This window comes from Flavobacterium tyrosinilyticum (assembly GCF_023656565.1).
Taxonomy (GTDB): Bacteria; Bacteroidota; Bacteroidia; order Flavobacteriales; family Flavobacteriaceae; genus Flavobacterium; species Flavobacterium tyrosinilyticum.
Window position 1 is genome coordinate 472,155 of the sequence record NZ_JAMOKG010000001.1, and the last position, 57,671, is coordinate 529,825.

The following is a 57,671-nucleotide window of genomic DNA, read 5'->3' on the forward strand; positions in this document are numbered from 1 at the left end:
AATAATAATTAATTAAACAGCGATTTTAAAACCGCTCTTACTAAAATTTCGTTAATAACTAAATACCCGTTAACTAAAAACCAATGTTATTAACCTAATAAAAAACTTGATTATGAAAAACGAAGTTAAAATTCATGAAGTTGACCCTTCACTGAATAGTAGAAGGAGCTTTCTTAAGCTCAGCGGATTAACATTAGTCACCACAGGTTTGGTTCTAGCTGGCTGCAGCGACAATGACAATGATAATGATATGCCAGACACCTCATTGCCTGGAATAAGAAATGGTGTTTTTGATTTAGGCTCTGGAGATTTTGGAGTTTTGACTTATGCGTACGCTCTCGAACAACTAGAAGCCGACTTTTATACTAAAGTTGTTAATGCAAGTAGTTTTAATACTGTATTTAGCAGTCTTGAACGTGAAGTTCTAACCGATTTATATCACCATGAAGTGGTTCACAGAGATTTCTTCAAAGCAGCTTTGAATGGAGCACTTCCTGATCCTAGTTCGCAATTACTGCCTTCTTTATCTTTTAATTATGGTTCATTAAATTTCAACAGCCGCACTGAAGTTCTCGCAACTGCAAAAGCACTAGAAGATACTGGCGTTGCTGCTTATAACGGAGCAGGAAAACTAATTAAAACAGCGGACTACTTATTATTGGCCGGAAAAATTGTTTCTGTTGAAGCCAGACACGCTTCAGCAATAAGAAGTTTAATTAATCCGAATTCGAAAGATTTTGCGGGAGATGATATTGTAAATATGTCAACAGGATTAGATGATGCAAAAGATCCATCTAAAATACTGCCAATTGCTGCTGGTTTTATTACCACAAAATTCACAGCTAAATACCTACCTTAATCTTAACCGTCAAAAACTTAGAAATTATGAACATTTTAAAATTTATAGAATCTTTTACTGATGATAATTTGATGAACAGTACTGGTTCTCGAAGAGACAGTTTTGCACAGTTTGGAAATATTGGAAAAGATTTAGCTTTGGCATCAATTCCATTCGGATTGTCGGCTCTTACCAATAAAGCTTTCGCAAAAGACATAACAGCAACTCCAGCAACACCTATTGGAGCTTTGCAATTTGCTTTGACTTTAGAATACCTTGAAAACGAATTTTACGCAATGGCTTTAGATTCTGGCGTAATTCCAGCTTCAGAAAACTCAGGAAGAGACTTAAAAGTATTCCAACAAATTGCAGCACACGAATCTGATCATGTTAAATTTTTAATTGCAGGCTTAGGTGGTACCGCAAGTGCCAACTTCGTCACTAAACCAACTTTTGACTTTACGGTTGGAGGAGCATTTAATCCGTTTGGAGATTACCCAACCTTTTTAGCTTTGGCACAAGCTTTTGAAGATACTGGAGTTCGAGCATATAAAGGACAAGCTGCAAACTTGATAACCACTCCAGATTTATTGACTGCAGCATTGCAGATACATTCTGTCGAAGCGCGCCATGCTTCTGAAGTGAGAAGATTAAGAGGTTTAAAAGGATGGATCTCTAATGCCGAAAGAGGCGCTGGCATGCCAGCAGCAACTCAAGCCGTCTACGATGGCGAAGGTGTAACCGTTCAAGCTGGATTTAATACTGCAGCTGCTTTTGGTGCTGCGGCAGGCTCAGAAGCTTACGATGAGCCACTTACGACACAGCAAGTGGTTGATATTGCCAATATATTTATTGTATAATCACTTTTTTTCATAAATATTTAACCGTCTTTACTTTATTGTAGAGACGGTTTTTTTATTCGCTAATTATTTAAAAAACTGAAGCCCTGATTTTCAGCAGATAAAATATTCTTTCAGGTATTTGGTTTTAAAATAATTAATTGTACTTTTGCATCCCCTTTATTGGGGATGGAATGTTTAATTAAAATAATATTATGGACGCATTAAGCTACAAAACAGTTTCAGCAAGCAAAGCCACTGTAACTAAAGAGTGGATTGTTGTTGACGCTGAAGGTCATAACTTAGGACGTCTTGCTTCTAAAGTTGCAATGATTTTAAGAGGTAAGTACAAGCCAAGTTACACACCGCACGTTGACTGTGGAGATAACGTAATTGTTATCAACTCAGAAAAAATTAACCTTACAGGTACAAAATTGAATGACAAAATTTACATGCGTCATACAGGTTACCCAGGAGGACAAAGAACTTTAACTGCTAAAGTATTGCAAGCTAAAAACCCTGCATTATTAGTAGAAAAAGCTGTAAAAGGTATGTTACCTAAAAACAAATTAGGAGCTGAACTTTTTAGAAATCTAAATGTTGTTGTAGGATCTGAGCACACTCACGGAGCTCAAAAACCTAGAACTGTTAACCTAAATGATCTTAAGTAATGGGAGTTATTCACAAAATCGGTAGAAGAAAAACCGCTGTTGCACGTGTATACGTTTCTGAAGGAACTGGAAACATCACTGTAAACAAAAAAGAATTCGCAACTTACTTTCCAACTGCAACTTTACAATACAAAGTTTTACAACCGCTTTCTATGACAGAAAACGCTGGTAACTTTGATGTAAAAGTAAACGTTTACGGAGGTGGTACAACTGGTCAGGCAGAAGCTGTAAGAATGGCATTAGCACGCGTAATGTGTGAAGTTAACGCTGAAAACAGAGGAATCCTTAAACCAGAAGGTTTATTAACAAGAGACCCAAGAATGGTTGAACGTAAGAAATTCGGTCAGAAGAAAGCTCGTAAGAGATTCCAGTTCTCTAAACGTTAATATTACCTGTCTTGTTCAAATGGGACAAGACATTATCAATTATTTATTGAAATTAAAAAACACAGTTATTGTTGCTCTCCTACCGAGGTAGGATATAGTTTAGCATCTAAATGTATAAAGCCAGAGAAATCGCCATTTATACATTGCTAATCAACAGAACGTAAACTAGTACAAAAATGGCAAACAAAATAGAAGTAAAAGAATTACTAGAAGCAGGTGTTCACTTCGGACACATGACTAGAAAATGGGATCCAAACATGGCTCCTTACATTTATATGGAGCGTAATGGTATTCACATTATCAATCTATATAAAACTGCAGCTAAAATTGAAGAGGCTAACGAAGCTTTGAAAAAAATCGCTGCATCAGGTAGAAAAATCTTATTCGTAGCTACCAAAAAACAAGCAAAAGACATCGTTGCTGATAAAGCAAAAGCTGCAAACATGCCTTACATCACTGAAAGATGGCCAGGTGGAATGTTGACTAACTTCGTAACTATCAGAAAGGCAGTTAAAAAAATGTCTTCTATCGATAAAATGAAGAAAGATGGTACTTTCAACACTTTATCTAAAAAAGAGCGTTTACAAGTTGATCGTCTACGTGCTAAATTAGAGAAAAACTTAGGTTCAATTGCTGATATGTCTAGACTACCTGCAGCATTGTTCGTAGTAGATATCAAAGCTGAACACATCGCAATAAAAGAAGCTCAAAAATTAAACATTCCAGTTTTCGCAATGGTTGATACGAATTCTGACCCAAGAGAGGTTGATTACGTGATTCCTGCAAATGATGACGCTTCTAAATCAATTGACAAAATTTTATCTTTAGTAACTACTGCAGTAATCGAAGGTCTTTCTGACAGAGGTGCTGAAAAAGAAGTTGAAGCTGCTGAAGAAGCTCCTGCTGTTGAGGCTGAAGCTGCTCCTGCAACTGAAGAATAAATCAAATTTTAAATTCCAAATTTTAAATTCCAAAGTCCAAATACAAAATTAAAAACGTTATGTTGATAATTTATTAAAATTGGAGTTTGGGATTTAAAAGCTGGAATTTTTTACTTTTAACATTAAAAATTCAAAATATTATGTCAACAATTACTGCTGCAGACGTAAATAAATTAAGACAATCTACAGGTGCCGGAATGATGGACTGTAAAAAAGCTTTAGTTGAAGCTGAAGGAGATTTCGATAAAGCAATCCAAATCCTTAGAGAAAAAGGACAAAAAGTTGCTGCTAACCGTTCTGACCGTGAGTCTTCTGAAGGAGCTGCTGTTTCTTTTATCAATGCTGACAACACTAAAGGAGCTATTCTTACTTTAAACTGCGAAACTGACTTCGTAGGTAAAAATGAAGCTTTCGTAACTTTAGCTAAAGATTTAGTTGAAAAAGCGATCAACTTCTCTACTAAAGAAGAATTATTAGCTTCTGATTTCAACGGAATCACTGTTGCTGAGAAATTAATCGAGCAAACTGGTGTTATCGGTGAGAAAATCGAAATCGGTGGTTTCGAAATTTTAGAAGGTGCTTACGTTGGATCTTATGTTCACGTTAATAAAATTGCTGCTTTAACTGCAATTTCTGCTCCAGTTGCAAACGCTGAAGCTTTAACAAAAGACATCTCTATGCAAGTTGCTTCTATGGGAGCTGACACATTATCTTACAAAGATTTTGATCCTGCTTTTGTTGAATCTGAACTTGCTGCTCGTATTGCTGTAATCGAAAAAGACAATGAAGAAGCAAAACGTTTAGGAAAAACTTTAAAAAATGTTCCTAAATACATCTCTTTCTCTCAATTAACTCCTGAAGTTATCAAACAAGCTGAAGAAGATGCTAAAGCTGAATTAAAAGCTGAAGGAAAACCAGAGCAAATCTGGGATAAAATTCTTCCAGGTAAAGTTCAACGTTTTATCTCTGACAACACTACTTTAGATCAAGAGAAAGCTCTTTTAGATCAAAACTTCATCAAAGATGACAGTAAAAAAGTTAGTGATTACGTAAAAGGATTCAATGTTGAAATTACAGGTTTCAAAAGAGTTACTTTAGGTTAATATATTATTTTTTCAATATTAAAAAGCCCGAATATTTATTCGGGCTTTTTTATTTTTAGCTTTCAATTGGAAAATTTCTTGCTCTCATCAATGCATCAGATTGAGGCGCATGTCCTCTGAAACTCTCGTACATTTCTTCATTATCAATCGTATTTCCAACGCTTAAAACTGTTTTATAAAGACGTTCAGAAACATTCTTATCAAAAGGCCCACTTCCTTCCAAAAATGCTTCGTAAGCATCTGCATTAATAACATCCGCCCATAAATAGCTGTAATACCCAGCCGCATATCCGTCACTTGAAAAAATATGAGCAAATTGCGGAATCCTATGTCGCATCACAATTTCGGCAGGCATATTAATTTCACTTAGGACTTTCTCTTCAAATGCATCCGGATCGACCGTTTCAGTTGTTAAATGCAATTTCATATCAACAAACGAACTTGAAATCGTTTCTACTGTTGCAAAACCTTCATTAAAATTAGCCGCTTTTCCTATTCTCTCTACTAATGATTGCGATAAAGGTTCGTTCGTTTTATAATGAAGTGCAAATTTATTCAACACTTCTGGAGTTGCTAACCAATGTTCTAGCAATTGCGAAGGAAACTCTACATAATCTCTCGCAACAGAAGTTCCTGAAAGACTCGGATAAGTAACATTGGAACATAATCCGTGAAGAGCATGTCCAAATTCATGAAACAAAGTTGTGGCGTCATCCCACGAAATCAAAACAGCTTCATCGCTATTTCCTTTAATAAAATTACAGTTGTTTGAAACAATCGGAAGTACATTTCCTTTTATTTTCTGCTGGTCTCTGTGTGAATTCATCCATGCACCTGAACGTTTACCAACGCGCGCATAGGGATCAAAATACCACAACCCGATTGGTTCTCCAGTATTTTTATTATTCACTTCCCAAACACGAACATCGGCATGATATACCGGAACATCAAATAACTGTTTAAATCCTAAATCAAACAATTCTCCAGCCACCCAGAACATTCCTTCTCGCAAATTCTCTAATTGCAGATATTGCTTTATTTCATTTTGATCCAAATCATATTGCGCTTTTCTAACTTTTTCCGCATAAAAACGGTAATCCCAAGGCTGTATTTTAAAATCTCCACCTTCATTATTTACCATTTCCTGCATAGCAAAAACATCATTTTTCACCTTTTCTACGGCAGGTTTCCATACAGAGTTCATTAAATCGAGCGTTTTCTGTGGGTCTTTGGCCATTTTATTAGACAAACTCCATTCAGCAAAGTTTTTAAATCCTAAAATCTTCGCTTTTTCAGCTCTTAATCTTAAAATAGATACCAATATTTCATTTGTATCATTTTCATTCTTATTATCACCTCTTTTTACGAAAATATCAAAAGCTTTTTCTCTTAAATTCCTTCTGTTTGAGAAAGTCAAAAAGGGCTCGATCGAAGATCTTGTATTTCCAATACATCCTAAAACATTTAGATTTCTTTCTTTCGCTTCGGCAATTGCAGCATTCTTAAATTCTTCGGGCAAACCGTCAAAATCAGCTTCTGTATTTAGCTCGATATATTGATTATTTTCTTCTGCTAGCAACTTTTGACTGAAAGCTGTAAAAAGTCCCGCTAATTCCTGATTGATCTTAGCCACTTTACCCTTATCGGCTTCGTTTAGCTCTGCTCCTTCCCTAACAAAATCGGTATAATACAGCCAAAGCAAGCGTTGCTGTTCTTTAGTTAAATTATCCTTTTCATCCGATTTGTATAAGGTTTTAATTCTAGAAAACAGCTTTTCATTTTGATACAATTTATCATTAATCTCCGCCAACTTTGGCGACATTTCGGTATCAACTACATTAAATTGTGGAGTACTCAGATTGGACCTATAAATACCGTAGACTGAATGAATTCGGTCTAATTTTTCGCCCGAAAGTTCTAAAGCTTCAATAGTATTTTTAAATGTAGGTTTTTCTGGATTATTGACGATTGCATCAATTTCTTGTAGTTTTTCCTGAATTGCAAATTCTATTGCAGGCTGAAAATCAGAAACTTTATAAGCTTTAAAATCTGGAACGCCTCCATAAGGACCAGACCAACTTTTTAACAATGAATTATCTAACTCTATTGGTGTTTTCATAACAAATACATTAATTAATTCTGTGCAGAATTTCAATTAAAAAAAAGCAACAGAATCTCAAAATTAACCAATCAAAAGCAAACTTCATATCGAAAAGGATTATAAAAATTAATCCGTTTCAAAGATTTAAAAGAAATAGTTTATTTTTGAAATATCAATTTAAAAATGACATGTTTAAAACCAGAAAAGAAATTGTTTTTGTAATTTTAGCAGGAATATTTATAACCAATGCCATTGTAGCTGAGTTAATTGGAGGAAAGCTAATTCAAATTGGTCCTTTTGTGATGAGTATCGGGATCTTGCCTTGGCCAATCGTATTTCTTACAACAGATTTGATTAATGAATATTTTGGTGAAAAAGGGGTAAAAAAACTTTCTTTCATTACAGCATGTCTGATTGCTTATGCTTTTCTGATACTTTTTATGGCAATTGTTATTCCCGCCGCAAAAGGAATCAGCCCTGTTAACGATCAACAGTTTGAAGCTGTTTTTGGACAAAGTATGTGGATTATCGTGGGAAGTTTAATTGCCTTTATGGCCTCTCAGCTGATTGACGTCTGGATATTTTGGTTTTTCAAAAACAGAACTGGCGAAAAGAAAATATGGCTAAGAGCGACTGGCTCTACTGTTATTTCGCAATTGTTTGATTCGTTTATTGTTCTAGGAATTGCTTTTTGGCTTCCAGGAAAAATTGATTTTGACACTTTTATATCTTCAGGGTTAATAGGATATACTTTTAAATTAGCAATTGCTATTTTATTAACTCCAGCAATTTATTTAGGCCATCATCTGATTAAAAAATATTTAGACCAAGATCCAGCACACAAAGTATAAAAACATAGTTAGGTCATGAAAAATAATTACTTACTTATTTTATTCTCTGTTACCTATTTCTTTTTCAGCTGTGGCAATGACGAAAAAAAACAGCCTAAAAAAGTCATTCAATCTGTCAATAAGTTGACACCAGCAGCTATGAAGATACCTCGTAAAATTTCTTCAAAAAACATAACTGCTCCAAAAGAGTTTGGCTCAAAGAAAACTACTGCTCAAAAAAATCCTTTTTCACTTAAAAAACCGATAGAAGTAAACACTTTAAACTCTCAAGCGGAAAATACCGCTGCAAGTGCTCCAATATCTGTAAAAAAAGAAGTCAACGAGGAATTATTGAATTTTGTTAATGTTCGTAAAATATTAGCAAAATGCAAAATAGGTGAGACTATAACTCAAAAGCAACTAACAGAACACTTTGAAATTCCAGAAGAAGCTGTCAAACTAGTAAAAAGCGTAACCAAAACAGCAGAAAACGAATTGGCCTTAAAATGGCAATCTACTTGGCTTGTTGAAAGAGTATCGGACGCAGAACTTGAAGATGGGAAAATGAAAGTAGTATTTAAAGCTAATAAAATGTATACTTCTGGAAATGCAATTGGCATTAAATACAACAGAAAAATCTACACCAATTTAGTCATTGTTGGACGTTCTGCTTATATTCCGAGTGTAAAAGGATATAGTTGGCAAATAGGTCGATAGAAAAAGAAAAAAATCTATCATGAGCTAAAACTCGTCAGATTTACCTGAAAACCAACAAATTATAAAAGAATGTTAAATAAATACGAAAAAACTGATTTTAAAACCTAGTTTTTCTTAAAAAAGATTTTACTTTTGTTAAAAAATTTAACAAACAAATCTACCAAAATGAAAAAACTAAGTATTTTTTTTGTGTCAGTATTGGCACTAGCATTATCAGTATCTTGTAGCAGTAATGACAATGATAACGCGTCTCTTGAAGGTAAATGGGAATTATACCAAGACGGAACCATTGTTGATGGAAAAGAAAAATTAACTCCAGTAGTTTACGAAGGAGGCTGCAACAAAGATGTTTTTGAAATTCAAGCAGGAGGAAAATTCATCGATCATTATTCTCAATACAGCAATTCAAAATGTAATGATTATACTGAAAATGGAACTTGGACTAGAAAAGACAATAAGATAACTGTTGTATATGACGGAGATACTTCTGGAGATAATGGAGAAATCTTAGTATTAAATAAAACGACTTTAAAAATTAAATATACTTACGGTGTATCTGAAACATATGTAGTTGAATTTAAACGTATATAATTTTTTTCTGAAACTTTTTTAAAACCTCAAGCCTTTAAGTTTGAGGTTTTTTTATACATTTAAAATAAAAAGATGGAACCAATAAGATGCAGCTGGTGCTCTGCCAGCGATTTGTATAAAAAATATCATGATGAAGAATGGGGCGTTCCTGTTTATGATGATCCTACTTTATTTGAATTTTTAATTTTAGAAACTTTTCAGGCTGGTTTAAGTTGGATTACAATTTTAAACAAAAGAGAAAACTTCAGAGCTGCTTTTGATTATTTCGATTATAAAAAAATAGCCCTTTACTCTGAAGATAAAATTGAAGAGTTAATGCAAAATACAGGAATTATTAGAAACAAACTTAAAATTAAAGCAGCGGTTTCTAATGCTCTGGCTTTTATGAAAGTCCAGGAGGAATTTGGTTCTTTCTCTGATTATATTTGGAAATACACTGATGGAAAACCGATTGTAAACCATCTAAAAAATTCAAAAGATGCCCCAGCTACTACTCCTCTTTCAGATGAAATAAGCAAAGATTTAAAAAAACGCGGATTTAAATTTGTCGGTTCGACGGTTATTTATGCACACATGCAGGCAACTGGAATGGTCAATGATCACGTGGAAGATTGCTTTACCCGAAAAGGAAAATAGTCTCGGTTTTCAGTCATAGTTTTCAGTCATAGTTTTCAGTTTTTTTGAACCTGAAACCTGAAACCTGAAACTTTTAAACAAAAATTACATATATTTGCTTCACACTTTAGGGGTGTCTACAAACTTGTAGGCTGAGATTTTACCCTCTGAACCTGATCTAGTTCATACTAGCGTAGGGAAAAGTAAGATGACTTCTGCACGCATTTTTATGCGTTCTTGTAGCCATTCCTAAGGTGTATCTATACACTAAACTCAAATAAGGAATGGAACTTAAAATCAATCAACAAACCAAACAATTCAATGCTGAAACGCTAAGCGTTCAATCATTGCTCGATCTCGAAATTCCGCACAAACAAAACGGAATCGCCGTTGCTGTCAACAATACCGTTGTTCCAAAAACCAAATGGAACGAATTCCTCATACAAGAAACTGACGAAATTCTGATTATTTCTGCCACACAAGGTGGTTAATTTTTAAAATTCCAAAACAGAAAATTCCAAATTCCAAATTTTCATCCTTTACGAAGACGCACTGCATTGCGTCTCTACAATAACTCATAACTTATAACTTCTTTTCCTATGACAACAGAAGAACAAATATCCAGAACCCCGTTTCCGAATTCTAAGAAAGTATATATCGACGGAGAAATTCATCCAATAAAAGTAGCAATGCGCGAAATTGCTTTGAGCGATACCAAACTTTCAAATGGCGGAATTGAGAAAAATCCACCCGTAACCGTTTATGACACTTCGGGCGCTTACACAGATCCGAATATTGAAATTGATATTAGAAAAGGATTGCCACGATTAAGAGAACAATGGATTTTAGATCGAAATGATGTTGAAATTCTAAACGAAATTACCTCAGATTATGGCTTAAGCCGATTAAAAGATGAAAACCTAAATCATCTTCGTTTTGAGTATTTACATCAGCCAAAACGTGCTAAGAAAGGCGCGAATGTAACACAATTGTATTATGCTAAACAAGGAATCATTACTCCAGAAATGGAATATATTGCGATTCGTGAAAACCAGCGTATTGAACTTTTAAATGAACAAACCAAAGCCATGCAATGCCAGCACGGCGGAAATAGTTTTGGTGCAAATACTCCAAAAAGCAAAATCACTCCAGAATTTGTTCGTTCTGAAGTTGCTTGTGGTAGAGCTATTATTCCGAACAACATCAACCATCCAGAAAGCGAACCTATGATTGTGGGTCGTAATTTCTTGGTAAAAATCAATGCTAATATTGGAAACAGCGCCGTGACTTCAAGCATTGAAGAAGAGGTTGAAAAAGCCGTTTGGGCTTGCCGTTGGGGAGCTGATACGATTATGGATTTATCTACGGGAAAAAATATTCATGAAACCAGAGAATGGATTATTCGTAATTCACCTGTTCCAATCGGAACTGTTCCAATTTATCAGGCATTAGAAAAAGTAAAAGGAATTGCTGAAGATTTGACTTGGGAGATTTTCCGTGATACTTTAATTGAACAAGCAGAACAAGGTGTTTCATATTTCACAATTCATGCAGGAGTTTTGCTTCGTTATATCCATTTAACAGCCAATCGTGTTACCGGAATCGTTTCCCGAGGCGGGTCTATTATGGCAAAGTGGTGTTTATTTCATCATAAAGAAAACTTCCTTTACACGCATTTTGAAGAAATCTGCGAAATCATGAAACAATATGACGTTGCCTTTTCTTTGGGAGATGGTTTACGTCCAGGTTCGATTGCGGATGCGAATGACGCTGCACAATTTGCCGAATTAGAAACTTTAGGCGAATTGACCAAAATCGCTTGGAAACACGATGTTCAGGTTTTTATTGAAGGTCCAGGGCACGTACCAATGCACATGATTAAAGAAAACATGGACAAACAGCTGGAACATTGTCATGAAGCTCCATTTTATACTTTAGGCCCTTTAACTACAGATATTGCACCTGGCTATGACCACATTACTTCGGCGATTGGAGCTGCTATGATTGGCTGGTACGGCTGCGCGATGTTATGTTATGTTACTCCAAAGGAACACCTTGGATTACCGAACAAAAAAGACGTTAAAGACGGCGTAATCACTTATAAAATTTCTGCTCATGCAGCTGACTTGGCGAAAGGCCATCCGGGTGCGCAGTATCGTGATAATGCATTAAGTAAAGCAAGATTTGAATTCCGTTGGGAAGATCAGTTTAATTTGGCTTTAGATCCAGACACAGCAAGAGAATTCCACGATGAAACACTTCCTGCTGATGGCGCGAAGGTAGCGCACTTCTGCTCGATGTGCGGACCTAAATTCTGTTCTATGAAAATATCTCAGGAAATTAGAGATGTCGCTGCGGCTGAAAAAGGAATGCAGGAGAAATCAGAAGAATTTATTGAACAGGGGAAAGAGATTTATATATAATCAAAGTATTAAGATGAAAGAATTAAGTATTAAGATTTTAAATCGATAAACTTTCAATGCTTTCATCTTGATACTCTAGTCTTAATACTTAATACTCAAATCTTAATACTCCAAAAAAATGATTGTGATTACAAATCCTTTTTTTATTGAAGATGAAACTCAAATTCTTCATTCTTTATTGGAAGAAGGATTGTATTCGCTTCATATTCGCAAACCTGATTTTTCAGAAGTAGAAATGGCAAAGTTCATTCATCAGATCAAATTAGAATTTCGGACTAATCTGGTTTTGCACAGTCATCATCAGTTAGCCGAAGATCTTGGCATTGAAAGATTTCATTTTTCTGAGAAAGATAGAAAAGAATTTCCTGCAAGGTTTCCAAAACCTTGTAGGTTTAAATGCGAATCAATTTCAACATCAACGCATTCCATCGAAGATTTCAATTCGTTAGAAACGAAATTTAATTATGCGTTCTTAAGTCCTGTTTTTAAAAGTATTTCTAAAGAAAATTATTCTCCTGAAAAAGATCTTTTTGAAGAAATAAAATCAAGAAAAAATCATAAAACAAAAATGGTTGCTTTGGGCGGAATCGATTTAGAGAGCATTCAAAAAACATTAGAAAATGGTTTTGATGATGTCGCACTTTTGGGAACTATTTGGAAAAATGAAAATCCGTTAAAACAATTTAAATTATGTCAGAAAATCGTCCATTCGTACTTACAATAGCAGGTTTAGATCCGTCTGGTGGCGCTGGAATTTTGGCTGACATCAAGACATTTGAACAGCATAAAGTGGCTGGTCTTGCTATTTCTACAGCAAATACTATTCAAACTGAAAATGAATTTTATGAGATTCAGTGGAATGATTTGAGTTTTGTAATTCGTTCGATCGAAACTTTGTTTTTAAATTATAAAATCAGCGTTGTGAAAATAGGAATTGTGTCTTCTTTACATGATTTAAACCAGATTCTTTCAATTATAAAACAGCTTTCTCCTTCAGCAAAAATTGTTTGGGATCCTGTTTTGAAATCGACTACAAAATTTGAATTTATGAATATTGAAGATCAATTAGATTTAAATAAAACACTGTCAAAAATCGATTTGATTACACCGAACTATCATGAAGCTGAAATTTTATTTCCTGATTATATTTCTAAAGAAAATAGATTTTCAACGAACATTTTATTAAAAGGCGGACATAACGAAAAGGCACTAGGAACAGATCGTCTGTTTCTAAAAGATGAAGTATTAGAATTGCTTCCATCAGAAAAAAACTGCTTTGAAAAACATGGCTCAGGTTGTGTACTTTCTTCTGCCATTGCTTCGAATTTAGCTTTAAATCAGCCTGTAAAAGAAGCGTGTAAAAACGCTAAAATCTATATCGAAAATTACTTGAGCTCAACTACAACTTTAATAGGATATCACTATGTATAGCAAACTTCAATATATCTCGCAGGGAGAAACTATCGAAAATCAATTGTATAATATTCATAAAGCACTTGACGCTGGTTGCAATTGGATACAAATGCGTTTTAAAAACCAAACACAAAAAGATGCTTTCACTTTAGCGGAAGCGGTAAAATATTTATGCGAAAAGTACACCGCCAATTTTATTGTAAATGACGATTTGCGTCTTACCAAAGAAATAGATGCTTGTGGAGTTCACTTAGGGTTAAGTGATACCAAAATCGACGAAGCAAGAGCAATTTTAGGCGCTGCAAAAATTATCGGAGGAACTGCAAATACTTTTGAAGATATTGAAAATCATGTTAAAAATGGATGTGATTATATTGGTTTAGGACCTTTTCGCTTTACTGCCACAAAAGAAAAACTAAGTCCAATTTTGGGTTTGTCAGGTTACTATGAAATTCTTCAAAAACTGAAAAAAAATAAAATCGAAATTCCTGTGTATGCCATTGGAGGAATCACATTAAGAGATGTGAGTCCGTTAATGGAGACTGGAATTCATGGAATTGCCGTTTCTGGAATCATTACCGAAAGTGATGAGAAAGAAAAATTAATTCATCAACTAAACGAAAAATTACATGGAAACATCATTGTTTAATATAGGAGACAAAACTTTTCAATCCCGCTTGTTTCTTGGAACGGGAAAATTTGGTTCTAATGAAGAAATGGAAAGCGCTATTTTAGCTTCAGAAAGTGAATTGGTTACGGTTGCCTTAAAACGTATCGATCTGGAAACTGATACAGATGCTATTTTATCGCATCTAAATCATCCGAAAATCAATTTATTACCCAACACTTCGGGAGCAAGAAATGCCAAGGAAGCCGTTTTTGCAGCGCAACTGGCTCGTGAAGCTTTAGAAACAAACTGGGTAAAACTAGAAATTCATCCCGATCCGAAATATTTAATGCCAGATCCAATTGAGACTTTAAAAGCAACAGAAGAATTGGCCAAACTCGGCTTTATTGTACTTCCTTACATTCATGCTGATCCTGTTTTGTGCAAACATTTAGAAAGCGTAGGGACTTCTGCCGTTATGCCTTTGGGTTCGCCAATTGGAAGCAATAAAGGTTTAAAAACGATTGATTTCTTAGAGATTATAATTGAACAAAGTACAGTTCCTGTTATTGTCGATGCAGGAATTGGAGCTCCTTCTGATGCTGCAAAAGCAATGGAAATTGGTGCTGATGCTGTTTTGGTGAACACTGCAATTGCTGTTGCAGGAAACCCGAAATTAATGGCTGAGGCTTTTAGAGAAGCTGTAATTGCAGGAAGAAAAGCTTTTGAAGCTAAAGTTGCTAATCAGCAAAAATATGCTTCGGCTTCTAGCCCTTTGACTTCTTTTCTTTATGAATAATTTTTGGTTTCACGCAGATTTCTGCAGATTAAAGCAGATTTAATTTGATTTTTTTTATCGCTCAAATCTGTATAAAACCAACATTGTAAAAAAGAAAGAAAATTCTTTAATTTTGTTTTTTTAATAAAATTTAAAGAATTATGACTGAGAATGAAATTTCGTATCTGATAAGAGGAGCAATTTTTAAAGTGTATAACAATTTAGGGCCAGGTTTGTTTGAATCTGTTTATGAAAGTGCTTTGTTTTATGAATTAGAAAAGCTGGATTTAAAGATTCAAAAACAAGTTGAAGTTATAATTCCATATGAAGAAATAACGTTAGATCCAGCTTTTAGAATTGATATTTTAGTAGAAGACAAAGTAATTATAGAATTAAAATCTGTAGAGGATTTAGCCCCTATTCATTACAAACAAGTAGCAACATACTTAAGATTAACAAACAAAAAATTAGGCTTGTTAGTAAATTTCAATACGACAAACATTCTTAATGACATTAAAAGAATTGCAAATAAAATCTAATCAATCACACAGATCAAAATTTAAATCATTTTAATCAGCTTAAATCTGTAAAATCTGCGTGAAACAAAAACAAAATGAAAACATTCAAATCTATTTTTGAGCAATATAATTGGGATGAAATTCAATCCAGAATATACAAGACCACATCTAAAGATGTCGAACGCACTTTGGCTAAAACCAAATACAACCTCGATGATTTTTTGATTCTGATTTCTCCTATTGCACAAAATTATCTGGAACAAATGGCACAAAAATGCCATGAAATCACCAAAAAACGTTTCGGGAAAACCATCCAGATGTATGCCCCGCTTTACTTAAGCAACGAATGCCAAAATATTTGTACGTATTGCGGATTTAGTTTAGACAATAAAATCAAAAGAAAAACTCTTTCTGATGCTGAGATAAAACTCGAAGTCGAAGCCCTAAAAAACACTGGTTTTGATCATGTTTTATTGGTTACAGGCGAGGCGAATTATACTGTAAACATCAATTATTTTCTAAATGCAATTGATTTAATTAGAAAAGATTTTTCTATTATTTCTGTTGAAGTACAGCCACTTTCTACAGAAGACTATCAACGTTTGCATGATGCGGGAGTCTATTCAGTTTTAGTTTATCAGGAAACGTATCATCAGGAAGTTTACAAAAAGTATCATACAAAAGGGAAGAAATCAAACTTTGATTATCGATTGGAAACTCCAGATCGAATTGGAACTGCCGGAATTCATAAAATAGGTTTGGGCATTTTATTAGGTTTAGAAGACTGGCGAACAGATAGCTTTTTTAATGCTCTGCATTTAGATTACCTTCAGAAGAAATATTGGCAAACCAAATATTCCGTTTCCTTTCCGCGTCTCCGTCCTGCTGAAGGAATTATAGAACCTAATTTTATTATGGATGATAAAGATTTGACACAATTAATTTGTGCTTACCGTTTATGGAATGAAGATCTAGAAATTTCGATTTCAACTCGTGAAAACGAGAAATTTAGAAATAATATTATTCCGATTGGGGTTACAAGCATGAGCGCTGGTTCTAAAACAAATCCGGGTGGTTATGTTGTAGACCCGCAATCTTTGGAACAATTTGAAATCAGCGATGAACGCACAGCAGAAGAAATTTCAAAAATTATTAAAAACGCGGGCTATGAACCCGTTTGGAAAGACTGGGACAAAGCTTATAGTTGAAATGTTTCAAGTTTCAAGTTTCAGGTTTGAAGTCTTAACATTTCACAATTCACAATTAAAAAGATGAGCATTATACAAGAATTTCTTCGTTACAACAGACAAACTATTCTTCCTGAAATTGGTGATGAGGGTCAGGAAAAATTAAAAAAAGCTAGAGTTTTAGTAATTGGCGCAGGCGGTTTGGGCTGCCCGATTTTACAATACATTGCAACTGCAGGAGTTGGTTTTATTGGAATCATGGATTTTGACACTATTGAAATTCACAATCTTCACAGACAGATTTTATATACTGAAAATGAAATTGGCCAGTCCAAATCAATTGTTGCAAAAAATGTTGTTTCCAAGCTAAATCCGCTGATTGAAGCTGTTGCAATTAATGAAAAACTAACTGCTGAAAATGCTTCAAAAATCATTCAGCAGTATGATATTGTTGTAGATGGTTCTGATAATTTTTCTACTCGTTATTTGGTCAATGACACTTGCGTTGAGCATAAAAAACCTTTAATTTATGGAAGCATTTTAAAATTTGAAGGGCAAATTGCTGTTTTCAATCATAACGGAAGTAAAAATCTTAGAGATTTATTTCCTGAAATGCCCGATCCAAAAGATGTTCCAAATTGCAATTTAAACGGAGTTCTAGGAACTCTGCCAGGAATTATAGGCAACATGATGGCGCACGAAACCTTAAAATTAATTTTAGAATTACCAACCTTAAAAAATGAATTGGTCATTTTTAATACTTTAAACTGGAACTTTATAAAATTGAATTTCTAAAAAACAACCTCATCACCTACGCTAATAATTCCAGAATTCAAACTCACGATATTAGTCCCAAATAAAACCGAGTTATCTACATTTCTGTATTTACTTAACGTTTTCAAAGGTTCTTTTTTTAAACGTCCATTCTCGGGATCATTATTCACCATAACACATCGTCCACAAGGTTTTATGTTTTTAAATTGAACATCTCCTATCGAAAAAGTCTTAAAATCATCTTCTTCATGAGGATTTTCAGTACTTACTACAATATTGGGACGAAATCTTTTTATGGTAATTTTTTCATCGAGCTTATCATTCAAAAAATCCAAGCTTTTGGATCCAATCAATAAATAGGGATAACCGTCTGCCAAACTTACATTGAATGTTTCTTTTAATCTGGAACTTTCGTGTTTACGATCTCCGTTTTTTATTATTTTGACCAATTTACATTCAAAGCCTAAATGCTGGCTGAACCATTTTGAAGTTTCAAGATTCACCTCAACAACTTCACTTTTATCATCCCAGACATTTACAGATATTGCGTTTTCTAAATGTTCATCTATAGAAAATTCATGCTTTTGATCCTGAAAACTAATACTGATTTTCCCATTTGAAATCTGAGGGTAAAATTGACTCATTACACGATGTTCTCTCTGTGTCAGCATTTGATTTTCTGCATCAATGAGCATCCAACGTCGATCGTTTTCAAATCCCATTTCTTCAGCTTTTGCAGACGCAAGGCTGATTCCTGCCAAACTCTTTATCGGATAAATATAAATTTCTTTTACGCTGTAAATTGCATTCATTTTCTATTTACTTTTTAAAATGGACATAAACTCTTCACGATCAATTTCGCGACACCCCAAACTATCCAAATGTGGATTATAAACCTGACAATCTAATAATTTATAATTCTCTTTTTCTAAATGCTTTACTAGAGATATAAAAGCCACTTTAGAAGCATTTGACACTTTCGAAAACATACTTTCTCCACAGAAAACATGTCCCAAATCGACGCCATACAAACCTCCAACTAAAACATCGTCTTGCCAAACCTCAACCGATTTTGCAATTCCTTGACGATTAAGTTCACAATATGATTCTACTATATCATCTGAAATCCAAGTTCCGTCCTGGCCAATACGTTGTATTTTCTGGCAGTTCGAAATTACTTCTTTAAAATTGGTATTAAAGGTAACTGTAAATTGTTTTCTATTTAAAATATTCCGCATGCTTTTAGAAATAACTAATTCGTCTAAAAACAAAACCATACGAGGATCAGGCGCCCACCAAAGTATAGGCTCACCTTCATTAAACCAAGGAAAAATTCCTCTTTGGTACGCCAATTTTAAGCGTTCGGGACTTAAATCACCACCAACAGCCAAAATACCTTCTTCATCGGCTTCTGAAACGGGCGGAAAATATAAATTATCAAATAAGAAATACATTATTTAAATTTCAATGACAAAATTCTAATTAGAATTATTAATTCAAAAACAAAATTCCAAATCCCAAACTCACGTGAATGAATTGGAATTTGGAATTTATAATTTGGAATTTAAACCTTTTTTAGAACGGTAAATCGTCTGGTTCGTCTTCGTTTATACTTGTTGCTGGCGCAAAAGTTTCTGCAGCTGGCATTGGTGCTCCTTGTGCAGGCCCTTCTGGAGCTAATCTTTCGATTCTCCAACCTTGAATACTATTGAAATATCTAGTTTCTCCTTGTGGGTTAACCCATTCTCTTCCTCTTAAATTGATAGAAACTTTTACTGCATCTCCTTGTTTATAGCTACTCAATAAATCGCATTTATCTTGTGTAAATTCGATTAAAATATGTTGTGGATACTGCTCCTCAGTAGTAACAACTAACTCTCTTTTTTTGAATGAGGCACTAACTTGCTGCTCTGGGTTAACCACTTTTACTTTTCCTGTAACTTCCATCTTCGTCTATTTAATTATTGTTTCTATTTCTTTTTATTTTTTAGCTAAAAGTACTTTCCAAGCCGATTCTACATCGCCATTATCCAAGTATTTTTTGGCTTCTAAGTGTACTTTTTTCTGGTCATCTGAGCTTAAAACTCCTTTGACTGCGAAATTTTCTTTCACAAATATAGTAACTTCTTCTTTTGTAGGCAAGGCTTCTATATTACCTAATTTTCCTAAATCATTTCCATCAAAAACATTGCTTTCTTTTACAAAATCTGGTATTGCATCTACTCCAACCCCTAGTGTTGTCAAGGGTTTTGCAACTTCAAAAAGTCCTTGATTAGATCTTGAATACCAATTATTTCCAAGTCTCGAAACCAAGTCAATTTTATGCTGGTCGATTGCTCCGTTTTCATCTAGAATCGATTCATGGATATGAATTTTCACCACTTCGCACAAAATCAAATTTCCTGCTCCTCCTTCTGTTCCTAACGGAATAATCTGCGTAATCTTACATTCAAACTGAACCGGAGATTCTTTTACTCGATATGGTTTTACTAAATCTGACGGAATTTGGGTTAATCCAGCTTTAATAAATTCGTTTACTCCGTCTCCATATTCTGTGCTTGCTAAAGAAGTTTGCTGAACAATATCGTAATTTACAACATTTATCACTACTTCTCGAGTTGCTTCGGCATTAATTAAAGTATGTTTAATCGTATTATCGCGAACACGTCTTGATGGCGAAAAAACCAAAATTGGCGGATTGGCACTAAATACATTAAAGAAACTAAAGGGAGATAAATTTGGAATCCCTGTTTCGCTAATTGTACTTGCAAAAGCAATTGGCCTAGGTCCGATTGAACTCTGCAGATAGCCTTGCAATTTGGCCGTTGGAATTTCTTTTGGGTTAACGCTGATCATACTTTAAAATTTAGACAGAATCTCATTTTAGTAGCTACAAAAGTATTGAAATGGTTTAATTCGAAGAAATAGTTTTGCAGATAAAAACGAAAAATCTTTCCACATCGGCAAAATATAAAATGTGTATATTTCGTTATATTTATACCTCAAAAAAACTGATATGTCTTTTTCTGAAAGAACAAATACAACCCGCTGGATTATTATTTCGGTCTGTTTTATAATCATTTCTCTAATTCTTTGGAATACTTATACTTTCTTCCAAATTTTTAAAAATGAAGAACGCTTGAAAATGAACCTTTTTGTAAAGGCGCAAATTTCAATAGTTAATGCCGATGAAAATACCGATGTAGAACTTCCTCTTCAGATTTTCAACAATAACACTTCTATTCCGGGTATAATTATGCTGTATGATAAAGTGGTAAGTGCTGTAAATGTTCCCGACGAAATTCTGAATGATAAGAAAAAAAGAATTGCTTTTTTGAATAAGCTGAAAAATGAAAATGAGCCAATCACCTTCGAATATGCACCTGGGAAATATCAGACACTATATTATGGCAACTCTTCATTACTAAATAAACTCAAATATTATCCTATTGCACTGCTTCTAATTATATTTTTATGTATTGCTTTAATTTACAACTTTTATAAAAGCACCAAAATGGCAACCCAGAACAAACTTTGGGCTGGGATGGCAAAAGAAACAGCGCATCAGATTGGTACACCACTTTCTTCATTAATTGGCTGGGTTGAAATATTAAAAACAGAAGATATAGATCCGTCTATTAGTACCGAAATAGAAAAAGATATCGAACGTTTGCAGACTATCACAGATCGTTTTTCCAAGATTGGTTCGATACCCGTTTTGGAACTTCATGACATCGTACAAGAAACTAAAACGGCTTATGAATATCTACAGTCCCGTTTTTCTAAACAGGTCGCATTTTCGTTTCAAGCTCCAAAAGAACCTATTTTAGGAATGATAAATCCAACATTGCATAGCTGGACGATAGAGAATTTGGTTAAAAATGCTATTGATGCCATGAAAGGAAAAGGAACACTAGATCTTTATCTCGAACAAGATGCAAATCATATAAAAATCAACATTAAAGATTCTGGAACCGGAATTCCTAAAAAACAATTTAAAACCATTTTTGAAACCGGTTATACCACTAAAAAACGTGGTTGGGGTCTTGGCCTTTCTTTAACTAAAAGAATTGTTGAGGAATATCACAATGGAAAAATAAAAGTCCTGCATTCTGAAATTGGTAAAGGAACTACTTTCCAGATTTCATTAAATAAAAAAGTGCAGTAATCAATTTACTGCACTTTTTTATTTATATATAATTCTTCAACTTTATATGGCTTCGACTCCGCTCAGCCTGACAATCTTATTCTATTTGAATCTTATAAATTTGACTGAATATCTTTTGCTAAAGCTTCGAATTCTTCTTTTGAAAGAGAAACTTTATCAATAAAACGCATTTCATCCATATGGTTTAACGGAATCAAATGTACGTGTGCATGAGGCACTTCAAGTCCAACAACTGCAATTCCGATTCTTTTGCATGGAACTGTCTTTTCTAAAGCTGCTGCCACTTTTTTAGAAAATTTCATCAGCCCTAAATACAGTTCTTCGTCCATATCAAAAATCTTATCGATTTCTTGTTTCGGAATACAAAGTGTATGTCCTTTAGCATTCGGATTTACATCTAAAAATGCTAAATAGTTCTCGTCTTCAGCGATTTTGTATGCCGGAATTTCTCCGTTAACTATTTTAGTGAATATTGATGCCATTGTTTATTTGTGTAATCGGTTAATCGTTAAATAGGTTAAACGAATAAACGATTAACCAGTTAAACTAAAATTTAGTCTCTCGAAATTTCTAAAATTTCAAATTTCAAAACTCCGTTTGGAACTGTAATTTCAGCTACTTCTCCAACAGATTTTCCTAATAAACCTTTCCCGATAGGAGAAGTTACAGAGATTTTACCAGTCTTTAAATCTGCTTCACTTTCAGCAACAAGTGTATATTTCATCTCCATTCCGTTACTTTGGTTTTTGATTTTTACATTCGATAAAACCAAAACTTTAGAAACATCCAATTGAGATTCGTCAATTAATCTTGCATTTGCATATACTTCTTCTAATTTAGAAATTCTCATCTCTAACAAGCCTTGTGCTTCTTTTGCGGCATCATATTCTGCATTTTCAGACAAATCTCCTTTATCTCTTGCGTCTGCAATATCTTGAGATGCTTTTGGACGCATTACACTTTTCAGGTGCTCCAATTCATCTTTTAATTTTTTTAATCCTTCAGCTGTATAATAAGATACTTTACTCATAACTTCATCGTTTATATAAATACAAAAAATCCCATCGCGACGGGATTTTCTTACCACAAATATACTATAATTTTTAATAGTACATAATTATATGTTAATCATATAGATTTCAAATCTAAATAAATTATTTTTGTTTTAACTAATTCTTATTCAAATAATGAAAAAAATCTGGTTTTTTATCGCATTTACTGCTATTTTATTCTCTTGTAGTGACAATACCAAGAGCAACAACAATCCTTACATTCCTAACTATTCGATAAACGCTTATCTTGACACTAATCTTCCAACTTATAATAAATTACTATATCCAAGTAATCCTGTTTATGTATCCAATTATGGTGCAAAAGGAATTATTGTTATGAAGACTGGCGAAGGAACCTATACTGCTTTTGATGCAGCCTGCCCAAACCAAGCCCTAACTTCTTGCACAGCAATGACAATAGACGGAATTTATGCTGTTTGTTCTTGCGATAAAACTCAATATAATTTATTTACAGGACTTGGCGGAAAAGAATATCCGATGAAACAATATCGTGTCGAATCTTCTGGAACTGTTATTCACGTATACAACTAAAACAAAAAAGCCTGAAAAAATAAATTTCAGGCTTTTTTTGTATTTGACTTCATTAGAATTTCAAATTTAAACCAATTAAGAAATTGGTTCCTGCTTGAGGATAATAGTATGGATAAACATCATACATGTATCCGTTTGAAACATATTTTTTGTCGAAAATATTATTAACCAAAGCCGTTATGGTTATCGATTTAAAAATCTTATTAGGAATTATTTCGTAAGAAGCATTAAAATCGTTCACGAAGTAATCTGCCAATTTTGCTGCAGGAAGTTCAATGTTATTCATATATTGTTCTCCAACATATTTCTGCAATAATGAAAGATACAATCCCTTAAGTGGTTTGTATACCACTACGTTTCCTGCAATAACTTCTGGAGAATACGCAATTTTAGTTGTTCCATAGTATTCGCCATCAACAGCCAAATCTACATTTTTATTGCTGCTCAAAGTAAAGTTTGGTCGTAAAGTAAATTTCTCAGAAAGCGCAATTGTGGCGTCAAATTCAAAACCTAAACGGTAACTTTTCTCTGTGTTGGCACGAATTGGATTTCCAACATCGTCTAATCTTCCCGTTAAGATTAACTGATCTTTGTAAGCCATGTAATACACGTTAGAATTCAATTGGAATTTCTCTGTATTAAATCTCCATCCTAACTCGTAATCATTTAATTTTTCAGGTTTTACATTTCCGCCTTCGTAATCGGTTCTATTTGGCTCACGATTCGCTCTTGCATAAGAAAAGTACAAAGTGCTATTTTGAGTAAAGGCATAATTTAAACCTGCTTTAGGATTAAAGAAATTGAAATTATCATCTACCAAACCAGTTTCTGCACTATTAGCCTTGTACTTTACATTTCTATATTGTAAATCGCCATAGAAACTTAATTTTTCTGTGAATTGATAATTTGCTTTTGCGAAAATATTACCGTCTGTTTTTGATGAATAATCATCGTAGTAGTGATCTCCTAATTCAGATTGAGAAGCATATCTTGCCCAGATTACTTTTCCGAAATGATCTCCTTCATATTTATTCCAGCCTCCACCTAAAATCACATTCAAATCCTCTGTTACATATTTAGCAGAAAAAGTAGTTCCGTAGAAATCATTATCCAACCATTTTTGGCGAATCAAATCTGTCGTTGTTACTGCTCCAACAGGATTTAAACTATAATCGGCCATGTCTGCATCTTCTTTATAATTTTCGAAATAACCTTTTCCTTTTGTATAATGCAATGCAAAATTTGTACTCCATTTATCAGAAAGAGATTCGCTCCAATGCAATTGATAATGATCTTGATTATAATTATCGGTTTCGTTATCATAATAACGCGTTACACCAAACTCATCTGTATATACTCCTGCCGAATTATACTTTCTGTTTTCGTTTAATGTTTCCCCGTCAATTCCATTCCAAGATTGATATGTTTTTTGAGTTCCGCCAAAAACCAAAGCTTTAATCAAGGTTGTTTTGCCAACATAAGTTCCTTGAAGGAAATATGATTTCAAGTCTGCACTTCCGCGATCAATATAACCATCTGTTTTTATTGTAGATAAACGCCCCGCAATTTCAAAATGATCATTCATCAAACCAGTACTAAATTTCACTGTATTTTTAAATGTATTGAAAGATCCTGCAGAACTAGAAATTTCTCCAGTTGCTTTATTAGCATAATTATCCGTCAATAAATTTAAACTAGCTCCAAAAGCACCTGCTCCATTTGTAGATGTCCCAACTCCGCGTTGTAGTTGAAGGCTTTCTACAGAAGAAGCAAAATCGGGCATATTTACCCAAAAGGTTCCTTGACTTTCGGCATCATTGTACGGAATTCCGTTTATGGTTACATTTACACGAGTAGCATCACTTCCACGCACACGAATTCCAGTATAACCAACACCATTACCTGCATCTGAAGTTGTTACAACCGAAGGAAGATAATTCATCAGAACAGGAATGTCCTGACCTAAATTTCTATACTTAATTTCTTTTTTATCCATATTGCTAAAACTTACCGGAGTCTTAGAAGTGACACGAACTGCAGAAACCAATACATCATCCAGCTGATTGACCTTTGTAGAATCTTGCTGTTGTGCAAAAGAGAAAAGAGAACAGAAAAAAGAGAATAGAAAAAATAAAATAGATTTGGTTCTGCTCATTTTTTGAACCTTAGAACCTTTGCAACTTAGTACCTCAGTACCTTTAAAGATAGTTTTCATTCGTAAAGAATTACGAATAAAAGGGGGAATTATTCTTTTGTTAAATTAATAAATGTGTTTCCCGACAAAATAAAGTGTATACGCTCGATTGTGTCGTTTTTCCCTTAGCAACATTACTCGCTCAGGTTCTTTGGGTATGATCTCAGCTCGTTATTTAGAGCACCCCTTTGAGACAGTGCAAATATAAAAAAGTATTAAGATAAATGTATTAAGTATTAAGATTTTTCATCTTTGAATTTCTTAATACTTAATTCTACTGTCTTAATACTAAAAATCTGGTTTTCTTCGAGATTGTTTTAAATCAGAAACATTCTTTTTGTCTTTAATCCTTTTTTTAATTACCGCTTTCGGAACTTTTGTAGCCTTCCTTACTTTCGGAACATGCAATCCTTTTTTGATAATTTCCAAAAATCGTTTAATTACAATTTCTTTATTTTTAAGCTGGCTTCTGTCTTCATCACAATTTAAAATCAGGATATTTTCTGAAGTTAATCTTGCTGCTATATTTTGTTGCAAGAGCAGTTTTTCTTCATCAGACAAAGCTTGAGAAGCATTCAAATCAAAATTCAGAACTACTTTTGATGAAACTTTATTTACGTTTTGCCCGCCCGAACCTCTACTGCGAACGGCTTTAAAGCTTAATTCTGATATGATTTTTTCTGCATCCATATTATTGTGGTTGATGTGCTGCTTTCAATAAATCGTTTACCGTTTTTACTGGATTAAAAGTAATTAATGGTACCGCCACAAAAACGGTTAACCAATTGGCCATTGAACCATTCCATAGACCTGGCAATTCATAACTTCTCACTGTCTTTCCATCAACACTCTTTTCTACAATAAAACCAGCTTTCTGATCTACAAATTGCAATAAATCAAACTTTTCATTTTTATAATTCTTAATACCGCAAACTAAATCTACAGGATTAAAATGAGTTGATTCTGTTAAAATTGACTGTTGCTTTTTACTTGCCAAATCTACTTGAGAAGTTTCAACAATTTGCAGAGAAGCCACACCTTTATCATTCATAACCCAAAACGGACCGCCTCCAGGTTCTCCCTCATTTTTTACCATTCCGCAAACACGAATTGGCCTGTCTAAAAGTTCTGTAATTTTGCTTATCTTATTTTCTAAAGTAAATTTATTGAAGTCATTACCCATCTCGACATTTAGCTCTTCTTTTAAAAACAAAACAATATCTGCAAGATGATCTTCTTTAATCTTGTTTTGATCAATTAATTTTAAATAAGAGAAAACTTGTTGCTGCACTTCAATCAAAACACCTGCAAGTGCTTTTTTGTACAATGTAATTTTATCGATATGATTCTGAATTACATTGTCTATATTTTTAATGAAAATTACATCAGCATCAAGACTATTAAGATTTTCAATTAAGGCTCCATGTCCACCTGGCCTAAAGACTAAATTCCCATTTTTATCTTTTACTAGTTTCTTTTTCTCATCTATAGTAATAGAATCTGTACTTTTATTTTGATAAGAATATCCGATATTAATTTTTACACCAGATGGTTCTTCAATTTTTTCTATAACCTCATCAACTCCTTTGTAGAATAAATTTTGATGGATTTCTGAAACTGTAAAATGCAAATTGGAAATCCTATTTGAAGTAGCGTAATGTATACACTCATTCAAATGCTCTTCTATTGGAGTTGCAATATGTGTATCATACCAATGGAATGGCAATACAGCTTTTGGTTTATTTGCGAAATCAAAATAATCTGGAGACAACAATAATTTTATAAAATAGTAATTCTTGAAATCTCTTTCAAGAGTTTCAAAATCAGGATAAATTTCTCTTAATTTTTGATCTACTGTTTTAAAGAAAGGAAACTTATCCATTCCGATAATAAAAATGGCAAGTTCTTTATCTTTTTTTCTATTGATGTAAGCATTAATCGTTTCTTTCTGAATATCAAAATCATTCAAAAAAGCAGTCAAGAATTTAAACATTCTTGTTGCTGCTCCAGAAGCTGGAACAAATTTTTTGATCTTTAATTCTTCTTTCTGATTATCAAAAAAATCAGCTTTTTCTTCGAAATCAGCTTCTGTTAAACTTAAAATTCCGTTACCAATTGTGGCAGGACTCACTAAATTACTTTTAATGATTCCGTTATCAAAAAACTCTAATTGTTTTAAAATAGCATCAAAAGAAATACCTCTATTATATATCTGCACAAAATCATTCGATGAGAAATCATTTTCTTTTGCAATAGTCAAATTCTCAATGATGGCTGTTGCTTTTTCCAATCTCGTTTCTTTATTACCAGACAAGATTATAAAAGGCTTTTTTGTATCTATTAAAGTTTGTTTAAAAGCAGAAAAAACAGTTTCTCTTCCTTCAGGAGTATCACGAATATCGTCTTTTTCCCAAGGAACATCAATATCGGTCAAGAAAAACAAATCGTATTCATGCTTTAATGCCGCTTCATTCAAAAGCGGGTCGCAAAAGCCATAATACATTTCAGAGAATACTTTAGTCACCATTAAGTTGGTATCACAAAACAAGTATCTATTTGCATTTGCTAGCTTTTCATTTTCTAATGCAGTCTGTCCATAAGCAATTGGCAACATATCATCTGCTACGCAAATATGCTGATTTTCTTCCCATTTTTCTTGCAAATAGTCACGTGCAAACTCAGGAACCCATTCTGTTTCGTAGTAATCGGCAAGCTGTTTTGCTAAGGTTGTTTTCCCTGTACTTTCAGGTCCAAACAAAGCAATTTTTATGATATTTGTTTTTTGCTGTCTAAGATCTTTCTCCATTCTAAATAAGCTGAAATAGCCAAAATTGTAAAAATTATATACTGAAGTGACAGCATCCCTAAGCCACGATAAGCATAAAGAGGCACAACAATAATATCACCAATAATCCAAAGTGTCCAGTTTTCTATTTTTTTTCTAGCCATGTACCACATTCCAGCAAAAAATATCCCAGACGAAATCATATCGACATAATTGTCTTTATGAATTTCATAGTCAAAATATTTATAAATCCCGAAAACTACAAAAACGGTCACAATAAACAGTAAGATTCCGATTATTTTTTCTTTAAAACTTGTACGGGTAATCGGCAGATTGTCTTCTGTCGTTCCTCCTTTTGCCCACACATACCATCCGTAAATACTCATTATTGAGAAATAAGCATTAATAATCATGTCCCCTATATAACCCGCAACATAAAGCAGATAAACCGATATTACGGTAGCAATTAGTCCTGTTGGATATACCCAAATATTTTCTTTTTTAGCAAACCAAACGCTCAAAATTCCGCAAACAAATACTAAAAACTCTAAAGCAATATGCCATAGCGGTGCATTTTTATAACTTTCTAAGAAAAAATCTATCATCGGAAATGTGGTATTTGGCGTTTATTGTTCAAAAAAATGACTGTTGTTTTCAAAAGCAGTTCCAATAACAACCAAATCTGCACCAGCCTTATATGCTTTCTGAATTCCGTGCAAATCTACAATTCCTCCACCAACAATAACAGGAATTTTAATATTTTGAGAAATCAGCTCAATCATTTCTGTCGGAACGGACTGTTTTGCGCCACTTCCAGCTTCTAAATAAATCAGTTGATTTCCTAACATTTCTCCTGCCTGAGCCGTCGCCAAGACCAAATCAAGATTTTCGCGGCTTAAGGGTTTCGTTTTGCTTACGCGAGCAACAGCGGTTTCGTTACCGCTTTCTATCAAAATATAACCTGTAGAAATAACTTCTAAGTTTGTTTTCTTAAGAATTGGAGCAGCCTGAACTTGATATTCAATTAAATAATCGGGATTTCGGCCAGATAACAAAGACAGAAACAAAATACCATCTGCTTTTGGTGAAATCTGCGAAGGATCTCCAGGAAATAAAATAACAGGCAGATTCGTTTCTTGTTTTAATGCTGTAATTAATTCCTCTAAAATATTATTCTGAACAATACTTCCTCCCACAAAAATATGAGTTGCTGGAGACTGATTAATTTTATCAATTAAATGATTTAAATTTTCCAGTACAATTTTATCAGGATCCAAAAGCACTGCCAGTAGTTTTTGACCGTTGCTTTTAGCTTCTAAAATCTGTTGTCTAATAGTGAGTAATTGTTCTTGCATACCAAGGTGTAAAAGTAAAAGTTTTTTAATGCAGAAGAACTATTTTGAATAAATTATATTTGCTCTATGTCTTTTGATAACATAAATAATACATTATGATTACAGTTGAATTACTAGAAAAGTATGGTGTTGTAAAAAAATCATTTGATAAAAATGACATTATTTTCGAAGAAGGAAATCTGCCATTGCACTATTATCAGATTATTTCGGGTGAAATAAAAATGAGTAATTATAATGATGACGGACGCGAATTTATTCAGGGTATATTTTATAACGGACAGTCTTTTGGCGAACCTCCTTTATTCTTAAATCAAAAATATCCCGCAAATGCTATTGCTGTAGAAAAAGCGGCAATTTTCATTCTTCCAAAAGAAAACTTTATGAAATTATTGGAAGAAAATCCAAAGGTCAGCATTAAAGTAATCGAAAATCTCGCGCAACGATTGTATTACAAATCGGTTATGGCAGCAGAAATTTCGACACACGAACCCGAACATCGCGTATTGAAGCTAATAGATCACGGTATTGCCTATTTCAATTTTCAGCAAGATAAAAATGGATACCTGATTAACTTTACAAGACAACAAATTGGAGATTTGACCGGTTTACGTGTAGAAACAGTCATTAGAGCCATAAAAGCATTGGAGAAAAAAGGCAAATTGAAAATTATTAACCGAAAAGTATACAGATAAAAAAAATCCCATTTTATGATTAAAATCATAAAATGCAGCACTATTGTAGGCGTAATTTTGTTGGTATAAAAAACTGAATACCATGACACTATATCAAACAACATTCGACATTTTCAATAGAAACTATATGGGCTCTGCTGCAATGGCAGTTATTGGACAAAGCTGTTTAGGAGGCGCTGCAGCTATGTATGTTTTAGCCAACGGAACTTCAATTCCGCAAATGATTCAGCTAGGAATTATTGTTTTAGCTTGTGTTTTTGCAAACACATCTATTTTGGCACAAATGAAACATAAAGTAGTTTTCAATCTTATAATGCTAAGCGCTTTTTTAAGTTTGTTCTTTATACTTTTAAATAGTTTAATTCTATGAAAAAACAAATAGACAATAGAGCTGATGTTTCCTTTTTGGTTCATCAGTTTTATGCTAAAATAAGAGCCGATCGAGAAATCGGCTTTTATTTTAATGAAATGATTTCGGATTGGGATGCTCATCTCGAAAAACTGACTGATTTTTGGGAAACCAATCTATTTGGCGTTCGCAAATACAAAGGAAATCCTCATGCGGTCCACAATGAAGTTGATGCTCATTTTGACGAAAAAATCACAACAAACGAATTCGGAATCTGGTTGAATCATTGGTTTCAAACTATTGACGAACATTTTGAAGGTGAAAATGCCGAAACATTAAAAAGACGCGCTAGAAAAATGAGCACGTTTTTATACATGAGTATGTTTCAGCACCGTCAAAAAGAAAGTGAAGTTTAAATATAAAAATCTTGGGTTTGGAATTTGGAATTTGGAATTTTTAAATTGAAATTTTACTTCTCAAAAGCATAAACCAATGTAAACTTACCCTCAAAATTATCTGATTGGACTTCTTGATAATGTACATCAAAATCCTTAATCAGATTATCAAAATGAAGACTTGCCTGCGTTTGGGTTTCTCCTAAAGAAAAGTTGCTCACCTTAATATGATCTTTAAAACTGATCCCTTTTTCATTTCTGATTTTAAAGATCGCCTCTTTGGCTCCCCAGATTACGGTAAGTTTTTTTATGTATTCTTCTACAGATGAAGTATCTAAATAATTACTTTCAAAGTCTGTAAATTTATCTGCAATTCTCTGGATTTTTTCTCGCTGCAATTCCATGTCAATTCCAACCTTTTCATGGCTTATAATTATCGCCGCAAAATGGTACGAATGTGTAATTGAGATATGATTATCACAATCGAAATAAGGTTTTCCGAATTCATCATAATGCAAATCTTTATCTGTAAAACCCATTTCCTGAATCAGCATACGAACACTTAAAAAAGCACGCTGATGCATTTGCGATTTCATTCCGTCCAATCTCTTTTGTGTTTTTTCTTTCAACACCACTTTACTCAATAATTCTTCGAGAGATTCTGTGATTTCCCAAATTAAAATTTTAGTCGTTTCATTGAATTGTATGGTCTGAAATAAAGGCATTACTTTTTAGTTGTAGATTATGAATGGTTAATTATAAATTATTTGGTGGTAAATTTTAAACCATATAAGTCATTTAAGAAATATAACTGTTGGCTTAAAGAATGCATAAGTAAATATAAGCAATTCGTGACAAAGGTAATAGTTTCATAATCTTTTTTAAATGAACTTATATTACTTATATGGTTTAAAACGATTCAGAAACTAACATTCTAGAGATTAAGAAATTAAAGATTTCACAAATCTGACAGAAATTAGTAAAAATAAAAAGCTATTCCTTAAATTTGCAAAAAATTTACAATTCTACAAATATAATATAAATGAGTACAACGACTACGCCTTACGTGGCTTTCAAAGTAAAAGACATTTCTCTAGCGGCTTGGGGAAGAAAAGAAATTGAACTAGCTGAAGCTGAAATGCCAGGTTTAATGGCACTTCGTGCTGAATACAAAGACGAACAACCATTAAAAGGTGCTCGTATTGCTGGATGTTTACACATGACGATTCAAACTGCTGTTTTAATCGAAACTTTAATTGCTCTGGGTGCAGAAGTTACTTGGTCTTCTTGTAACATTTTCTCTACTCAAGATCAGGCTGCTGCTGCTATTGCTGCTGCTGGGATTTCAGTTTACGCTTGGAAAGGTCTTGATGAAGAGTCATTTGACTGGTGTATTGAGCAGACTTTATTTTTTGGTGAAGAAAGAAAACCATTGAACATGATCTTGGATGATGGTGGAGATTTAACTAACATGGTTATTGATCGTTACCCAGAATTAGTTGCTGGAATTAAAGGTCTTTCTGAAGAAACTACAACTGGTGTTCACAGACTTTACGAAAGAGTAAAAGCTGGAACTCTTCCAATGCCTGCAATCAACATTAACGACTCTGTTACTAAATCTAAATTTGATAACAAATACGGTTGTAAAGAATCTGCTGTAGATGCTGTGCGTCGTGCAACTGACTTAATGTTAGCTGGAAAAAGAGTTATCGTTTGCGGATACGGTGATGTTGGAAAAGGAACTGCTGCTTCTTTTAGAGGTGCTGGTTCTATTGTAACAGTTACTGAAATCGATCCAATCTGTGCTTTACAAGCTGCAATGGACGGTTATGAAGTTAAAAAATTAAACACTGTAATTGCTAATGCTGATATCATCATTACAACTACAGGAAATAAAGATATCGTTCTTGGAGAGCACTTCGAGCAAATGAAAGACAAAACTGTTGTTTGTAACATCGGTCACTTCGATAACGAAATCGACATGGCTTGGTTAAACAAAAACCACGGTGCATCTAAAATCGAAATCAAACCTCAGGTTGATAAATACAACATCAACGGTAAAGATATCATTATCTTGGCTGAAGGTCGTTTAGTAAACCTTGGTTGTGCTACAGGTCACCCAAGTTTTGTAATGAGTAACTCATTTACAAACCAGACTTTGGCTCAAATCGAATTATGGAACAACAGCGCAGCTTACAAAAATGAAGTTTATATGTTACCAAAACATTTAGATGAAAAAGTTGCTGCTTTACACTTGGCTAAATTAGGTGTTGAACTTGAAGTTCTAAGAGAAGATCAAGCTGCTTACATCGGTGTTGAAGTTCAAGGTCCATTTAAACCAGAGTACTACAGATACTAATATATTTTAGATTGAAGATTTCTGATTTTAGATTTCTTTAATTACATATTTCAAACCCGACAGGTTTTAAAAAATCTGTCGGGTTTTCTGTTTTTATGCTTCAGTAAAAAAACATTTCTCTCAAAAAATTGTACTTTTATAAATATCTGCTTACTTTTAATAACCAGAATAAGAATCTATTTATCAAATACTTAAATAGTAAAAAATTGAAAAAAACATCTTATTTATTAGTCTTCTTATTTTTATTAACCCTTCCGCACTTTCTTTTCTCTCAGGAAAAAAAACCTAAAGTTGTATTAGTATTAAGCGGTGGCGGTGCAAAAGGAATTGCACATATTCCTCTTTTACAGAAGTTAGACTCTCTTCACATCGTTCCAGATCTTATTGTTGGAAACAGTATGGGAAGCATTATAGGTGGTTTATATGCAATGGGATATTCTGGTGACAGCATAGAAAAAATTACCAAAGATATTTATTGGGATAAACTCCTAGGCGGAGGACAGGCGCTTCGATCCGTAAGTGCCGAAGAAAAAAGAGAATTTCAACGGTATTTAGTCGGAATAGGTGTTAAAGACGGGAAACTTAACAGCATTGGTTCTTTGTTAAATGATCAAAATCTAAGAGAATACCTTTCCGAATTGACTTTCCCTGTATACAATGTTAAAGATTTTGACAGTCTCCCAATTCCCTTTAGAGCCATGGCTACAGACTTGGTCGAAGGAAAAGAAGTTATTTTAAGTAAAGGAAGTTTATCCTACGCTATGCGCGCCAGTATGTCGCTGCCTGCTATCTTCAAACCAATGCCATACGGAAAAACAGTTTTGGTAGACGGTGGAGTATTGAATAATTTTCCAACAGATGTTGCCAAACAAATGGGTGCCGACATTATTATTGGAAGTGACGTCGGAGGCGGAATGGAACCTGTAGATAAGCTAAATAATCTTATGACCATATTAATGCAGACCAGTATGTTCCCGAGCAACATTAAAAATCCTGCAAATCGTGATTTATGCAACATATTGGTAGATCACTTACCCAATCTCCGCTTCTCAACAGCCGATTTTGCCGATAGTAACGAAATTTACAAGGATGGAAAAATAGCAACAAATCAAAATCTCCCAGCTTTAATTGCTCTTTCAGAAAAATTAAAAGGATTTCAGCAGCGAACGCATAAATTGCCTGATATGCCAAATGATTTTGTTCTAGACACGATTGTTTATAAAAAAATAAGCCCTGAAAATATGCCACTGGTTGTCGGAAGAGCCAATCTTAAAACCCATGTAAAATATACTACCAAAGATTTAATTGCAGGCATTAACAGAGCAATGGGAACCAATCTTTTTGATGAGATTACGTACAGTTATTTCATCCAAGACGGTGATAAATTAGGCATTACATTGTTTGGTTTTGAACGTGCCAAAAACCAATTAAATACATCTGTACATTATGATACGTATAGAGGTGTTGGAATCATTTTTAACTACACTGGAAGAAACGTCTTGGCCGATGCTTCACGCCTTTTAATAACTGCCGATATTGCCGAACAGCCAAAAGCCAGAATCAATTATCAGAAAAATTTTGGCGGCCATAGAGAATGGTGGTGGGCAACTGAAGCTTATGGAGCTTTCCTGCGCCAAGAAATTTATATAAACGGTAAAGCATCAGACAATATACTCTATAATACTTTTGAATTCAAAAATGAGGTAAACAGAAATATAAATTCTCTGAAAAGCTATGTAGGCTTTGGCCTAAATTATAGCTACACGAATTTAAAACCAAAATACGACAGAGAATACAACCCTAATTCTGTAAGCATTAACAGCTACAACTTTAACAACATCGAATTCAACCTGCATTACTCTTATAATGACATGGATAAGGTTTTCTTTGCCACAAACGGAACCATCATAAAATCAAACGTGGCACGGTCATTTCTTACCGATCTCAATGCCGCATTTTCTGATCCAGACTTAACACGTGTTTCTGGCTCAACAAATGGCTACACCAAATTTGGTTTTACCTACGAAAAAAGATTGCCTATAAAAAAGAAAATTACAGGAATCGTTGGCTTTGATTCTTATTTTATTTTTCAAGACAAACTTAAACATGACGATATTCCATTTTCAGGATTTGGTTATGCTGCAAAATATTTCATAGGCGGCATTATACCTAGTTCTGGCAGCAATCGCTTCTCCTTTGCTGGACTCCATGAAGACGAACTTAATGTTACACAGTATATGAGTGTTAAACTTGCATCTCAGATCAATCTAATCGGAAAAATTTATCTTACCCCTCATTTCAATCTCGCCACTGTCGGTTTTGATAGCTTTAATGAATATTTAAAACACGCCTTCAATCCAAAAGGAAAGTGGGACGACAATATCGAGACCAGCCTCGTAATATCGGGAGGCGCTGCAATTTCCTATCAATCCATTTTAGGTCCAATTCATTTTGACACTTCATGGATCAACAATATCGACAAAGTGCGATTATTTTTTAGCGTTGGATTATCCCTTAATCCTTAAAAGAAAAACCTAACGCTTAAACTTGAAACCTGAAACTTGAAACAAAAAAACAATCTGGGCGTGCCACCATCCCGATAAGAGGGCAAAAATACTTTATGCTCATTCGCCCTCTTATCGGGATGCTGTCGGGCTATCCGTGCTACTTTGGTAGCCTACTCCTATCCCTCACGCTCACGTAGATCAAGAACGACTTAATTTAACAAGACATTTACAAGGTTTTTAATTTATAGCTTTAAATTTGAACTTAAAGCTTTTAAAATTCAAAAAATGATCGAAAAAATTTCCTGCGACATACACGGCTCAAAAGAAATGTCTTTTACCTGCATTCATATCGCAACTGCAATAGATTCAAAAAACCAAGTTGGATTTTTCTATTCAGAAGCCGAGGAAGATCTCCCACAAATTGCTTGGTGTGGTTCTTGCGAACAATATCTTTTGGATAACGAAGAAGAATGGACAGAAACTTTTCAATCTCTTGCCGATTTTAAAATGTTATGTTCTGATTGTTTTGAAGAAGCAAGAAACAACGAAACAGAAGTTCATATTCGATAAATCCATTTTCATGAAAAAAATCCTTATCCTCATTCTATTCTTTCTCTTTAATTCTTTAACATTTGCTCAAAGCAATGACATCTGGACTGCATTTCCTAACAAAGACACTACATTAACCGGGTTTAAAGACAAAAATGGTGTAATCAAAATAGAACCCAAGTTTAGTGGTTTTACCATTGCACGCAAATTCGAAAATATAATTGCTGTTACTGAAGAAGAAAACGGCAAATGGAACAGCTATTATTTAACCAAACAAGGAAAGATTGTCGGGCAAGATAGTCTGTATGTATTTGATAATGGTCCAGACTGCGAAAACGAAGGTTTTATAAGATTCACAGATCGTAAAACTGATAAAATGGGAGTATTTAATGCCGCAGGAAAAATTACAATTCCAGCAGAATACAGTGCCTTAACCAAAGTAAGAAACGGAATGATTACGGCTTTGAAAGACGCCAAAAAGCAACAAGATGGAGAACACTTTTTCTTGACAGGAGGAAAAGAATTTTTAATCGATATCAACAACAAAGTCCTTATTGAAAATTTCTCCTACAATGATGAGCTGAATTTTTACTCTTTAGAGAAGTCCAAAGAACCCAGCAAAGATCCAACAAGAGACAGTTTTCTTGGAGTTGATGGACAATATTATTCTTTCATTAATTTTGATAAAGAGTTTAAATATTGGTTAGAAAACATTCTACTTAAGGACTTATCTAAACCCAATTTAGAAAAACATTCCTTCGATAAAATCACCTATTGGAAAGAACCAGACGGCTGGATAAATGCTTCGAAAACCATATTCATTAATCAAAATTATACCTATTTAAAACTAAAACTTCAGGAGCTTAAAAATCCAAAAACAGATTATTTTATTTCTTCTGGCGGATTAAATCAGTTTATTTTTGAATCAAGTGAATACGACATTTATTTCAACAATTGCAATGAATCTAAAGATTGGATTTACCCAACAATGGATATTGTTATCAACCCAAAAAAGCAAACCGATCGCGGGCAAGATCATTTTGAATTTCTAAGAACAGAAAACGGATATAAGTTGATCAGTGTTTCTTCCAGAACAGATAATCTTAAATAATTATTGGAATTTACATTTTTTTGTAAGAATATTTTCTACTTTTGCAAAATTATAAAATCTAAATTAATGTGGTATAGTAAATTGAATTTTTACGACAAACAACAATCTTTAACAGAAAAAGATTCTATAAAATTTGAATGGAAAAAAATGCTTCCAGATGAATTTTATTTGCCCAAGGAACTATTAGAATTATTAGAATTTTCTAATGGCGGAGGAATAATAAACGGTGATAGGGAGTTTGGTTATTTTTCATTAGCGGAAATTGAAACTTTTTATAATGAATATCAATTTCCTATATATGTTCCATTATTTTTACCTATTGCATTTAATGGAGGAGGAATCTTTTATGCTTATGATTTCAGAAACCCAATTAATATAAATATTGTTGCGGTTAGTTCTGGTGATTTAGATTATGAAAGCTCTATAATTATAGGTAAAACATTAAATGAAGTACTAAATAAAACAAATAATATAGAAGATGAATTATATCATTCTCCTAAAATACCAATAAATAATTCTTTAATAAAATTAACACAACTTCGTATTCAACTTAAAGAAGTAAATGAAAATAAAAGTAAAATGAATACAAAAGAATATTTACTAACAAAAAGAAAGTTAGAAAAAGAAATTAAGGAATTTAATAAAGAAATTTAGCAACATTTTACGTTTCCCTACATACAAAACCTAAATTTGTAAAAAACGGAAACCATGAAGAATTTTTTATTTTTATTTATTGCCATTGTCTTTGAAATTGTTGCTACTACAGCCTTAAAAAAATCACAAGAATTCACTAAACTAATTCCAAGCATTATAACTATTATTGGCTATTGTGGCGCATTTTACTGTTTAAGTTTTGCCGTTAGAACTATTCCCGTTGGTTTTGCTTACGCTATTTGGTCAGGAGTTGGAATTGTTTTAATCACGATCGTTGGCGCCATTTTCTTTAAAGAAATTCCAGATTTGCCAGCTATTATTGGTCTTGCATTGATTGTAATTGGTGTTATTGTAATTAATGTTTTTTCTAAAACTACGGCTCATTAATCAAAACAATGATAGTATCATTTGATACTATCAAATTTTACATTGTTTTAAAAATCAAACCATTATATGTTTTTAAAAAAAGCAACAATCTCAGACCTTCCCGAAATGCAGGAGTTATTTGTCCAGACTATTCAATCTGTTTGTAAAAACGACTACAATCCAGAACAAATTGAAGCTTGGACTTATGGGATAAATAATAAAGAGCGCTGGCTTGAAGTAATTGAAAAACAATACGTTTTATTAGCGGTAATTGAAAACAAAATTGCAGGTTTCGCAACTTTAAAAGGCGGAAATTATATTGATTTTTTCTACATTCATAAAGATTTTCAACGACAAGGAATTGCAGACAAACTTTTAGCCGAATTAGAACTTGAAGCTCAAAAACAGCATTCAAAAATGATAACTTCGGATATTAGCATTACTGCCAAACCTTTTTTTGAAAAGAAAGGATTTGTTGCAAAAGCTGAGCAAAAAAACATACGCTTAAATGTTGAACTGATCAATTACAAAATGGAGAAGCAATTAAAACAATAAAAGTCTAACGGAATAATCTCTCGCAAAGACGCAGAGTCACAAAGTTTTATTTTTTAAGTTTATAATCTTTGTAGACTTGCTTTGAGATCCTTCGACTTCGCTCAGGAAGACAATTTTGAGAAAAAACTTTGCGTCTTCGCGCCTTTGCGAGCAAAAAAACTTGCGAACTTTGCATAAATCTTAGCGCACTTTGCGGTTAAAAAAACAAAGCAAGTTTCGGATTTTATAACTTTAGAAACCAATCGATATTTGTATTATAAAATGGAAAGAAGATGAACACACAGGAAACCATCAATTATAATCGTATCGCTGAAGCTATAGATTATATCAAAGCTAATTTTAAAAATCAGCCCAATCTAGATGAGGTTGCAGAAAAAGTGCATTTGAGCCCGTTTCACTTTCAGAGACTTTTTAGTGAATGGGCAGGAACAAGCCCTAAGAAGTTTTTACAGTATACCAGTATCGAACACGCTAAAAAGTTACTTAAAGAAAATCAAGCCACAATTTCTGAAACTGCTTTTGAAACTGGCCTTTCAGGAACCAGCCGACTTCATGATTTATTTGTAAATATTGAAGGAATGACTCCGGCTGAATATAAAAATGGAGGAAAAAATCTTGAGATCAATTACAGTTTTGCAGAAAGTCCATTTGGGAATATTATTGTTGCATCGACCTCAAAAGGCGTTTGTTTTATGGCTTTCGCCGAAGATGAAATTACTGGATTTATTGCGTTGAAAGATAAATTCCCGAATGCTCGATTTTCGAAAAAACTGGATTTATTACAACAAAATGCATTGTTTATTTTTCAAAACGATTGGAGCAAATTATCTGAAATCAAACTGCATTTAAAAGGAACCGATTTTCAATTGAAAGTTTGGGAAACTTTACTAAAAATCCCAATGGGACAGCTTTCTACATACGGAACTATTGCGCACCAAATTCAAAAACCAAATGCATCACGAGCAGTTGGAACAGCGATTGGAAGTAATCCTGTGGCGTTTTTAATTCCGTGTCACCGCGTAATTCAATCTTCGGGAACATTTGGTGGCTATATGTGGGGAAATACCAGAAAAACAGCTATTATCGGCTGGGAAGGCGCACAGATAAATCCATAAAAACAAAATTCCAAATTTCGAATCCCAAATTCCAAATTTCGATGATTCATCTTCATTGAAAATCTCCTAAAATATAATTGCTATGCAAACTATACAATCAAAAATTGCTTCTCAAGACTGGGAAAGCATCACTGAGTCTATGCACCAAAATGGATTCGCAATCATTCAGAATGTACTCAATAACGAACAATGCGAAGATTTAAAATTTGATTTTGATAATCCAAATTTATATCGAAAAACGGTTGTTATGGAACGTTATCGATTTGGTTTAGGCGAATATAAATATTTCAGTTATCCACTTCCAGATTTAATTCAAAATATTCGAACTTCAATTTATCCCAAACTCGCTCCAATTGCTAATTCTTGGATGAAAGTGTTGAACATTGATACCGTTTTTCCTAACAAACACGAAGAATTATTGAAACAATGTCACGAAAATAATCAGCTGAAAGCAACGGTTTTAATTTTAAAATATGGAAAAAGCGGATTCAATACTTTACATCAGGATTTATATGGAGATGTATATTTTCCTATTCAAATTGTGCTTTTTCTAAATGAACCTGATGAAGATTTTACTGGCGGAGAATTTGTGTTGACTGAACAAACTCCAAGAGCACAATCGAAAGCCATTGTGTTAAAACCTAAAAAGGGGGATATTCTTGTTTTTACAACTAATTTCAGGCCAGTAAAAGGCACAAAAGGATATTATCGCGTGAATATGAAACATGGAGTAAGCGAAGTTCATTCTGGCGAAAGATACACGTTGGGAATTATTTTTCATGATGCCCTTTCGTGATTTTTGCTCGCAAAGTTGAGAAGTCGCCAAGAGATATTTTTAAGACTTATCTAACTTAATTTTTTAAGATTAATAAGTTCTAAACTTTGCGATTCTGCGACTTTGCGAGAAATAAATCTTTAACAATATAATTATGATTGAACACAATAAAATTTCAGATCGAGAACTTCGAAATAAAATTAAAAATGCGGAAATTTGTTTCGGCGGCAACCAAAAATTAAAAATCTACGGAACGCTCAAATGTTCTTCGGGAAAAAGAATGAAAAGAGAAAATCGTGTTTTCTTTTTATCTGAAAATGACGCCAAACAAAATGGTTTCAGGCCGTGCGGGCATTGTATGAAATCAGAATATCAAAAATGGAAAAATGGACTTATTTAATCCTCAAACAGACGAAACAACCAATCTGCTTCCGAAAGATGGAACGGTAAATTATTATGGAAAATGCTTCTCCAGACAGGAAGCCGATTTCTATCGCGATGTCTTATTAAATACAATTGAATGGAAAAATGACGAAGCGGTGATCTTCGGAAAATTAATTTTAACCAAACGAAAAGTGGCTTGGTACGGCGATCAGGAATTTGAATATACATATTCGAATACGACCAAAAAAGCGCTGCCTTGGACTCCTGAACTTTTAAAGTTAAAGAAAATCATTGAAGAAAAAACGGGAGAAACTTTCAATTCTTGCTTACTAAATTTATATCATACTGGCGAAGAAGGAATGGCGTGGCACAGCGATGCTGAGAAAGATTTGAAAAAAAATGGCGCTATTGGATCGGTAAGTTTTGGTGCCGAACGTAAATTTGCTTTCAAACATAAAGAATCTAAAGAAACCGTTTCTCTAATTCTGGAACATGGAAGTTTATTGGTTATGAAAGATGAAACACAAACGCATTGGCTGCATCGGTTGCCTCCAACAAAAACAACTCAAAAACCTCGAGTAAATTTGACTTTTAGAACTATTGTGAGATAAAATGTTACTTCTTTTTTGCAGCAACATTTTCGTACGAACGTATTAAAGCGTCTTCAAACATTTCGGGTCTTACTCTTGAAAGTTCAACGATGGTCCAGCCTTGTTTTCCCCATTTGTTTGGAACCTCATAGAAAATCTTTTCGCTGGAAGCACAAAAAACGGATTGGTCGATTTCGTTTAGTTTTAAAACGGCGCGATTATTTTTTTCGTCAAAAGTGGCAAAAATCTTCTTTTTGATTCGAAAGGAAGTTTTCTCAAAATGGGGTTCTTCGGTCGCATCTGGAAATGACATTGCTAATTTTCTAAATTCTTCAATTGAAACCATAATATCATTTTTAAAGATTAAAGTTTACTTTTCACCATCCTTGATTCAATCCGTTTTTAAGAACCTCATCGTATTTTTCTTTATCGAAAGAATATAAGTTTGGAGCTTTGTGCGCTACGTTACTTTTCTTTTCGTCCAATTTATTAAGGATACCTATATTGGTGATTTTACGTAAAAAATTTCGTCGGTCTAATTTTTTGTCCAAAATTGTTTCGTACAATTTTTGCAGTTCTGGAATAGTAAATTTCTCTGGCAATAAATTGTAACCCACTGGCATTAAATTTAATTCTGTACGCAAAGTGTCTAAGGCTTTATCCAAAATTTCCTTATGATCTAAAATAAGCTCGGGAACTTCTTTATGATCAATCCATTCCACTACTTCATATCTGCCTGTTGGGTTAGGAAGAATTTTAGAAAAATCAACCAAAGCATAATATCCAATTGTAACAAAACGGCGCGTTAGCCATTTTCCTTTTTCTTCTTCAATTTGGAGATATTCCAAGGTTTTTTTATCAAAATGCTGATGGTTGCGATTTACTTTTCCAAAGGTCGCAAATTGCCTTAAAAATACCCCATCAACACCTGTTCTGCCATTCAGCACCGTGATTGCAGCCGTATCAATATCCTGATCTACAGGAATAAAACCGCCGGGCAAAGACCATTTATTGGCACGTTCCACTTTAATCAATAAAACTTTTAACTGATTATCATGAAAACCAAAAATGACACAGTCTATAGAAAGTCCTGGTTGATAATTTTCGTTATTATCTATAATGTCTTTTAACATCAGATTGGTATAAATTCTTCTTTTAATAACTCTGCAATTTACTTTATTTTTATAAAATGGAAATATGTTATAGAAACAAAGCGCTAACTTTCATTAAAACAGAAGTGTTGAAACTACAATTTTAACGAAAATTTAAAATCAAATTTAAAAAAAATAAGTACATTGCGTCATAATAACACATTAACAATTTTAATTGTTAATATTAGAATCAAATTCAAAGAAAAATAATACAAGCTGTTTCCATTTTTCTTCAAGTGAGCGTAGAAATTTAAATGCAGAAGTTATGATTACCAACCCTTTAAAAGGCATCAATAAAAAAATTAGAACCAGAATCTGGTCTTCATTCGGATTTGTTTCGAAAACATATCTTCTGGAAGAATCTCTAAAATATAGCGAAGAACAGGAGAGAATTTTCAACGAAATGATCGTCGAAACTGATGCAAAAGACAAAAAAGCAAAAAGAGAAGCTTATGAAAAAGCTTTGTATGCATCTTACAAAGGAATTGGCGCAATGGATTTTATAAATACCGTTTTAAAATAAATACCTACACATTTTTATAATTTATAATGCTAGCCTCACTTCGGTGAGGTTTTTTTATTATAAAATTTACAATAAAATGAAAGAAAATGGTCATTTATTAGTTATTTTAGCCGTTTTAAAAGTAAGAATATACCCCTATAGACCGAATACATGGAAAACATCATCGAATCAGAGAGTTACAAAATTCAAAAACCAGAAAACTGGGCCCCTACAATTAATGACGATCAACTTATCGACTATATAAAAGAATCCGATTTCTCAAACAAACAAGTTGAAGAAGGTCGTGATTTCTGCTACTTCTTAGATAAAATCTACTACACAAGCGATACCGAAAACAGCGAATATGCTTGCGTTGCCTATACTCTTAACGAGCCTTCAAATCTTGAAAACGCTTCTGTAAAAGATGTTGTTGTAGAAGAAAATGAAACTTATCTGATACACAGAATTAGCGTGCTGAGAGATGGCGTTTTGATTGATAAAATTCCTGATACTAAAATTAAAGTTTTAGATAGTGAAAATCAGAGTGAAGGCGGCATTTTAAGCAGCAACAAAAAAGTAAATATTACGATTAAAGATTTACGTCTTTATGATGTATTAATTACAGAAGATTCGCGTACTAAGGTTTTTACTGATCGTGATTTTATGCGAAAAGAATTTCTTAAGTATGTGTACGTAACACCAAGTACTTATTGGGCTTATGGCAAATACAAATTTTCTTTTATCAATGACAGAAAAGAAGCAATCACATATAAAAAGACATTCTTTAGAGATGAAGAAGGAAATGTTTTGGAACCAGAAATTAATTTCTTGCAAAAAGGAGAAAAGTTTGTAATTGAAAAAGAAGATTATATTAACTCTTTTGATTCAAACCGAGAAATTGCTCCTTTTATTGATTTTGCAACAGATCGTAACTGGGTTGACTTATCAAATTATATTTCTCCGCTTTACGAAGACATATACAGTAAAGCTTCTTTAACAGAATTTGCTCCAAAACTGGTAGAAAAATTGGATGCCATTGCAGATCAAGACGAAAAATTACAATTTGCAATTGATTACGTGCAGAACCATGTTTACTATATTTATAATGCGGATGAAATGAATGGCCATAAACCGCAAGAGCCATCAGTAACGTATGAAAATAAACAGGGAGATTGCAAGGCAAAGTCGGTTTTACTGAAAGTGGTTTTAGATTATATCAATGTTGATTCTTCTGTAGTTTTGGTTAATTTCAATTCAGATCTTTACATTAAATATTACCTTCCGTCATTATTGACTTTTAATCATGTTATTGTAAAAATCAATTACAAAGGCGAAACTTATTTTGTTGATGCTACTTCAAGAGACGAATTCGGGTTAATTGAAAATCGCGGCTACATCTATTTTATGCATTATTTGGAAGTAAAACCAAATCAGGAATTGCAGATTAAGGAGCCTTACAGATTTCCTTATTATGGAATAACTGAAAAAGCAGATTTTAGTGCTCAAAATAATATAGGAACGCTAAAATTGGTTTCGACTTACAAAGGAGGTCGCGCCAACTACATGCGTAAATATTTCAAAAACACAAACAAAAGGGAGATCATTGACAGCTGGAATAATTTCTTGTTCTATGCTTTAAATTATTCTAACGATCGAAACGGAACGGATATCAGAACTATTTTTAAAGATGCGACGATTGAACTTGTAAGCGATGATAAAAAGCTAAATGAATTTACGATTCAGTATAATGCTACAGTCGAAAATCCGTATTTTATAGATGCCGAAAAGAATCGCTTTTTAATGTATTTTGATCGCAATGTGGTTAAAAATGCTGCACGAGACTTTATGCACACGGATCTTTTGTTTTGGCATAATTTTGATAACGAGAAGTACGAAATTAATTTAACGACAGATCAAAAAATCGATACTCAGGAAAAATATACTATTCAGGAAAGTACGATCACAAATCCTTATTTTGATTTTACAAGCCGTAAAAAAGTAACCAAAAATGGTGCTTCAATAATTGTTGATTATAAACCGTTAATCAACTTAGAAATTCCAAGTGAAGATTTTGAAGATTTTAGAAATGCACATCATGAAATTGCCGATAGTAATTATGGCGTTGGAATTGACATTATCGAACAAGGTTTAATGAACATGCTAAAGTATAGTTTTAAAAAACGACTAAAATAATTTCGATATAAAAAAACGGGGCTCAAAAAGAAGCCCCGTTTTTTATTTAATTTACTAATTCAAAATCAGATCTTAATTTAATATCTGCTGATGAAGTTCCGATCATTACTTCAAAATCTCCTGGTTCAGCAACCCATTCTACTTTATCATTATAGAAAGAAAGTTTCTCTTTGTCAATTGTAAATTCGATTGTTTTAGATTCTCCTGCATTTAATTTCACTTTCTGGAAATCTCTTAATTCTAAAACGGGTCTTACAACAGATCCAAATTTATCTTTCAAATACAATTGAGCTACTTCTTCTCCAGCTACTTTTCCGCTATTTGTCAATTGGAAAGAAACTTTAATCGTTTCATTGCTTTTTATTTTAGTTGAAGATAATTTCAAACCAGAATAATCAAACGTTGTATAGCTCAAACCATATCCAAAAGGAAATTTTGGAGAGTTTTTCAAGTCGATATAAGCCGAAACATAGTTCGTTGCGTTTTCGTCTTTAGCAGGTCTTCCTGTGCTGAAATGATTGTAGTAAATTGGAATCTGCCCTACTTCTCTTGGAAAAGTCATTGGCAATTTTCCAGACGGATTGTAGTCTCCAAACAAAACATTTGCAATAGCATTTCCAGCTTCAGTTCCTAACCACCAAGTGTATAAAATTGCCGGAACATTATCTGCAGTCCAGTTGAAAACCAAAGGTCTTCCAGCATTTATTAAAACTACAACTGGTTTTCCTGTTGCCATAACTGCTTTTACTAAATCTTCTTGAACTCCTGGCAAATGCAAGTCGCTTCTGCTTTTTGCCTCACCGCTCATGTCGCGTCTTTCACCAATACTCAAAATGACAACATCTGCTTGTTTAGCCGTAGCAACCGCTTCTGCAAAACCATCTTTGTTTGTTCCTTCTATTTCACAACCTTTTGCATACAATAATTTGGTGTTTTTCCCTACTTTATTTTGCAATCCATCCCATTGCGAAACGATCCATTTATTGTAATCAACTTCTGGAAGTTCTACAGACCAGAATCCCATGTTTTCTTTATATTCTTTTACCATTGGACCAATAAATGCAATGGTTTTAGCATTTTTTGAAATTGGCAAAGTTTGGTTTTCGTTCTTTAATAAAACGATACTTTTTTCAGCCATTTCTCTAGCTGCTTTTCTGTGTTCCGGATTGTTTAATGCTTTTTCAGCACGTTTTTCGTCTGAGTATCTGTAAGGATCATCAAATAATCCTAATTCGAATTTCTTGCGAAGAATACGTTTTACAGCATCATCAATTAAATCAATAGAAACTCTGCCTTCTTTTACTAACTCTGCTAAATGCTTACGGTATGCATTACTTTCCATATCCATGTCGCTTCCTGCAGTAATCGCTGAATAAGCGGCTTCTTTAAGATCTTTAGAATAACCGTGTGCGACCATTTCTCCAATTGATCCCCAGTCTGAAACTACGAAACCTTGAAAGTTCCATTTCCCTTTTAAGATATCTCTTTGTAAATGTGCATTCCCAGTTGCTGGAATTCCGTTAATATCATTAAATGAATTCATAAATGTTGCAGCTCCTGCATCTAAAGCCGCTTTAAATGGCGGTAAATAGGTTTCCCTCAACATTCGTTCGCTCATGTCTACAGAGTTGTAATCTCTTCCTCCAACTCCGGCCCCATAAGCTGCAAAGTGTTTTACGCAGGCCATAACCGAGTTTAAGTCTCCAAGTTTGTTTCCTTGAAAACCTTTTACTCTTGCGTAAGCAATTTTAGAACCCAAGTAAGTATCTTCTCCCGCACCTTCCATTACACGTCCCCAACGAGGATCACGACCAATATCAACCATTGGAGCAAATGTCCAATGAATTCCGCTTGCTGCTGCTTCTGTTGCCGCAACTCTTGCGCCTAATTCGATTGCTGCTAAATCCCAACTTGCCGCTTCTGCTAGAGGAAGAGGAAAAGTCATTTTGTAACCGTGAATAACGTCTTGGCCAAACAACAACGGAATTTTAAGTCTTGACTGCATCGCCAATTCTTGGTATCCTCTGGTATATTTTGTTCCGATAACATTTAGCATCGAACCAATTAAACCTTGTTTGATTTCGTTTTGCTTGTTCGGATTAATTGTGATTGGTCCAGTTGCCTGATTGTCTCCAGTGTACTGATTTAGCTGACCAATTTTTTCTTCAATTGTCATTTTTTTCAATAGATCATTGACTTTCTGATCTATTGACTGCTGCTGTGCCGTCGCAAAAAGCGAGAGCATAAACAGTGTAATTGTAGTTGCTTTTTTCATAGTTTAAGTGGTTTACCAAACGTAAGTAGCAACTGCTCCTGCGTTTAGTGTGGTTGTGGTTTGTTTGTCGTTGTATTTTATATTAAAAGTTTCTGCTGAAGCTCCGTCATTTTCTACAATTAAAACTGTTTGTCCTAACGGAGTTATGAAAGAAACATTGTGTAAATTTCCTATAATATTACTACCAATTCTTACTGAACCTTCTGGAACAAATTTAGAAGCTTGTCCGATAATATAATATCCTACTTCTCTTTTGATATTCTGATTTTGATCAATCATCAAAGCACCTTTACAAGTTGAACATCCTCCTGGCGTGAAAGGTTTGTAAAACTCATCATTTGCTAATCCCCAAGAAAGCGCATTTTTGCTCCAATTTCTCATAGAACCAATCACTACATTTTTCACACTCCATTTTAGATCTGTTTCGAAATTAGTTCCGCTTCCGGTATACTGTTCTGTAAAATACAAATCCTTATTTGGAAATTCGTTATGAACAGTTGATAAAGCACTAATATCTCCTTCATACAAGTGAAAAGCTGATCCTGCTACAAACTGATTTGCTTTTGGATCTCTTAAAATCGTCAAAGGATATTCTGGTTTATTACAGTTGTGATCATAAACAATGATTTTGGTTTTGATTCCTGCTTTCGCGAAAGCGGGACCCAAATTATTCCCAACAAAATCTGCTTGTTGCTCTGCCAACATTAGCAAACTTGGGTTATTTCCTGGGTGTAAAGGTTCATTTTGAGGCGTAATCGCATCAATTACAATTCCGTGCGATTTCATTGCCTGAATATATTTCACAAAATATTCTGCATAAACCTGATAGTATTTTGGCTGTAAACTACCGCCTTTTGAACTTCCGTTATCTTTCATCCAAACTGGAGGCGACCACGGAGAACCCATTATTTTGATTTTAGGATTTATAGCTAAAATCTCTTTTAAAACCGGAATTACATCGTTTAAATCTGGACCAAGATTGAAATGTTCCAATTTTAAGTCGGTTTGACCTTCTGGCATATCATCATACGAAAAAACTTTTTCATTCAAATCTGATGCTCCAATACTTATTCTTAAATAACTTAAACCAATGGCATCTTCTTTTCTAGAAAACAATTCCTGAAGCAAAGCTTCTCTTTTTGATTTGTCTAGTTTTTTAATGGCTTGCGCACTTCCTCCAGTTAATGAAAATCCAAAACCTTCAATAGTTTGAAATTTCTCTGAAGGATTTACTTCAATGGTTTGATTTGAATTTGTTTCTGAAGTGAAAACTAACTCAGGTTGTTTTTTAAGTTTTGAAGTTTCATCTGTTGTGGTAATCCACGAAGAAACTTTTCCAGTATTTTTTACAGTATTTGTTGAAGATCCACAGTTGAACTGCATTGCAATTAATGGCAGCAAAACTAGGATTTGAAGTTTTTTGTTGATGTTTTTCATTTTTAATCTATTTCTATTAAGACAGGCAAATGATCTGACGGATATTTTAAATCTTTGGAATCACTTAACACTGCGTGTTTTTGAACTTTTAGACCACTATTTTTTGAAATAAAAATGTAGTCTAATAATAATGTTACGGGTTCATTGTGTTTGAAATCGTTGAAAGTTCCTGAAGGACCGAATGGCTTTTCTATTGAAACATCTTTGGTATCATCCATCACTTTTTTGATTTCTCCAATTTGCGTTGTGTTTGGTTCAGAATTGAAATCACCCATTAAAAAAGCAGGATAATTTTTTGTGTTTAATTCCTTTATTTTAGAAAGAGCAAGCTGTACGCCTTTTACTCTAGCTTCTTCGCCCATGTGATCTAAATGCAAATTGAAAACCCAAAATACTTTTTTAGTTTTTAGATCTTTAAAAAGTCCGTATGTACAAACTCTATTGCAAGCAGCATCCCAACCTCTTGAAACCACATTTGGAGTTTCAGACAACCAGAAAGTATTTGATTGCTCTACTTTAAAACGGTCTTTTTTGTAGTAAATCGTACACGCTTCACCTAAACCTCCTTCTTCTCTTCCTACTCCGAATTTGTTATAATTAGGCAAAGCCGATGCAATATCTAACACTTGGTTTGGCGTTGCTTCCTGAACTCCGAAAACGTCTGGACTGTAAAAACCAATTTGAGATGTAAAATAATCTTTTCGGTTTGGCCACGCATTTTCTCCATCTGAGGCAACATCCAGACGGATATTATATGTCATAATTTTTAAATTCTGACCATAAAATGAGTTCACGCTTAAAAGCAGGATTACTGCAAAAACAAGTTTGTTTATCTTTTTCATGTTAAAAAATTTTAATCTTGTAAAGCTAGTGTTTACGAGGCTTTAAAGAAAAAAATCTGTTTAAAAATTATGTTAATTATATACTCTTACATAATCAATTTCGTAGGTCGCTCTTTGAAAGTTTGGATCGACAGTTCCTCCAAAATTTCCTCCCATTGCAAAGTTTACAATCACAAAGAATTTATCATTAAATGGAGTTGTACTAGAGTTTTTGTAGCTATAAAATAAATTATCATCTACATAAAAATTGATGTTTTCTGCACTCCATTCGGCAGCATAGATATGAAACTCGGTTGTCGAATTTGGAGCCGTTGTTGTTTTAGTATCTGGCGTGTTTCCTGAACGTCCTGGGGAATGCAAGGACGAATGGATTACATTTGGATTATTCCCAACCGATTCTAAAATATCTATTTCTCCGCATAACGGCCATCCTGCGGTATCGATGTTATCTCCAAGCAGCCAGAAAGCTGGCCAAGTACCGCCGCCAGCTGGTAATTTTGCGCGAATCTCTGCTCTTCCGTATTTAAAAGAAAATTTCCCTTTGGTTAGCATTCTTGTAGAAGTATATTGGCTTCCTTGGTAATTTTCTTTGATTGCCGTAATTTTCAAAAGGCCTCCTTCGATTTTTACATTTTCAGAACGATTGGTGTAATATTGTAATTCGTTATTTCCCCAGCCATTTCCCGTTCCTAAATCATAACCCCATTTTGAACTATCAGGCGCTCCATCTGTATTGAATTCGTCAGACCAGATTAATTTTCTGGCCACGAAAATATTTACTGTTGCAGAAGTATTCGTATACTTTATTCCGTTAAATGCTGTAACATCAATCGTATAGGTTTTGGTTCCGGGTTGCGTAAATTCGTATGTAAAACTGCTAGTTGTAAACTCTTTTGTTTCATTGTTCACCACTACCTTATATGACTTTGCATTGGGAGCATCAATTTTTAAATTAATTTTTCCGCTTCCATCTCCATTTGGCATTTCGGCGGTTTTGCCCACTACATCAACTTGTACAGAAATTTTATCGGGAGCTACAACAACAGGAGTATCTGTTGTATCGTTGTTACTGCTGCAAGATTGGAATACAAACAACAGAATTAAAGTAAGAACTCCAGCTCTATTTGCGAGATTAATCATTTTCATCTTTTTATTATTTAAATGGTTTAGTTAATAAATTGAATATCAAGATAAATATTATTTCTTCTACTTTTTGTTTTTGTTCATAACAAAAAGTTTTAGATCAAAACGAGTTTTAAATTTTATGCGTTTATTTCCAAGTATACGTTCCGACAGATCCTGCTTCAAGTGAAGTGGTTACCCATTTTCCATTAAATTTAATATTGAAAGTTTCAGTTGCAGAACCATCATTTTCTACAATCAATACTTTAGAACCCGAAGGCGTAATAAAGGCAACATTTTGCAAGCTACCACCAGAATTGCTCTCGATTCTAGTAGATCCCATTGGAACAAATTTTGAAGCATGAGCAATAATATAATACGCCAAATTACGCTGAAAACTATCGCCAGAAGTTATTGTGATAGCTCCTTTACACATTGTACATCCTCCATCTGTATGAGGTCCAAAATTTGCATTATTTGCCACATTCCATTCTAAAGCATTTTTACTGTAATTTCTCATCGATCCGATAATTACATTTCGAATATGCCATTTTAAATCACCATCAAAACTACCTTCAGAAGATGTCCATTGTTCTGTAAAATATACGTTTTTGGTCGGATAAGAATTGTACACATTCGTTAGTGCACTAATATCTCCTGCATATAAATGAAAAGCCGATCCGTCAACAAAAGGAAAGGCATCTGCATCTGCCAAAATTGCTTTCGGATAATTTGGATTATCGCAATTATGATCGTAGGCAATAATTTTTACGTTTAGATTTGCGGCTTTAAATGCAGGCCCTAAACTCTTTTTAATAAAACTCCCCTGATCAGTAGCAGACATATACATACTTGGGTTATTCCCGTCATGCAAAGGCTCGTTTTGAGGAGTTACAGCATCGATTGTAATTCCTTCTGCTTTCATTTGTTGAATGTATTTTACAAAATATTTAGCGTAAACATCATAGTATTCTGTTTTCAGTTTTCCGCCTTTAAAACTTGCTACATCTTTCATCCAAATAGGCGCAGACCAAGGCGTTGCTAAGATTAATATTTTAGGATTAATTGCCACTATTTCTTTCAGCATGGCAATTAGATTTTTGTCTTTTTCTAAACTAAATTTCTCTAGATTTAAATCTGTTTCTCCTGCTGCAAGATCGTTGTAAGTAAACGGTGTTGCATTTAAATCTGAAGCTCCGATACTGATTCTGATATAACTCACTCCAATTGAGCTTTCTCCATTCCCGAATAATTCCTGCAAAAGAGCAGTTCTCTTAGCCCCATTTAATTGGTTTATAACATCTACGCTTCCTCCTGTCAAAGTATATCCGAAACCATCGATAGTCTGGTATTTTTGAGCAGCATTCACTTCAATATTAGCATACCCATTTGCTGTTGTACTAAATCCTAATGTCCCTGATTGTTTTGCCAATATAACACTTTGATTGCCTTTTGTAAGCCAAAAATCAACATCGTTTGTTACCACTACTGGAGGGTTTACTACTGGCGGATCTACTGGCAGATTTTCTACCGGATCGCTTGAAGAAGAGCATTTTACTTGAGCCATTACTGCTGCCATAAATAAAAACGCTTTTATGGTGTTCTTTAGATTAAATTTCATATTTCGTGGTTATTTAGTTAGCTGACAATTAATATACAATTGTCTGTATAGCGTGTGCCGGAATTGTAATTGTTGTTTTTTCTTTTTGATTTTCTAAAGAATAAATAATCTCTTTTTCAGATTGATTCATTACGATAGTTATCAATTTTCCGTCAGAATTTTTAAAAGAAGTACTTAACAACGATTTGTCGTTTACGTTTTCAAGTACTCTTTTTGCATTTGGTCTAATGAATTTTGAGAAATGTCCAATATAATAATACATTGGCGTATAAATTAATTCATCTTTTGTGGTATCAGCATGGATTGGCGCAAAACAGAAATTACCAACATGATTTGGACCTCCGTTCTGGTCTAAAAGAATATTCCAGTCTGTCCAACCAACTGTTCCGTTATTAAAATCATGAATCATATTGGTTCCGTAGCGTTCTGCATTTCCCCAAAACTGATATTTTGTGGCATCAAATTTCTCAATACATCCTTCGGTAAAAAGGAGATTTTTATTTGGAAATTCTTCATGAACTTTCGCTACAGATTCAAATTGAGGCGGGCCTCCGTTCCAAGTTTCATACCAGTGAAATCCAATTCCCCAAGCATATTTGGAAACTTCTGGATCTGAGAAAACTAGATTGGCTCTTTTTTCCAACATATCTCCCCTATTATGATCCCAAATAATAACGTTTTTAGAACCCAGTCCTTCTTTTTCTAAAGTTGGACCAAGATGATTTTTAAGAAAATCTCTTTCTGCTTCTGGAGTGTAAATGCAAGATTCCCAGCTTTGTTTCGCCATTGGTTCGTTCTGAACCGTTAACCCCCAGATTGGGATTCCTTCTTTTTCGTATTCTTTTATAAACTTAGCATAATACAATGCCCAAGCTGGAGCAAATTCTGGCAACAAAACGCCGCCGTGCAAAATATCGTTATTGTCTTTCATGAAAGCTGGGGGACTCCAAGGGCTGACAAATAAGGTTAGTTTCCCGCCGGCTGTTTCAATTGCTTTTTTAATTAATGGAATTCTATATTTGCGATCGTGGTTTATATTAAAAGTCTTTAGTTCTTTGTCTCCTTCAGAAACATATGTATAGCTGTCACTGCTGAAATCACAGCTGTGAATGTTTGTTCTTGCCAAAGTATAACCAATACCTTTGTTTTTATCGTAATAAGCAGTTAAGAATTCCTGCTGTTTTTTGGGTGATAATTTTGCGAAAACTTCTGCACTTGCATCTGTAATTGCGCCCCCGATTCCGAGGAAGGTCTGGTCTGTTTTTTCAGTATCTACTCGAATAGATACTGTTGGTGTTTTTTGTTGTGTAGTGTTGTTTTTTGAAATTAAATCATTTGATAAAGTCAATTTCAAATTGGTGTTTTCGGCAGTAGTATAAACCTTTATTTTGCTGTTTTTTTGAGCTGTTATTTTTGAGCTAAAACCGCTTAATTGAATTAAGACAAAGGCTGATAAAAATATTTGAGAGGTAACTTTCATGTTGCTTAAATAATCGTTTTAAAATTAAAAGCAAGAGAAGACTAAGATGGATGATTCAAATTAGTCCTCTTCATTACTTTACTACAAAATATTAATAAACAAGTGTTTGTATAGCGTGTGGCGGAATTTTTACTTCTGCCTTTTTATCTCCAATAATCAAATTGTAGGTAAGGTCGTTTGCCGATTGGTTCATGACAATTGTTGCCATTGTTCCGTCAGCATTTAAAAAAGAGGTGCTTAATAAAGCACTTTTGCTTACTGCAGTACTTACTCTAACTGCATCTAAACGGATGAATTTTGAAAAGTGTCCGATATAATAATAAGATGGTGTGTAGATTAATTCTCCTGTTGTAGTATCTGCATGGATTGGTGCAAAACAGAAATTTCCAACATGATTAGGTCCTCCAAACTGGTCTAAAAGAATATTCCAGTCTGTCCAAGCTACTGTTCCATTATTAAAATCATTTATCATATTGATTCCGTAACGTTCTGCATTACCCCAAAATTGATATTTCGATGCGTCAAATTTTTCGATACAACCTTCAGTAAACATCAATTTTTTATCTGGATAAGCTTCATTTACTTTTCCAACATTATCAAACATCGGCGCACCGCCCGACCAAGTTTCGTACCAGTGAAATCCCATTCCCCAAACATATTTTGATGCTTCTGGATCTGAGTAAATTACGTTTGCACGATAGTTCATTAAATCGCGGTTATGATCCCAAACGATTATTTTTTTATTGCCAAGGTTCTCTTTTTTCAAAGTTGGCCCAAGGTAATTTTTGATAAAGTCTCTTTCCGCTTCAGCTGTGTAAATACAAGATTCCCAAGTCTGCACCGCCATTGGCTCATTTTGTGTAGAAGTTCCCCAAATTGGGATTCCTTCCTTTTCATAAGCTTTAATAAATTTCACATAAAAATTAGCCCAAGTCTGGTAGTATTCTGGAAGTAAAGTCCCCCCTTTCAAAACATTCTTATTGCTTTTCATAAAAGCATTTGGAGACCAAGGCGCAACGTATGTTGTCAATTTTCCTCCCGCTTTCTGAATGGCTTGTTTGATTAAAGGAATACGATACTGTCTATCATGATCAATAGAAAAAGTCTTCAAATCTTTGTCACCTTCTTCGATATAAGAATAGCTTCCACTGCTAAAATCAGAACTTTGAATTGTTGTTCTTAGCAAAGAATAGCCGATTCCTTTTTGCTGATCGTAGTAGGCATTTAAAAATTCTGCTTGTTTTTCTTTTGAAAGTTTAGCAAATATTTCGGCGCTAGCATCTGTAATAGCACCTCCGATTCCCATAAAAGTCTGAAATTTTTTAGCTGGCTGTACAAAAACAGAAGTTTCTGTTTCTAGAGGTTGTTTTGCAGCAGAAAAAGTCAAATTATCTGTTGTAGTTAATCGCAACTTAGAATTCTCTGCGGTAGTATAAACGGTTATTTTTTTTCCGTTGGTTGTAAACTCTTTTTTTGTTTTTGGCTGTTGTGCAAAAGCTGCAGCAGAAAACAAAAGGCATATAATTTTTAGGCTATTTTTTTTCATTCGCTTCCAAATATTGTGTGTTATTAAATTGAAGTTTAGAAGAAATCAAAAATCGAGTTCTACCCTTTGAAGGATTTAAAAAATAGCCCATACTCATAATGATTATGGGCTATTTACAACCAAACTTAAACTTAAACTTAAACTTAACTTAACTTTTTATTTTCCTCTAAACTCAATTTTTGTAACTGTAATTCCGTCTTTAGTGAAAGTATTACCTCCAGAACGAATCAATAAGTAGATTTTTCCGCTTTCATTGAATTTTACAACATTTGAAACTGTACCTGTTACATCGTTTTTCACACATCCAATTGCGGATAATTTTCCTGAAAATTTCTCTTTTGCGCAACCATCCCAAGTACTTAGACCCATTACTTTATTGTCTTTATATTCTACTCCAGGTTGAGGCAATGATTTACCAGCGTAAACTTCAAACCAAGTTTCATCAGAACCACTAGGACAAGAAACTGCCATATCTATAGTATATTCTCTATCTTTTACGACTTCGATTGCTTGGTAGATACCTTCTTGAGCCCATCCGCCAGGCGAATGAATTGTAGCACTGTTGTTAGCAAAAGACCAAAAAGCAGCACCAGATGGGCTTAATTGTACACTAGTCCATTTAGCTTGATCTGCGGCTGTAGCAAAAGTTCCGCCTTGCACTAAGTTTCCTTTTGCAGGATCTGTTTGTGCTACTATAATCTGCTGAGAAGAAGTTGCCATTGCTGCTCCAGCTCCAATAGCTGTATGTGTAACCGTATAAGTTCCTGCATCAGGTAAAGAAATTACTTGATTCATTTTTCCTGGACTAGCACCGTCACCAGTATCCCATTTTGAAGAAATAACTCCTTTAGGCTGTGCCGTTAAAAGGTAAGTATTCATAGCACCTGCAACTGGTGTTATTGTAAACGAAGCATCAACATTCGTAGCTACAAGAGGATTCTCATTAACTTCTTCGCTGCAACTGCTTAGTGTTCCTAATGCTAAAGCTAGCATTAGGTATACACTTTTTCTAAAATATATATTTAGGTTCATTTCTTTTTGTTTTGGTTAATTAGTAAATACTATTGGTAATTAGGATTTTGTTTCAATTTAGTACCGTTAAGTTCTGTATACGGAATTGGGAAAATCTCATCTGTTCCAGCATCAAAACCTCTATCAGATAAAGCTGCAGCTGCATCTCCCCATCTTACTAAATCGAAAAATCTATGTCCTTCACCTGCTAACTCCATTCTTCTTTCATGTTTGATAGCTGCTAATGTTACAGGAACTGGATCTAGGCCAGCTCTTTTTCTAACTGCGTCAAGTAAAGCTTGTGCTCTTGTTCCAGATCCTAAAGCTTCTGCTTCCATTAAGTAAGTATCTGCAAGTCTGATTATATAAGAATTTTGTTTGTAGTTCAACTCTGAGTTACCTCCACCAGTACTTACATCTGACTGTCTTGGAAGATATTTGTTCAAGAAATATCCAGTATCTTGGTAAGCTGGAATATAATCTGCTTTTCCTGCTGCTTTTAATGCTTTTAAGTCAAGAATTGTAGCATCCTTACGTGGATCACCCTGCATTGCATCATATAATTTTTGTGTTGCAACGTTAAATGCCCATCCTGCAGGAAGATTTGGTGCATCAGAACCTTCTGGTCTAGAATATCCTCTAGGTCCAACCA

At 33.9% G+C, this 57,671-nt stretch carries 61 protein-coding genes and 1 riboswitch (1 of these 62 only partly in view); of the genes, 37 read left to right on the forward strand and 24 right to left on the reverse strand.

Going from position 1 to position 57,671, the window contains the following annotated elements; genetic code table 11:
• Positions 1–112: 112 nt before the first annotated feature.
• From NCC77_RS02105 to tsf, 6 genes are all read left to right on the forward strand, one after another.
• Positions 113–859: a ferritin-like domain-containing protein gene (locus NCC77_RS02105; protein ID WP_250834155.1), complete on the forward strand. Its 747-nt coding sequence runs from the start codon at positions 113–115 to the stop codon at positions 857–859.
• Positions 860–885: 26 nt separating this feature from the next.
• Complete coding sequence (locus tag NCC77_RS02110; RefSeq protein WP_250834156.1) at positions 886–1,698, forward strand: ferritin-like domain-containing protein; 813 nt, start codon at positions 886–888, stop codon at positions 1,696–1,698.
• A 194-nt stretch (positions 1,699–1,892) separates the two neighbouring features.
• On the forward strand, positions 1,893–2,348 hold the full coding sequence (rplM, locus tag NCC77_RS02115; RefSeq protein WP_095927953.1) for a 50S ribosomal protein L13: 456 nt from the start codon (positions 1,893–1,895) through the stop codon (positions 2,346–2,348).
• The gene (rpsI, locus tag NCC77_RS02120) at positions 2,348–2,734 is read left to right on the forward strand and encodes a 30S ribosomal protein S9 (protein ID WP_035645327.1); all 387 of its coding nucleotides are present in this window, start codon (positions 2,348–2,350) and stop codon (positions 2,732–2,734) included. Before rplM ends, rpsI begins: the two co-directional genes overlap by 1 nt.
• A 176-nt stretch (positions 2,735–2,910) precedes the next feature.
• The gene (gene rpsB / locus NCC77_RS02125; RefSeq protein ID WP_095927954.1) at positions 2,911–3,675 is read left to right on the forward strand and encodes a 30S ribosomal protein S2; all 765 of its coding nucleotides are present in this window, start codon (positions 2,911–2,913) and stop codon (positions 3,673–3,675) included.
• A 140-nt stretch (positions 3,676–3,815) separates the two neighbouring features.
• On the forward strand, positions 3,816–4,778 hold the full coding sequence (gene tsf / locus NCC77_RS02130) for a translation elongation factor Ts (RefSeq protein WP_250834157.1): 963 nt from the start codon (positions 3,816–3,818) through the stop codon (positions 4,776–4,778).
• Positions 4,779–4,833: 55 nt separating this feature from the next.
• Here the strand turns inward: tsf and NCC77_RS02135 are convergent, their stop codons facing one another.
• Entirely contained in the window at positions 4,834–6,897 is a 2,064-nt protein-coding gene (locus NCC77_RS02135; protein ID WP_250834158.1) for a M3 family metallopeptidase, read from the reverse strand.
• A 170-nt stretch (positions 6,898–7,067) separates the two neighbouring features.
• On the opposite strand from NCC77_RS02135, the gene NCC77_RS02140 reads away from it, so the two are divergent.
• The 13 genes from NCC77_RS02140 (at position 7,068) to NCC77_RS02200 (ending at position 17,353) form a co-directional block, all read left to right on the forward strand.
• Positions 7,068–7,730, forward strand: coding sequence for a queuosine precursor transporter (locus NCC77_RS02140; protein WP_250834159.1), 663 nt, complete (start codon positions 7,068–7,070; stop codon positions 7,728–7,730).
• A gap of 15 nt (positions 7,731–7,745) precedes the next feature.
• A complete protein-coding gene (locus NCC77_RS02145) occupies positions 7,746–8,426 on the forward strand; it encodes a hypothetical protein (protein ID WP_250834160.1) in 681 nt (226 codons plus the stop codon).
• Between the two features lie 165 nt (positions 8,427–8,591).
• Positions 8,592–9,017: a lipocalin-like domain-containing protein gene (locus NCC77_RS02150; RefSeq protein ID WP_250834161.1), complete on the forward strand. Its 426-nt coding sequence runs from the start codon at positions 8,592–8,594 to the stop codon at positions 9,015–9,017.
• A gap of 72 nt (positions 9,018–9,089) precedes the next feature.
• Positions 9,090–9,653, forward strand: a complete 564-nt coding sequence (locus NCC77_RS02155; RefSeq protein ID WP_250834162.1) for a DNA-3-methyladenine glycosylase I — start codon at positions 9,090–9,092, stop codon at positions 9,651–9,653.
• 98 nt (positions 9,654–9,751) lie between these two features.
• Positions 9,752–9,849: riboswitch (TPP riboswitch) on the forward strand.
• 67 nt (positions 9,850–9,916) lie between these two features.
• Positions 9,917–10,123, forward strand: a complete 207-nt coding sequence (gene thiS, locus NCC77_RS02160; protein ID WP_250834163.1) for a sulfur carrier protein ThiS — start codon at positions 9,917–9,919, stop codon at positions 10,121–10,123.
• Positions 10,124–10,231: 108 nt separating this feature from the next.
• Positions 10,232–12,055, forward strand: a complete 1,824-nt coding sequence (thiC, locus tag NCC77_RS02165) for a phosphomethylpyrimidine synthase ThiC (protein WP_250834164.1) — start codon at positions 10,232–10,234, stop codon at positions 12,053–12,055.
• Between the two features lie 118 nt (positions 12,056–12,173).
• Positions 12,174–12,779, forward strand: a complete 606-nt coding sequence (locus NCC77_RS02170) for a thiamine phosphate synthase (protein ID WP_250834165.1) — start codon at positions 12,174–12,176, stop codon at positions 12,777–12,779.
• Positions 12,746–13,486, forward strand: a complete 741-nt coding sequence (locus NCC77_RS02175; RefSeq protein WP_250834166.1) for a hydroxymethylpyrimidine/phosphomethylpyrimidine kinase — start codon at positions 12,746–12,748, stop codon at positions 13,484–13,486. The genes NCC77_RS02170 and NCC77_RS02175 overlap by 34 nt, the downstream gene beginning before the upstream one ends.
• The gene (locus tag NCC77_RS02180) at positions 13,479–14,117 is read left to right on the forward strand and encodes a thiamine phosphate synthase (protein WP_250834167.1); all 639 of its coding nucleotides are present in this window, start codon (positions 13,479–13,481) and stop codon (positions 14,115–14,117) included. Before NCC77_RS02175 ends, NCC77_RS02180 begins: the two co-directional genes overlap by 8 nt.
• The gene (locus NCC77_RS02185) at positions 14,098–14,874 is read left to right on the forward strand and encodes a thiazole synthase (protein ID WP_284705075.1); all 777 of its coding nucleotides are present in this window, start codon (positions 14,098–14,100) and stop codon (positions 14,872–14,874) included. The genes NCC77_RS02180 and NCC77_RS02185 overlap by 20 nt, the downstream gene beginning before the upstream one ends.
• 140 nt (positions 14,875–15,014) lie before the next feature.
• The gene (locus tag NCC77_RS02190; RefSeq protein WP_095927967.1) at positions 15,015–15,392 is read left to right on the forward strand and encodes a GxxExxY protein; all 378 of its coding nucleotides are present in this window, start codon (positions 15,015–15,017) and stop codon (positions 15,390–15,392) included.
• Between the two features lie 74 nt (positions 15,393–15,466).
• A complete protein-coding gene (gene thiH, locus NCC77_RS02195) occupies positions 15,467–16,579 on the forward strand; it encodes a 2-iminoacetate synthase ThiH (RefSeq protein WP_250834168.1) in 1,113 nt (370 codons plus the stop codon).
• A 63-nt stretch (positions 16,580–16,642) separates the two neighbouring features.
• Entirely contained in the window at positions 16,643–17,353 is a 711-nt protein-coding gene (locus NCC77_RS02200; protein ID WP_250834169.1) for a HesA/MoeB/ThiF family protein, read from the forward strand.
• On the opposite strand, the gene NCC77_RS02205 is transcribed toward NCC77_RS02200, so the two are convergent.
• The 4 genes from NCC77_RS02205 to NCC77_RS02220 form a co-directional block, all read right to left on the reverse strand.
• Positions 17,350–18,144: an MOSC domain-containing protein gene (locus tag NCC77_RS02205; protein WP_250834170.1), complete on the reverse strand. Its 795-nt coding sequence runs from the start codon at positions 18,142–18,144 to the stop codon at positions 17,350–17,352. The genes NCC77_RS02200 and NCC77_RS02205 overlap by 4 nt on opposite strands.
• A 3-nt stretch (positions 18,145–18,147) precedes the next feature.
• Positions 18,148–18,786 carry a leucyl/phenylalanyl-tRNA--protein transferase gene (gene aat, locus NCC77_RS02210; protein WP_250834171.1) on the reverse strand — a complete coding sequence of 213 codons (639 nt, stop codon included), beginning with the start codon at positions 18,784–18,786 and terminating at the stop codon, positions 18,148–18,150.
• A 121-nt stretch (positions 18,787–18,907) separates the two neighbouring features.
• Positions 18,908–19,279 (reverse strand): DUF3127 domain-containing protein, encoded by a 372-nt coding sequence (locus NCC77_RS02215; protein ID WP_095927972.1) that lies wholly within the window; start codon positions 19,277–19,279, stop codon positions 18,908–18,910.
• A 33-nt stretch (positions 19,280–19,312) separates the two neighbouring features.
• Positions 19,313–20,188 (reverse strand): flavin reductase family protein, encoded by an 876-nt coding sequence (locus tag NCC77_RS02220; protein ID WP_250834172.1) that lies wholly within the window; start codon positions 20,186–20,188, stop codon positions 19,313–19,315.
• Between the two features lie 160 nt (positions 20,189–20,348).
• Between NCC77_RS02220 and NCC77_RS02225 the strand changes: the two genes are divergently transcribed.
• Complete coding sequence (locus tag NCC77_RS02225) at positions 20,349–21,500, forward strand: sensor histidine kinase (protein WP_250834173.1); 1,152 nt, start codon at positions 20,349–20,351, stop codon at positions 21,498–21,500.
• Positions 21,501–21,592: 92 nt separating this feature from the next.
• On the opposite strand, the gene NCC77_RS02230 is transcribed toward NCC77_RS02225, so the two are convergent.
• Together NCC77_RS02230 and greA are read right to left on the reverse strand one after the other, a co-directional pair.
• Positions 21,593–21,982 (reverse strand): HIT family protein, encoded by a 390-nt coding sequence (locus tag NCC77_RS02230; protein WP_129748510.1) that lies wholly within the window; start codon positions 21,980–21,982, stop codon positions 21,593–21,595.
• A 71-nt stretch (positions 21,983–22,053) separates the two neighbouring features.
• Positions 22,054–22,530, reverse strand: coding sequence for a transcription elongation factor GreA (greA, locus tag NCC77_RS02235; RefSeq protein WP_111288069.1), 477 nt, complete (start codon positions 22,528–22,530; stop codon positions 22,054–22,056).
• Between the two features lie 157 nt (positions 22,531–22,687).
• On the opposite strand from greA, the gene NCC77_RS02240 reads away from it, so the two are divergent.
• Positions 22,688–23,104 (forward strand): Rieske (2Fe-2S) protein, encoded by a 417-nt coding sequence (locus NCC77_RS02240; protein WP_250834174.1) that lies wholly within the window; start codon positions 22,688–22,690, stop codon positions 23,102–23,104.
• A gap of 52 nt (positions 23,105–23,156) precedes the next feature.
• Here NCC77_RS02240 and NCC77_RS02245 read toward each other — a convergent pair whose 3' ends face one another.
• The 5 genes from NCC77_RS02245 to NCC77_RS02265 form a co-directional block, all read right to left on the reverse strand.
• On the reverse strand, positions 23,157–25,319 hold the full coding sequence (locus tag NCC77_RS02245) for a TonB-dependent receptor (RefSeq protein ID WP_250834175.1): 2,163 nt from the start codon (positions 25,317–25,319) through the stop codon (positions 23,157–23,159).
• Between the two features lie 267 nt (positions 25,320–25,586).
• Positions 25,587–25,988, reverse strand: a complete 402-nt coding sequence (arfB, locus tag NCC77_RS02250; RefSeq protein WP_250834176.1) for an alternative ribosome rescue aminoacyl-tRNA hydrolase ArfB — start codon at positions 25,986–25,988, stop codon at positions 25,587–25,589.
• Position 25,989: 1 nt separating this feature from the next.
• Complete coding sequence (locus NCC77_RS02255; protein WP_250834177.1) at positions 25,990–28,104, reverse strand: DUF4301 family protein; 2,115 nt, start codon at positions 28,102–28,104, stop codon at positions 25,990–25,992.
• Positions 28,065–28,688 carry a nicotinamide riboside transporter PnuC gene (gene pnuC / locus NCC77_RS02260; protein ID WP_250834178.1) on the reverse strand — a complete coding sequence of 208 codons (624 nt, stop codon included), beginning with the start codon at positions 28,686–28,688 and terminating at the stop codon, positions 28,065–28,067. Before pnuC ends, NCC77_RS02255 begins: the two co-directional genes overlap by 40 nt.
• A gap of 21 nt (positions 28,689–28,709) precedes the next feature.
• Positions 28,710–29,438, reverse strand: a complete 729-nt coding sequence (locus NCC77_RS02265) for a phosphoglycerol geranylgeranyltransferase (RefSeq protein WP_250834179.1) — start codon at positions 29,436–29,438, stop codon at positions 28,710–28,712.
• A gap of 95 nt (positions 29,439–29,533) precedes the next feature.
• Between NCC77_RS02265 and NCC77_RS02270 the strand changes: the two genes are divergently transcribed.
• From NCC77_RS02270 to NCC77_RS02280, 3 genes are all read left to right on the forward strand, one after another.
• Positions 29,534–30,130, forward strand: coding sequence for a Crp/Fnr family transcriptional regulator (locus NCC77_RS02270; protein ID WP_250834180.1), 597 nt, complete (start codon positions 29,534–29,536; stop codon positions 30,128–30,130).
• An 82-nt stretch (positions 30,131–30,212) separates the two neighbouring features.
• The gene (locus tag NCC77_RS02275; protein WP_095927983.1) at positions 30,213–30,500 is read left to right on the forward strand and encodes a hypothetical protein; all 288 of its coding nucleotides are present in this window, start codon (positions 30,213–30,215) and stop codon (positions 30,498–30,500) included.
• Entirely contained in the window at positions 30,497–30,895 is a 399-nt protein-coding gene (locus NCC77_RS02280; RefSeq protein WP_095927984.1) for a group III truncated hemoglobin, read from the forward strand. The genes NCC77_RS02275 and NCC77_RS02280 overlap by 4 nt, the downstream gene beginning before the upstream one ends.
• A 53-nt stretch (positions 30,896–30,948) precedes the next feature.
• Here NCC77_RS02280 and NCC77_RS02285 read toward each other — a convergent pair whose 3' ends face one another.
• On the reverse strand, positions 30,949–31,599 hold the full coding sequence (locus NCC77_RS02285; RefSeq protein WP_250834181.1) for a 4'-phosphopantetheinyl transferase family protein: 651 nt from the start codon (positions 31,597–31,599) through the stop codon (positions 30,949–30,951).
• Between the two features lie 317 nt (positions 31,600–31,916).
• Here NCC77_RS02285 and ahcY point away from each other — a divergent pair, with 317 nt between their 5' ends.
• The 11 genes from ahcY to NCC77_RS02340 all read left to right on the forward strand — a co-directional run bounded on the left by ahcY (position 31,917) and on the right by NCC77_RS02340 (position 41,860).
• Positions 31,917–33,233, forward strand: a complete 1,317-nt coding sequence (gene ahcY, locus NCC77_RS02290; protein ID WP_250834182.1) for an adenosylhomocysteinase — start codon at positions 31,917–31,919, stop codon at positions 33,231–33,233.
• Positions 33,234–33,439: 206 nt separating this feature from the next.
• Positions 33,440–35,758, forward strand: coding sequence for a patatin-like phospholipase family protein (locus tag NCC77_RS02295; RefSeq protein ID WP_250834183.1), 2,319 nt, complete (start codon positions 33,440–33,442; stop codon positions 35,756–35,758).
• A gap of 267 nt (positions 35,759–36,025) precedes the next feature.
• On the forward strand, positions 36,026–36,310 hold the full coding sequence (locus NCC77_RS02300; protein WP_250834184.1) for a hypothetical protein: 285 nt from the start codon (positions 36,026–36,028) through the stop codon (positions 36,308–36,310).
• Between the two features lie 10 nt (positions 36,311–36,320).
• Positions 36,321–37,400: a hypothetical protein gene (locus NCC77_RS02305; RefSeq protein ID WP_250834185.1), complete on the forward strand. Its 1,080-nt coding sequence runs from the start codon at positions 36,321–36,323 to the stop codon at positions 37,398–37,400.
• Positions 37,401–37,466: 66 nt separating this feature from the next.
• On the forward strand, positions 37,467–38,054 hold the full coding sequence (locus NCC77_RS02310; protein ID WP_250834186.1) for an SMI1/KNR4 family protein: 588 nt from the start codon (positions 37,467–37,469) through the stop codon (positions 38,052–38,054).
• A 54-nt stretch (positions 38,055–38,108) separates the two neighbouring features.
• Positions 38,109–38,441: a DMT family transporter gene (locus NCC77_RS02315; RefSeq protein ID WP_250834187.1), complete on the forward strand. Its 333-nt coding sequence runs from the start codon at positions 38,109–38,111 to the stop codon at positions 38,439–38,441.
• A 66-nt stretch (positions 38,442–38,507) separates the two neighbouring features.
• Positions 38,508–38,975 carry a GNAT family N-acetyltransferase gene (locus NCC77_RS02320; protein WP_250834188.1) on the forward strand — a complete coding sequence of 156 codons (468 nt, stop codon included), beginning with the start codon at positions 38,508–38,510 and terminating at the stop codon, positions 38,973–38,975.
• A 272-nt stretch (positions 38,976–39,247) separates the two neighbouring features.
• Positions 39,248–40,090, forward strand: coding sequence for a bifunctional helix-turn-helix domain-containing protein/methylated-DNA--[protein]-cysteine S-methyltransferase (locus NCC77_RS02325; RefSeq protein ID WP_250834189.1), 843 nt, complete (start codon positions 39,248–39,250; stop codon positions 40,088–40,090).
• An 82-nt stretch (positions 40,091–40,172) separates the two neighbouring features.
• Entirely contained in the window at positions 40,173–40,886 is a 714-nt protein-coding gene (locus tag NCC77_RS02330; RefSeq protein WP_250834190.1) for a 2OG-Fe(II) oxygenase, read from the forward strand.
• Between the two features lie 133 nt (positions 40,887–41,019).
• Entirely contained in the window at positions 41,020–41,265 is a 246-nt protein-coding gene (locus NCC77_RS02335; protein ID WP_250834191.1) for an Ada metal-binding domain-containing protein, read from the forward strand.
• Positions 41,252–41,860 carry an alpha-ketoglutarate-dependent dioxygenase AlkB family protein gene (locus NCC77_RS02340; RefSeq protein WP_095927994.1) on the forward strand — a complete coding sequence of 203 codons (609 nt, stop codon included), beginning with the start codon at positions 41,252–41,254 and terminating at the stop codon, positions 41,858–41,860. The genes NCC77_RS02335 and NCC77_RS02340 overlap by 14 nt, the downstream gene beginning before the upstream one ends.
• 4 nt (positions 41,861–41,864) lie before the next feature.
• On the opposite strand, the gene NCC77_RS02345 is transcribed toward NCC77_RS02340, so the two are convergent.
• A complete protein-coding gene (locus NCC77_RS02345; protein ID WP_250834192.1) occupies positions 41,865–42,185 on the reverse strand; it encodes an MmcQ/YjbR family DNA-binding protein in 321 nt (106 codons plus the stop codon).
• Positions 42,186–42,216: 31 nt separating this feature from the next.
• On the reverse strand, positions 42,217–42,972 hold the full coding sequence (locus NCC77_RS02350; protein WP_250834193.1) for an NUDIX hydrolase: 756 nt from the start codon (positions 42,970–42,972) through the stop codon (positions 42,217–42,219).
• Positions 42,973–43,255: 283 nt separating this feature from the next.
• Between NCC77_RS02350 and NCC77_RS02355 the strand changes: the two genes are divergently transcribed.
• Positions 43,256–43,513, forward strand: a complete 258-nt coding sequence (locus NCC77_RS02355) for a hypothetical protein (protein ID WP_250834194.1) — start codon at positions 43,256–43,258, stop codon at positions 43,511–43,513.
• Between the two features lie 150 nt (positions 43,514–43,663).
• Complete coding sequence (locus NCC77_RS02360) at positions 43,664–45,685, forward strand: hypothetical protein (RefSeq protein WP_250834195.1); 2,022 nt, start codon at positions 43,664–43,666, stop codon at positions 45,683–45,685.
• 46 nt (positions 45,686–45,731) lie between these two features.
• On the opposite strand, the gene NCC77_RS02365 is transcribed toward NCC77_RS02360, so the two are convergent.
• The 9 genes from NCC77_RS02365 to NCC77_RS02405 all read right to left on the reverse strand — a co-directional run.
• Positions 45,732–47,960, reverse strand: a complete 2,229-nt coding sequence (locus tag NCC77_RS02365) for a glycoside hydrolase family 3 N-terminal domain-containing protein (RefSeq protein WP_250834196.1) — start codon at positions 47,958–47,960, stop codon at positions 45,732–45,734.
• A gap of 12 nt (positions 47,961–47,972) precedes the next feature.
• Positions 47,973–49,397, reverse strand: a complete 1,425-nt coding sequence (locus NCC77_RS02370; protein ID WP_250834197.1) for a glycoside hydrolase family 30 protein — start codon at positions 49,395–49,397, stop codon at positions 47,973–47,975.
• 2 nt (positions 49,398–49,399) lie between these two features.
• Positions 49,400–50,239, reverse strand: a complete 840-nt coding sequence (locus NCC77_RS02375) for an endonuclease/exonuclease/phosphatase family protein (protein ID WP_250834198.1) — start codon at positions 50,237–50,239, stop codon at positions 49,400–49,402.
• 72 nt (positions 50,240–50,311) lie between these two features.
• Positions 50,312–51,385 carry a glycoside hydrolase family 16 protein gene (locus NCC77_RS02380; protein ID WP_250834199.1) on the reverse strand — a complete coding sequence of 358 codons (1,074 nt, stop codon included), beginning with the start codon at positions 51,383–51,385 and terminating at the stop codon, positions 50,312–50,314.
• A 124-nt stretch (positions 51,386–51,509) separates the two neighbouring features.
• A complete protein-coding gene (locus NCC77_RS02385) occupies positions 51,510–52,982 on the reverse strand; it encodes a glycoside hydrolase family 30 protein (RefSeq protein ID WP_250834200.1) in 1,473 nt (490 codons plus the stop codon).
• 28 nt (positions 52,983–53,010) lie between these two features.
• Positions 53,011–54,462: a glycoside hydrolase family 30 protein gene (locus NCC77_RS02390; RefSeq protein WP_250834201.1), complete on the reverse strand. Its 1,452-nt coding sequence runs from the start codon at positions 54,460–54,462 to the stop codon at positions 53,011–53,013.
• 91 nt (positions 54,463–54,553) lie between these two features.
• Positions 54,554–56,008, reverse strand: coding sequence for a glycoside hydrolase family 30 protein (locus NCC77_RS02395; RefSeq protein ID WP_250834202.1), 1,455 nt, complete (start codon positions 56,006–56,008; stop codon positions 54,554–54,556).
• Positions 56,009–56,164: 156 nt separating this feature from the next.
• Complete coding sequence (locus tag NCC77_RS02400; RefSeq protein ID WP_250834203.1) at positions 56,165–57,040, reverse strand: hypothetical protein; 876 nt, start codon at positions 57,038–57,040, stop codon at positions 56,165–56,167.
• A gap of 29 nt (positions 57,041–57,069) precedes the next feature.
• Positions 57,070–57,671: the 3' portion of a RagB/SusD family nutrient uptake outer membrane protein gene (locus NCC77_RS02405; protein ID WP_250834204.1), read on the reverse strand. 907 nt of this gene lie beyond the right edge of the window; only the last 602 of its 1,509 coding nucleotides appear in the window; its start codon lies off the right edge, out of view; its stop codon occupies positions 57,070–57,072.

Bases quoted from the DNA above. Each gene is read 5' to 3' on its own strand.
- tsf (WP_250834157.1), top strand. From the start codon at position 3,816: ATGTCAACAATTACTGCTGCAGACGTAAATAAATTAAGACAATCTACA.
- thiS (WP_250834163.1), top strand. From the start codon at position 9,917: ATGGAACTTAAAATCAATCAACAAACCAAACAATTCAATGCTGAAACG.
- NCC77_RS02230 (WP_129748510.1), bottom strand. From the start codon at position 21,982: ATGGCATCAATATTCACTAAAATAGTTAACGGAGAAATTCCGGCATAC.
- NCC77_RS02245 (WP_250834175.1), bottom strand. From the start codon at position 25,319: ATGAAAACTATCTTTAAAGGTACTGAGGTACTAAGTTGCAAAGGTTCT.
- NCC77_RS02345 (WP_250834192.1), bottom strand. From the start codon at position 42,185: ATGGTTTCAATTGAAGAATTTAGAAAATTAGCAATGTCATTTCCAGAT.
- NCC77_RS02360 (WP_250834195.1), top strand. From the start codon at position 43,664: ATGGAAAACATCATCGAATCAGAGAGTTACAAAATTCAAAAACCAGAA.
- NCC77_RS02200 (WP_250834169.1), top strand. From the start codon at position 16,643: ATGAGCATTATACAAGAATTTCTTCGTTACAACAGACAAACTATTCTT.
- NCC77_RS02275 (WP_095927983.1), top strand. From the start codon at position 30,213: ATGACACTATATCAAACAACATTCGACATTTTCAATAGAAACTATATG.
- NCC77_RS02175 (WP_250834166.1), top strand. From the start codon at position 12,746: ATGTCAGAAAATCGTCCATTCGTACTTACAATAGCAGGTTTAGATCCG.
- NCC77_RS02185 (WP_284705075.1), top strand. From the start codon at position 14,098: ATGGAAACATCATTGTTTAATATAGGAGACAAAACTTTTCAATCCCGC.
- NCC77_RS02355 (WP_250834194.1), top strand. From the start codon at position 43,256: ATGATTACCAACCCTTTAAAAGGCATCAATAAAAAAATTAGAACCAGA.
- NCC77_RS02140 (WP_250834159.1), top strand. From the start codon at position 7,068: ATGTTTAAAACCAGAAAAGAAATTGTTTTTGTAATTTTAGCAGGAATA.
- NCC77_RS02110 (WP_250834156.1), top strand. From the start codon at position 886: ATGAACATTTTAAAATTTATAGAATCTTTTACTGATGATAATTTGATG.
- NCC77_RS02280 (WP_095927984.1), top strand. From the start codon at position 30,497: ATGAAAAAACAAATAGACAATAGAGCTGATGTTTCCTTTTTGGTTCAT.
- NCC77_RS02380 (WP_250834199.1), bottom strand. From the start codon at position 51,385: ATGAAAATGATTAATCTCGCAAATAGAGCTGGAGTTCTTACTTTAATT.
- NCC77_RS02330 (WP_250834190.1), top strand. From the start codon at position 40,173: ATGCAAACTATACAATCAAAAATTGCTTCTCAAGACTGGGAAAGCATC.
- NCC77_RS02135 (WP_250834158.1), bottom strand. From the start codon at position 6,897: ATGAAAACACCAATAGAGTTAGATAATTCATTGTTAAAAAGTTGGTCT.
- rplM (WP_095927953.1), top strand. From the start codon at position 1,893: ATGGACGCATTAAGCTACAAAACAGTTTCAGCAAGCAAAGCCACTGTA.
- pnuC (WP_250834178.1), bottom strand. From the start codon at position 28,688: ATGATAGATTTTTTCTTAGAAAGTTATAAAAATGCACCGCTATGGCAT.
- NCC77_RS02205 (WP_250834170.1), bottom strand. From the start codon at position 18,144: ATGAATGCAATTTACAGCGTAAAAGAAATTTATATTTATCCGATAAAG.
- NCC77_RS02170 (WP_250834165.1), top strand. From the start codon at position 12,174: ATGATTGTGATTACAAATCCTTTTTTTATTGAAGATGAAACTCAAATT.
- NCC77_RS02285 (WP_250834181.1), bottom strand. From the start codon at position 31,599: ATGCCTTTATTTCAGACCATACAATTCAATGAAACGACTAAAATTTTA.
- NCC77_RS02300 (WP_250834184.1), top strand. From the start codon at position 36,026: ATGATCGAAAAAATTTCCTGCGACATACACGGCTCAAAAGAAATGTCT.
- NCC77_RS02400 (WP_250834203.1), bottom strand. From the start codon at position 57,040: ATGAACCTAAATATATATTTTAGAAAAAGTGTATACCTAATGCTAGCT.
- NCC77_RS02150 (WP_250834161.1), top strand. From the start codon at position 8,592: ATGAAAAAACTAAGTATTTTTTTTGTGTCAGTATTGGCACTAGCATTA.
- greA (WP_111288069.1), bottom strand. From the start codon at position 22,530: ATGAGTAAAGTATCTTATTATACAGCTGAAGGATTAAAAAAATTAAAA.
- NCC77_RS02215 (WP_095927972.1), bottom strand. From the start codon at position 19,279: ATGGAAGTTACAGGAAAAGTAAAAGTGGTTAACCCAGAGCAGCAAGTT.
- NCC77_RS02310 (WP_250834186.1), top strand. From the start codon at position 37,467: ATGTGGTATAGTAAATTGAATTTTTACGACAAACAACAATCTTTAACA.
- NCC77_RS02370 (WP_250834197.1), bottom strand. From the start codon at position 49,397: ATGAAAAACATCAACAAAAAACTTCAAATCCTAGTTTTGCTGCCATTA.
- NCC77_RS02255 (WP_250834177.1), bottom strand. From the start codon at position 28,104: ATGGAGAAAGATCTTAGACAGCAAAAAACAAATATCATAAAAATTGCT.
- NCC77_RS02225 (WP_250834173.1), top strand. From the start codon at position 20,349: ATGTCTTTTTCTGAAAGAACAAATACAACCCGCTGGATTATTATTTCG.
- NCC77_RS02385 (WP_250834200.1), bottom strand. From the start codon at position 52,982: ATGAAATTTAATCTAAAGAACACCATAAAAGCGTTTTTATTTATGGCA.
- NCC77_RS02155 (WP_250834162.1), top strand. From the start codon at position 9,090: ATGGAACCAATAAGATGCAGCTGGTGCTCTGCCAGCGATTTGTATAAA.
- NCC77_RS02350 (WP_250834193.1), bottom strand. From the start codon at position 42,972: ATGTTAAAAGACATTATAGATAATAACGAAAATTATCAACCAGGACTT.
- ahcY (WP_250834182.1), top strand. From the start codon at position 31,917: ATGAGTACAACGACTACGCCTTACGTGGCTTTCAAAGTAAAAGACATT.
- rpsI (WP_035645327.1), top strand. From the start codon at position 2,348: ATGGGAGTTATTCACAAAATCGGTAGAAGAAAAACCGCTGTTGCACGT.
- NCC77_RS02190 (WP_095927967.1), top strand. From the start codon at position 15,015: ATGACTGAGAATGAAATTTCGTATCTGATAAGAGGAGCAATTTTTAAA.
- NCC77_RS02265 (WP_250834179.1), bottom strand. From the start codon at position 29,438: ATGCAAGAACAATTACTCACTATTAGACAACAGATTTTAGAAGCTAAA.
- NCC77_RS02220 (WP_250834172.1), bottom strand. From the start codon at position 20,188: ATGATCAGCGTTAACCCAAAAGAAATTCCAACGGCCAAATTGCAAGGC.
- NCC77_RS02315 (WP_250834187.1), top strand. From the start codon at position 38,109: ATGAAGAATTTTTTATTTTTATTTATTGCCATTGTCTTTGAAATTGTT.
- NCC77_RS02335 (WP_250834191.1), top strand. From the start codon at position 41,020: ATGATTGAACACAATAAAATTTCAGATCGAGAACTTCGAAATAAAATT.
- arfB (WP_250834176.1), bottom strand. From the start codon at position 25,988: ATGGATGCAGAAAAAATCATATCAGAATTAAGCTTTAAAGCCGTTCGC.
- NCC77_RS02320 (WP_250834188.1), top strand. From the start codon at position 38,508: ATGTTTTTAAAAAAAGCAACAATCTCAGACCTTCCCGAAATGCAGGAG.
- NCC77_RS02325 (WP_250834189.1), top strand. From the start codon at position 39,248: ATGAACACACAGGAAACCATCAATTATAATCGTATCGCTGAAGCTATA.
- NCC77_RS02365 (WP_250834196.1), bottom strand. From the start codon at position 47,960: ATGAAAAAAGCAACTACAATTACACTGTTTATGCTCTCGCTTTTTGCG.
- NCC77_RS02395 (WP_250834202.1), bottom strand. From the start codon at position 56,008: ATGAAAAAAAATAGCCTAAAAATTATATGCCTTTTGTTTTCTGCTGCA.
- NCC77_RS02375 (WP_250834198.1), bottom strand. From the start codon at position 50,239: ATGAAAAAGATAAACAAACTTGTTTTTGCAGTAATCCTGCTTTTAAGC.
- NCC77_RS02105 (WP_250834155.1), top strand. From the start codon at position 113: ATGAAAAACGAAGTTAAAATTCATGAAGTTGACCCTTCACTGAATAGT.
- NCC77_RS02305 (WP_250834185.1), top strand. From the start codon at position 36,321: ATGAAAAAAATCCTTATCCTCATTCTATTCTTTCTCTTTAATTCTTTA.
- rpsB (WP_095927954.1), top strand. From the start codon at position 2,911: ATGGCAAACAAAATAGAAGTAAAAGAATTACTAGAAGCAGGTGTTCAC.
- NCC77_RS02240 (WP_250834174.1), top strand. From the start codon at position 22,688: ATGAAAAAAATCTGGTTTTTTATCGCATTTACTGCTATTTTATTCTCT.
- thiC (WP_250834164.1), top strand. From the start codon at position 10,232: ATGACAACAGAAGAACAAATATCCAGAACCCCGTTTCCGAATTCTAAG.
- thiH (WP_250834168.1), top strand. From the start codon at position 15,467: ATGAAAACATTCAAATCTATTTTTGAGCAATATAATTGGGATGAAATT.
- NCC77_RS02390 (WP_250834201.1), bottom strand. From the start codon at position 54,462: ATGAAAGTTACCTCTCAAATATTTTTATCAGCCTTTGTCTTAATTCAA.
- aat (WP_250834171.1), bottom strand. From the start codon at position 18,786: ATGTATTTCTTATTTGATAATTTATATTTTCCGCCCGTTTCAGAAGCC.
- NCC77_RS02270 (WP_250834180.1), top strand. From the start codon at position 29,534: ATGATTACAGTTGAATTACTAGAAAAGTATGGTGTTGTAAAAAAATCA.
- NCC77_RS02145 (WP_250834160.1), top strand. From the start codon at position 7,746: ATGAAAAATAATTACTTACTTATTTTATTCTCTGTTACCTATTTCTTT.
- NCC77_RS02180 (WP_250834167.1), top strand. From the start codon at position 13,479: ATGTATAGCAAACTTCAATATATCTCGCAGGGAGAAACTATCGAAAAT.
- NCC77_RS02340 (WP_095927994.1), top strand. From the start codon at position 41,252: ATGGACTTATTTAATCCTCAAACAGACGAAACAACCAATCTGCTTCCG.